General features: G+C 64.7%; 43 protein-coding genes and 3 pseudogenes. 28 read left to right on the top strand and 18 right to left on the bottom strand.

Features of this window, described 5'->3' with window-relative positions:
- The 6 genes and pseudogenes from BMX36_RS21875 to BMX36_RS20010 all read left to right on the top strand — a co-directional run.
- A pseudogene (locus tag BMX36_RS21875) lies at positions 1 to 310 on the top strand (hypothetical protein); the annotation flags it as partial.
- Between the two features lie 183 nt (positions 311 to 493).
- Positions 494 to 1,078 (top strand): recombinase family protein, encoded by a 585-nt coding sequence (locus BMX36_RS20025; RefSeq protein ID WP_093068247.1) that lies wholly within the window; start codon positions 494 to 496, stop codon positions 1,076 to 1,078.
- An 18-nt stretch (positions 1,079 to 1,096) separates the two neighbouring features.
- On the top strand, positions 1,097 to 2,176 hold the full coding sequence (locus BMX36_RS20020; protein ID WP_218142218.1) for a DNA-methyltransferase: 1,080 nt from the start codon (positions 1,097 to 1,099) through the stop codon (positions 2,174 to 2,176).
- Positions 2,173 to 3,231 (top strand): hypothetical protein, encoded by a 1,059-nt coding sequence (locus BMX36_RS20015; protein WP_093068241.1) that lies wholly within the window; start codon positions 2,173 to 2,175, stop codon positions 3,229 to 3,231. The genes BMX36_RS20020 and BMX36_RS20015 overlap by 4 nt, the downstream gene beginning before the upstream one ends.
- Before the next feature lie 21 nt (positions 3,232 to 3,252).
- Positions 3,253 to 3,648 carry an ATP-binding protein gene (locus BMX36_RS21470; RefSeq protein WP_143058630.1) on the top strand — a complete coding sequence of 132 codons (396 nt, stop codon included), beginning with the start codon at positions 3,253 to 3,255 and terminating at the stop codon, positions 3,646 to 3,648.
- 411 nt (positions 3,649 to 4,059) lie between these two features.
- Positions 4,060 to 4,404 carry a response regulator gene (locus BMX36_RS20010; RefSeq protein ID WP_093068238.1) on the top strand — a complete coding sequence of 115 codons (345 nt, stop codon included), beginning with the start codon at positions 4,060 to 4,062 and terminating at the stop codon, positions 4,402 to 4,404.
- 25 nt (positions 4,405 to 4,429) lie between these two features.
- Here BMX36_RS20010 and BMX36_RS20005 read toward each other — a convergent pair whose 3' ends face one another.
- Positions 4,430 to 4,624 carry a hypothetical protein gene (locus BMX36_RS20005; RefSeq protein ID WP_143058629.1) on the bottom strand — a complete coding sequence of 65 codons (195 nt, stop codon included), beginning with the start codon at positions 4,622 to 4,624 and terminating at the stop codon, positions 4,430 to 4,432.
- Positions 4,625 to 4,740: 116 nt separating this feature from the next.
- Positions 4,741 to 5,040, bottom strand: a complete 300-nt coding sequence (locus tag BMX36_RS21465; RefSeq protein WP_143058628.1) for a hypothetical protein — start codon at positions 5,038 to 5,040, stop codon at positions 4,741 to 4,743.
- A gap of 9 nt (positions 5,041 to 5,049) precedes the next feature.
- Here BMX36_RS21465 and BMX36_RS20000 point away from each other — a divergent pair, with 9 nt between their 5' ends.
- On the top strand, positions 5,050 to 6,798 hold the full coding sequence (locus BMX36_RS20000; RefSeq protein ID WP_218142217.1) for a PAS domain-containing sensor histidine kinase: 1,749 nt from the start codon (positions 5,050 to 5,052) through the stop codon (positions 6,796 to 6,798).
- Here the strand turns inward: BMX36_RS20000 and BMX36_RS19995 are convergent.
- The 3 genes and pseudogenes from BMX36_RS19995 to BMX36_RS19985 all read right to left on the bottom strand — a co-directional run.
- Positions 6,795 to 9,530, bottom strand: a pseudogene (locus BMX36_RS19995) (Tn3-like element ISMpo10 family transposase); the annotation flags it as partial. The gene BMX36_RS20000 and the pseudogene BMX36_RS19995 overlap by 4 nt on opposite strands.
- Before the next feature lie 92 nt (positions 9,531 to 9,622).
- On the bottom strand, positions 9,623 to 10,786 hold the full coding sequence (chrA, locus tag BMX36_RS19990; RefSeq protein ID WP_052149378.1) for a chromate efflux transporter: 1,164 nt from the start codon (positions 10,784 to 10,786) through the stop codon (positions 9,623 to 9,625).
- Between the two features lie 80 nt (positions 10,787 to 10,866).
- Complete coding sequence (locus BMX36_RS19985) at positions 10,867 to 11,814, bottom strand: chromate resistance protein ChrB domain-containing protein (protein WP_245613536.1); 948 nt, start codon at positions 11,812 to 11,814, stop codon at positions 10,867 to 10,869.
- 86 nt (positions 11,815 to 11,900) lie between these two features.
- On the opposite strand from BMX36_RS19985, the gene BMX36_RS19980 reads away from it, so the two are divergent.
- From BMX36_RS19980 to BMX36_RS19970, 3 genes are read left to right on the top strand one after another with little or no spacing between them, the layout of a single operon-like run.
- Positions 11,901 to 12,266: a Rap1a/Tai family immunity protein gene (locus BMX36_RS19980; RefSeq protein ID WP_042491069.1), complete on the top strand. Its 366-nt coding sequence runs from the start codon at positions 11,901 to 11,903 to the stop codon at positions 12,264 to 12,266.
- Positions 12,267 to 12,283: 17 nt separating this feature from the next.
- Complete coding sequence (locus BMX36_RS19975; RefSeq protein ID WP_256210922.1) at positions 12,284 to 13,201, top strand: DUF1259 domain-containing protein; 918 nt, start codon at positions 12,284 to 12,286, stop codon at positions 13,199 to 13,201.
- A gap of 40 nt (positions 13,202 to 13,241) precedes the next feature.
- Entirely contained in the window at positions 13,242 to 13,775 is a 534-nt protein-coding gene (locus BMX36_RS19970; RefSeq protein WP_052811626.1) for a DUF4142 domain-containing protein, read from the top strand.
- A 74-nt stretch (positions 13,776 to 13,849) separates the two neighbouring features.
- Here BMX36_RS19970 and BMX36_RS19965 read toward each other — a convergent pair whose 3' ends face one another.
- Positions 13,850 to 14,488 (bottom strand): recombinase family protein, encoded by a 639-nt coding sequence (locus tag BMX36_RS19965; RefSeq protein WP_037527897.1) that lies wholly within the window; start codon positions 14,486 to 14,488, stop codon positions 13,850 to 13,852.
- A 136-nt stretch (positions 14,489 to 14,624) separates the two neighbouring features.
- Between BMX36_RS19965 and BMX36_RS19960 the strand changes: the two genes are divergently transcribed.
- Positions 14,625 to 17,594, top strand: a complete 2,970-nt coding sequence (locus tag BMX36_RS19960) for a Tn3 family transposase (protein ID WP_093068233.1) — start codon at positions 14,625 to 14,627, stop codon at positions 17,592 to 17,594.
- A gap of 33 nt (positions 17,595 to 17,627) precedes the next feature.
- Here BMX36_RS19960 and BMX36_RS19955 read toward each other — a convergent pair.
- The 3 genes and pseudogenes from BMX36_RS19955 to BMX36_RS19945 form a co-directional block, all read right to left on the bottom strand.
- A pseudogene (locus BMX36_RS19955) lies at positions 17,628 to 17,876 on the bottom strand (DUF4158 domain-containing protein); the annotation flags it as partial.
- Positions 17,877 to 17,880: 4 nt separating this feature from the next.
- Positions 17,881 to 18,465 (bottom strand): recombinase family protein, encoded by a 585-nt coding sequence (locus tag BMX36_RS19950; protein WP_010339849.1) that lies wholly within the window; start codon positions 18,463 to 18,465, stop codon positions 17,881 to 17,883.
- A 133-nt stretch (positions 18,466 to 18,598) separates the two neighbouring features.
- Entirely contained in the window at positions 18,599 to 19,075 is a 477-nt protein-coding gene (locus tag BMX36_RS19945) for a YkgB family protein (RefSeq protein ID WP_010339850.1), read from the bottom strand.
- Between the two features lie 104 nt (positions 19,076 to 19,179).
- Here BMX36_RS19945 and BMX36_RS19940 point away from each other — a divergent pair, with 104 nt between their 5' ends.
- Positions 19,180 to 19,722, top strand: coding sequence for a MarR family winged helix-turn-helix transcriptional regulator (locus BMX36_RS19940; protein WP_010339851.1), 543 nt, complete (start codon positions 19,180 to 19,182; stop codon positions 19,720 to 19,722).
- A gap of 29 nt (positions 19,723 to 19,751) precedes the next feature.
- Positions 19,752 to 20,555, top strand: coding sequence for an ATP-binding protein (locus BMX36_RS22340; protein WP_305825954.1), 804 nt, complete (start codon positions 19,752 to 19,754; stop codon positions 20,553 to 20,555).
- A 4-nt stretch (positions 20,556 to 20,559) separates the two neighbouring features.
- On the opposite strand, the gene BMX36_RS19930 is transcribed toward BMX36_RS22340, so the two are convergent.
- From BMX36_RS19930 to BMX36_RS19920, 3 genes are all read right to left on the bottom strand, one after another.
- A complete protein-coding gene (locus BMX36_RS19930) occupies positions 20,560 to 20,919 on the bottom strand; it encodes a response regulator (RefSeq protein ID WP_256210921.1) in 360 nt (119 codons plus the stop codon).
- Between the two features lie 13 nt (positions 20,920 to 20,932).
- Complete coding sequence (locus tag BMX36_RS19925) at positions 20,933 to 22,336, bottom strand: sensor histidine kinase (protein ID WP_093068255.1); 1,404 nt, start codon at positions 22,334 to 22,336, stop codon at positions 20,933 to 20,935.
- A gap of 213 nt (positions 22,337 to 22,549) precedes the next feature.
- On the bottom strand, positions 22,550 to 23,335 hold the full coding sequence (locus BMX36_RS19920; RefSeq protein WP_093068227.1) for a COG4705 family protein: 786 nt from the start codon (positions 23,333 to 23,335) through the stop codon (positions 22,550 to 22,552).
- Between the two features lie 135 nt (positions 23,336 to 23,470).
- Here BMX36_RS19920 and BMX36_RS19915 point away from each other — a divergent pair, with 135 nt between their 5' ends.
- From BMX36_RS19915 to BMX36_RS19895, 5 genes are read left to right on the top strand one after another with little or no spacing between them, the layout of a single operon-like run.
- Positions 23,471 to 24,448 carry an efflux RND transporter periplasmic adaptor subunit gene (locus BMX36_RS19915; protein ID WP_093068224.1) on the top strand — a complete coding sequence of 326 codons (978 nt, stop codon included), beginning with the start codon at positions 23,471 to 23,473 and terminating at the stop codon, positions 24,446 to 24,448.
- Positions 24,448 to 27,555, top strand: a complete 3,108-nt coding sequence (locus BMX36_RS19910; RefSeq protein ID WP_093068221.1) for an efflux RND transporter permease subunit — start codon at positions 24,448 to 24,450, stop codon at positions 27,553 to 27,555. Before BMX36_RS19915 ends, BMX36_RS19910 begins: the two co-directional genes overlap by 1 nt.
- Entirely contained in the window at positions 27,552 to 28,928 is a 1,377-nt protein-coding gene (locus BMX36_RS19905; protein WP_093068218.1) for an efflux transporter outer membrane subunit, read from the top strand. Before BMX36_RS19910 ends, BMX36_RS19905 begins: the two co-directional genes overlap by 4 nt.
- Before the next feature lie 7 nt (positions 28,929 to 28,935).
- A complete protein-coding gene (locus BMX36_RS19900; protein WP_093068215.1) occupies positions 28,936 to 29,613 on the top strand; it encodes a response regulator transcription factor in 678 nt (225 codons plus the stop codon).
- A complete protein-coding gene (locus tag BMX36_RS19895) occupies positions 29,614 to 30,939 on the top strand; it encodes a sensor histidine kinase (RefSeq protein ID WP_093068212.1) in 1,326 nt (441 codons plus the stop codon).
- Between the two features lie 248 nt (positions 30,940 to 31,187).
- On the opposite strand, the gene BMX36_RS19890 is transcribed toward BMX36_RS19895, so the two are convergent.
- Together BMX36_RS19890 and BMX36_RS19885 are read right to left on the bottom strand one after the other, a co-directional pair.
- Positions 31,188 to 32,618: an IS1182 family transposase gene (locus BMX36_RS19890; protein WP_093068209.1), complete on the bottom strand. Its 1,431-nt coding sequence runs from the start codon at positions 32,616 to 32,618 to the stop codon at positions 31,188 to 31,190.
- Between the two features lie 172 nt (positions 32,619 to 32,790).
- Positions 32,791 to 33,144: a protealysin inhibitor emfourin gene (locus tag BMX36_RS19885; protein WP_093068206.1), complete on the bottom strand. Its 354-nt coding sequence runs from the start codon at positions 33,142 to 33,144 to the stop codon at positions 32,791 to 32,793.
- Positions 33,145 to 33,316: 172 nt separating this feature from the next.
- Between BMX36_RS19885 and BMX36_RS19880 the strand changes: the two genes are divergently transcribed.
- Genes BMX36_RS19880 through BMX36_RS19875 form a run of 3 tightly spaced genes read left to right on the top strand, consistent with a single transcriptional unit; the run spans position 33,317 to position 35,260 of the window.
- Positions 33,317 to 33,964: a ParA family protein gene (locus BMX36_RS19880; protein WP_093068204.1), complete on the top strand. Its 648-nt coding sequence runs from the start codon at positions 33,317 to 33,319 to the stop codon at positions 33,962 to 33,964.
- 2 nt (positions 33,965 to 33,966) lie between these two features.
- A complete protein-coding gene (locus tag BMX36_RS22415) occupies positions 33,967 to 34,260 on the top strand; it encodes a ribbon-helix-helix domain-containing protein (protein WP_369523884.1) in 294 nt (97 codons plus the stop codon).
- Positions 34,261 to 34,306: 46 nt separating this feature from the next.
- Positions 34,307 to 35,260 (top strand): replication initiator protein A, encoded by a 954-nt coding sequence (locus BMX36_RS19875; RefSeq protein ID WP_093068201.1) that lies wholly within the window; start codon positions 34,307 to 34,309, stop codon positions 35,258 to 35,260.
- 650 nt (positions 35,261 to 35,910) lie between these two features.
- Here the strand turns inward: BMX36_RS19875 and BMX36_RS19870 are convergent.
- Positions 35,911 to 36,159, bottom strand: a complete 249-nt coding sequence (locus BMX36_RS19870) for a helix-turn-helix domain-containing protein (protein ID WP_218142216.1) — start codon at positions 36,157 to 36,159, stop codon at positions 35,911 to 35,913.
- A 75-nt stretch (positions 36,160 to 36,234) separates the two neighbouring features.
- Between BMX36_RS19870 and BMX36_RS19865 the strand changes: the two genes are divergently transcribed.
- Positions 36,235 to 36,516 (top strand): hypothetical protein, encoded by a 282-nt coding sequence (locus BMX36_RS19865; protein WP_093068199.1) that lies wholly within the window; start codon positions 36,235 to 36,237, stop codon positions 36,514 to 36,516.
- Positions 36,509 to 37,102: a hypothetical protein gene (locus BMX36_RS19860; protein WP_143058627.1), complete on the top strand. Its 594-nt coding sequence runs from the start codon at positions 36,509 to 36,511 to the stop codon at positions 37,100 to 37,102. Before BMX36_RS19865 ends, BMX36_RS19860 begins: the two co-directional genes overlap by 8 nt.
- Before the next feature lie 441 nt (positions 37,103 to 37,543).
- Here the strand turns inward: BMX36_RS19860 and BMX36_RS19855 are convergent, their stop codons facing one another.
- Together BMX36_RS19855 and BMX36_RS19850 are read right to left on the bottom strand one after the other, a co-directional pair.
- Positions 37,544 to 37,810, bottom strand: a complete 267-nt coding sequence (locus tag BMX36_RS19855) for a hypothetical protein (RefSeq protein WP_093068193.1) — start codon at positions 37,808 to 37,810, stop codon at positions 37,544 to 37,546.
- Between the two features lie 2 nt (positions 37,811 to 37,812).
- A complete protein-coding gene (locus BMX36_RS19850; RefSeq protein WP_093068190.1) occupies positions 37,813 to 38,238 on the bottom strand; it encodes a helix-turn-helix domain-containing protein in 426 nt (141 codons plus the stop codon).
- 65 nt (positions 38,239 to 38,303) lie between these two features.
- Between BMX36_RS19850 and BMX36_RS19845 the strand changes: the two genes are divergently transcribed.
- Positions 38,304 to 39,152, top strand: coding sequence for a hypothetical protein (locus tag BMX36_RS19845; protein ID WP_174195153.1), 849 nt, complete (start codon positions 38,304 to 38,306; stop codon positions 39,150 to 39,152).
- Positions 39,149 to 42,511: a MobF family relaxase gene (gene mobF / locus BMX36_RS19840; protein WP_093068185.1), complete on the top strand. Its 3,363-nt coding sequence runs from the start codon at positions 39,149 to 39,151 to the stop codon at positions 42,509 to 42,511. The genes BMX36_RS19845 and mobF overlap by 4 nt, the downstream gene beginning before the upstream one ends.
- Positions 42,512 to 42,561: 50 nt before the next feature.
- On the opposite strand, the gene BMX36_RS21870 is transcribed toward mobF, so the two are convergent.
- Entirely contained in the window at positions 42,562 to 42,735 is a 174-nt protein-coding gene (locus BMX36_RS21870) for a hypothetical protein (RefSeq protein ID WP_164523884.1), read from the bottom strand.
- A 250-nt stretch (positions 42,736 to 42,985) separates the two neighbouring features.
- Between BMX36_RS21870 and BMX36_RS19835 the strand changes: the two genes are divergently transcribed.
- The 3 genes from BMX36_RS19835 to BMX36_RS21460 form a co-directional block, all read left to right on the top strand.
- Positions 42,986 to 44,428: an SIR2 family protein gene (locus BMX36_RS19835; protein ID WP_246248801.1), complete on the top strand. Its 1,443-nt coding sequence runs from the start codon at positions 42,986 to 42,988 to the stop codon at positions 44,426 to 44,428.
- A 34-nt stretch (positions 44,429 to 44,462) separates the two neighbouring features.
- Positions 44,463 to 44,945, top strand: coding sequence for a TIR domain-containing protein (locus BMX36_RS19830; RefSeq protein WP_042491036.1), 483 nt, complete (start codon positions 44,463 to 44,465; stop codon positions 44,943 to 44,945).
- Positions 44,946 to 44,959: 14 nt separating this feature from the next.
- A partial coding sequence (locus tag BMX36_RS21460) for a toll/interleukin-1 receptor domain-containing protein (protein WP_143058625.1) occupies positions 44,960 to 45,305 on the top strand: 346 nt, incomplete at its 3' end.

Genomic DNA, 45,305 nt, shown 5'->3' with positions numbered 1-45,305 from the left:
GGCGACCGCCGAGAAGATCAGAGGGCGGATGCGACAGTGCCGGACGCTGCTCTATTTGCATTCGGCGAATGCCACCAAGTCCAAGTGGTGTCCGTGGGAATTGGGCTATTTCGATGCCTTCACCCATCCGTCCCGGCGCGTTTTCATTTTCCCCGTCACCGCTGCGGATCGATCCTATACGAGCCAGGAATATCTCAATCTCTATGATACGGTCGACATGGCTTCGATCGGCGTGGCTACACGCAGGCGCGATGATATCAGGGTCAAGGGCGCGGATAGTAGCTTCAGAGCGTGGAGCGTTGCCGCCTGATCGATCATTCCTTGAGCTTTTCGGCGACCGCGAACGCGGCATCAGGAGGCGGGTAGAGTCAGCTATTTTCGCCATGGCGCACACGGGTTGCCATTATCGGAGGTAGAAAGGTCTACCTTTCTCTCGCCCGTTCAGCCACAAGCATAATCAGGCGCTTAGGAGAGAAGAAAGGTCAGGGTAGAAATGCGCTACGGCTACGCCCGCGTTTCGACCGACGAACAGAGCCTTGCCCGCCAGCGCTCCGCTCTCGCGCTCGTCGGGTGCGACCAGGTGGTCGAAGAAGTGGAGAGCGGTGTGAAGGCGCGGCGGCGCCTTGATGGTCTGCTAGAGCGGCTGCACGACGGTGACGAGCTGATCGTGTCCGAGCTGGACAGGCTTGGGCGCAGCACGGGCGAGGCGGTGCTGTTGATGGACGAGCTTATCAAGCGTGGCGTGCAGCTTCGGGTTCTCGCCCTTCCCTCCCTCGACATCGCGACGAACGACGGTCGGCTGATCGCCGACATTCTCGCCAGCCTGGCCGCACACGAGCGACGCCGACTGCGCGAGCGGCAGCGCCAGGGGATCGCCGCGGCGCGATCGTCGGGCCGACACCTTGGCCGCCCCCAGAAGATGAATGGTCAGCAGGTTAGCGAGGCACGCGCCAGGCTGGCAGCCGACGAGCCGATCCCTGTTGTGGCGCGGGCCTACGGTGTCACGCCGAAGACGCTTCGCGCGACGCTAGCAAGGCTTGATGAACGTGCCGCAGGTCCGGCGCGGCGCGGGCCGTGAGCATGCCTGCCGTCGCCGATGCTCTCCGATCACCTATTCCATTCGCGCTTATCAAATCGCGTGCATGTCAGGTCCTTTAAGGTAGAACAAAACATGGCCACTCGAATCATTCAGCCGCCCGCGGCCCGCGCTCCATCTCGCCAGCGCGTGCCGACGTGGCGACAGGCCCTGACCGAGCGCATCGACGATCAATGGGACCTAGTGCGCGAAGTCGGCGCCGATCGCCGCGAGCATCTGTCGTCCAACGCGACTTATGTGCTGGCGGATGCGGTGCAGTTCCTCGCCGAGCTGCCGCCCAACTCCATCCATGCCGTCGTGACCGATCCGCCCTACGGCGTGATTGAGTACGAGCAGAAGGACCATCAGAAGCTTCGCAGCGGCCGTGGCGGCGTATGGCGCATCCCCCCGTCGTTCGATGGCGCAAAACGTTCACCCCTCCCCCGTTTTACCGTGCTTTCAGAGGAGGAGTTGACCAAGCTCCACAGCTTCTTCTCGGCAATCGCCTACGGCATCCATCGGGCGCTTGTTCCGGGGGGACACGCCTTCGTCGCGGCCAACCCGCTGCTCTCCACCATGACGTTCCACGCCTTCCAAAGCGCGGGGCTGGAAAAGCGCGGCGAGGTGATCCGGCTGGTGACGACGCTGCGGGGTGGCGATCGACCCAAGGGTGCCGAGAAGGAGTTCAGCGACGTCTCCATGATGGCGCGGTCGGGCTGGGAACCGTGGGGCATTTTCCGCAAGCCGATGATCGGCACCGCCGCGGCCAACCTTAAGGCATGGGGCACCGGCGGGCTTCGTCGGATCAGCGCCGACGAACCGTTCCGCGACGTTATTCCATGCTCCCCTACCCGCGGGCGAGAGCGTGAGATCGCGCCCCATCCTTCTCTCAAGCCGCAGCGGTTCATGCGCCAGCTTGTCCGCGCCGCGCTGCCGCTGGGCGTAGGCATCATCTACGATCCGTTCGCCGGCAGCGGCTCTACCTTGGCGGCTGCCGAGGCGATCGGCTATCGTGCTATCGGCACCGACCGGGACGTCGAGTATTTCGGCATCGCGACACGCGCCTTCCCTGCCCTGTCGAGGCTCGCGATCGTACAATGACGCCGGACGAGCTATTCCACGAGTTTGAGGCAGGGTTTCGCCGGCGGAAATACACAGCCGGACTCCTTGTATCCTTCATCGACTTCGTTCAGGCGCTCGACGTTCCTGGCAGCGGTGTGACTACCTTTGCCGAGCTGACGGCCAAGTTTCCCCAAGTGACGACGACGAGCCGGGGCGATAGCGCCAACACGCTGATCGTGGAGAAGCCAGGAGGCGGCACCTTGTCTCTCCGCGGCTTCTACGACGCGATCGAAACCTACTACCGCGCTGAGGAGAAGCGGTTCGATTATCCGAGTGCCGCTCCATTTGCGACCGGGCGCTGGGCTGATTTCATTCCGTGGCTAGAGACGGTGCTGACAGCGACGGCCGAGGAGTTGGTGAAGCTCCGCGCCCGAGTGAACCAGTTCGTTCTCGACAATCTCAAAAGCCAGGCGTTCGACCCCAACTCCGTCGAGGTCGAGCCTCCTCTGTTCCGGCTATTGTTGGAACGTTTCGACCTGACGGCCGTGAGCCGGCGTGAACCGACCGGTGCATCCTTCCAGGGTATCACCTTTGGGTTCCTACGGGCCGATAACCCGCACCTCCAGATCGAGATCGATAAGGTTCGCACCGGATCGCGTCGCCTTCAACGCATCGGCGACGTCGACGGCTGGGAAGGCGGCCGGCTCGCGATCTCAGCCGAAGTAAAGCAGTACCACATCACGTCCGCGGGCGTGCAGCAGCTCGAAGGTTTCGCGAACGCGACGGGCATTCGCGGCGCGCTTGGGGTGGTCGCAGCGCTCGGCTTTGATGATGACGCTCGCCAAGCTGTCTCCGATATGGGTCTAATCCCTCTTGATCGTGCGACGATGTTGCAGATTGTAGAACTGTGGGACCCCATCAAGCAGCGTACGGCGGTGACGTCGTTTGTCTATTACGCTTCGCACGTTGAAAAGAACTCCAGCCTCAGTGATCGATTGTCGGCGTTTCTGACTCAAGCCGGTGCCGATTGGCAGGAGGCACGTGCGGCAGCGGTCGAGGTGGCTACCGAAGGGGAGCAGAACGAGAGTAGCTGAGACGTTGAGGGGGTGTGGGGGATGACGGAAGCACAGGCGCTCGCAAGCATCGTCGCTTGGTCTGAGGATAGTCCAGGCTGGCAGCGCGACGCGCTGCGTCGACTGGCAACCGGAAATTCTCTCACTGGTGCTGAGCTCGATGAGTTGGTCGCCATCTGCAAAGGCCAGGCCGCAGCAAATCCGGTAACCGCCGACAGTTTCCGCGATCCTGCGCGTGTCCAAGGGCCGGTGCACCTCCGTCGCGTTCACAACGTGAACCACGTCAATGCCTTGGCATCCGATCAGAGACTGGCGTTTCAACCCAATGGCCTGACGATTATCTATGGCGACAATGGATCGGGAAAGTCTGGCTATTCGCGCATCCTGAAAAAGGCCTGTCGCGCCAGAACACCTAACTGTAGGCGCTTGCAATCGTAGCGGCGTCTGCTCGCAAACAGCCGGTTTTCTGCTCACGCTCTCTGCCACTGGCGGGTGGCATCCTGCTCGAATTATCTGCCAGCGTGCTCGCCATCATCCGGGGCTGCTCGCAATCGGACATGGCTGCTCACATTATCCGCTCCGGGCGGATGCTAAAGGCGGGTTCATTGCACGGGCGGGATCGTCCCATTTCTCCGTCTCCAACCGGTCATTTCGGGAAGGAGCAATCGGGAACATATTTTGGGAAAACGGCTATTTCCCTACCGTCCGGTGCGCCTTGCGACCGTCAGCCGTCTCCCTGAACCTTCCCAATCGGGAACGTCCCAAAGTCCTGCTCGCCCTGTGCGATCTGAAGCGGACGAACCAAAAGCTCCTGATCTGCGTTATCAAGCTCCAAGCCGGAGCCGATGAATGTGTCACGTACTGATTATCGAGGATGAGCCGTTCATCGCCATGAATATCCAGTCGATGTTGGAGGGTGTCGGCGCCACCTCTTTTGATTTCGCCGTATCAGAAACGGAAGCCGTTGCTTTGGCGCTGGTCCGTCCGCCCGACCTGATAACGTCGGATGTGAAGCTCGTAACCGGCACTGGACCGGCAGCTGTCGCCCGGATTCACGCCCACCTCGGAGAGATGCCGGTCATATTCATCAGTGCAACGCCGGGCGAATGTCACCCTTGCAGTCCTCCAGGCGTCGTTCTCGCCAAACCGTTTCGGGAAAGCGACTTGCAGAATGCCTTTCGCCGGATGGTGTAGGTGGCTTTGTCATCTGCGGCGGCCGCTAATTCCAGAGAGGCAGATCGATCCATCCTCTGTCTCGCAGCGGGTCCGAGCGCCCCTTGCTGAAGCCATCCATCCAGCTCAGCCGCAAGATGATCTGCTCATGCCCAATTGGGCAATCGATCGCCGATCCGTGCGGCACGGTGCCAATCCGTCGCCCGGCCTCAAAAGCGTCATTCATCGAGACCAGCAGCATTTGCATTGCTTGGCCAGCGTAGCGCAGTCCTTGGACTAGGCAAATCCTTTACATCAAGCCGGCGGGAACGAACCAAATTCGTTTTTGCTAGCCCGGACTGTCCGAAGCCCAAACGTTCATTGCCGTTGCGGCCCGAACCCGCCAGGCGATAGTAGATCAGCGATACAGAACGAGCGATGTGGGAACGGGTGTCGTCCTTGAATACCATGACGAGAGAAGAGCTTGAGGCCGAAGTCACGCGCCTGAGATCCGAATTGGCGCATGCCGGGATCCATGCGCAGCGTGCCAGCGATCAGCAAGCGGAACGCGATCATCGCTATGTCGCCGATCTCACGGCGAGCCGTCGGCAGACCATCGAAGCCAATCGGCGAACGCTCGATGCCCATTCCCACGTACAGGATGTTGTACAGGCTCACAGGCGACAGATGGCCGGCGCTGCGGCCGAGCTGAATGCAACGCGCGACATGGTGGCGGAGTTGAAAGCCAGTCAGGCGGCGCTGGCGGCAAGCGAAGCCCGACAACGCGCGATCTTCGACAATGCCGCGGACATCGCCATGATCGTCACCGATCCGGCAGGTGTCATCACCGACTGGAATGTCGGTGCGGAGAACATTCTGGGTTGGACGGCCGAAGAAATTCGCGGCCAGAATGCCGAGCGATTTTTCACGCCTGAGGATCGCGCAATCGGCCGCGTCGACCATGAGATGGCAGGAGCGCTACGGGACGGACGCGCTTCCGACGAGCGGTGGCATCTTCGGAAAGGTGGCGAGCCCTTCTGGGCATCGGGCGAGATGCTCCCGCTCTTCGATGAAGACGATCGGCATCTCGGCTTCGTGAAAATTCTGCGCGACCGGACACGCGAGCACCTTGACGGCGCGGCGCTCCGGGCGGCGCAGGATCGGTTTCAAACAATCGTCGAGACGATCGACGCTGCATTCGCCATCGTCGAGGTTAAATACGACGCTGACGACACGCCGATCGACTATCGCTTCCTCGAAGCCAATCCCGCGTTCGAGGAGCAATCCGGCGTCAATCTGCGCGGGAAATGGGTGACCGAGTTCGCCCCCGATTTGGAGCGTTTCTGGTTCGAGACCTATGGTCATGTCGCCAGCACCGGTGAGCCTGCCAATTTCGAAAGCTACGCAGAGGCCTTCAAGCGCTGGTTCGATGTGCGGGCGGTTCGGGTAGGCGATCCCGCCGATCGGCAGATCGCCATCCTGTTCAACGATGTGACGGCTCGCCGCGAAGCACAGGATCAGCTTCTCGTCAGCGAAGCGCTGGCGCGCGCGAATGTCGAGCGGGTGCAGCTCGCACTGGAAGCCGGTGCGATCATCGGCACATGGCATTGGGACATTCCGACCGATCGCTTCACGATCGACGACGCCTTTGCCCGCACGTTCGGCCTCGATCCGGTGCTTGGACGCGAGGGCATTCCGCTCGCGCAGATCGTCGAGACGGTGCATCCGGACGATCAGCCCGGTCTTGCGGCAGCGATCGATGCCGCAATCGTGCGAGGCGGTCGTTACGCCCACCAATACCGTGTGCGCCATGCGGATGGTCACTATTACTGGATCGAGGCGAACGGTCGTGTCGATCACGATCCCGATGGCACACCGCGCAGCTTTCCCGGCGTCCTCATCGACATCGAGGCCAAGCGGGCGGTCGAGGCAGAGCGCGACCGTGCCATCGCGGATTTGCGCACGCTGAACGAGACACTCGAACAGCGTGTCGCCGACCGTAGCGCCGAATTGATGGCAGCGGAGGAGCGGCTACGTCAGAGCCAGAAGATGGAGGCAATCGGCCAGCTCACCGGCGGGGTGGCACACGACTTTAACAATCTCCTGACTGTCATCCGCGGCTCCGTCGACCTGTTGCGGCGTGACAACGTCGCTCCCGAGAAGCGCCAGCGTTACCTCGATGCCATCGGCGACACCGCCGATCGCGCGGCCAAGCTCACCGGGCAGCTGCTTGCCTTTGCCCGCCGGCAGACGCTGGAGCCGGAGGTATTTGAGGTCGGGCAGCGGCTCGACGCTATCGCAGACATGCTCGACAGCATCACCGGCTCGCGCGTGTTGGTCCGCTTCGAAGTGCCGGACGCGATCTGCCGTGTGCGTGCCGACGTCAGCCAGTTCGAGACGGGGTCGGTACACAGAACGGACCCAGATATACGCTAAGGTTTTGCCGTGCCTTCGACGGCGCGCATCTGGCGAAGCGGTCTGAGCGCGGTGGATGGCGCATCGGGATCGGTCCAGAGGTAATCGCCGGTGAGATTGATATGCTGCCAACCGAGCGGTGATAGGTGTTGCAGCAGGTCCGGCGGGACCGGCCGGCCGAGGTTGGCGAGATGCATCCGGGCGGCTTGCAGGTAGGTCGTGTTCCACAGGACGATGGCACCGGCGACGAGGTTCAGCGCGCTCGCCCGATGGCTTTGGGCTTGCAGCGCATGATCGCGGATACGGCCGATGCGATGGAAGAAGATGGCGCGTTTCAGGGCATTTTCCGCTTCTCCCTTGTTGAGTTCGCGGGTGGCGCGGCGACGCTGTTCGGGCTGCTCGATCCAGTCGAGCGTGAACAGGGTACGCTCGACGCGACCGATCTCGCGCAACGCCAGTGCCAGGCCGTTGGCGCGTGGATAGGAGCCGAGCCGTTCCAGCATGATCGAGGCGCTGACGACGCCTGTGCGGATCGAGGTTCCCAGTCGCAGCACGTCGTCCCAGTGTGCCTCGATCAGACCTTCGTCGATGCGGCCCGCGACCAGCGGCGCAATATCGGGGCCGGGTTCGATGCCGTTAAACAGGTGCAAACGGCGTGCGGCGATATTCGGGATACGCGGCGCGAACCGGAACCCAAGCAGATGACATAGCGCGAACACATGGTCGGAGACGCCCCCGCCATCGACGTGATGCTCTTCGATGTGCAGATCGGCGCCGTGGTGGAGCAGCCCGTCGAGCACCTGTGCCGCCTCGCTCGCCGAAGCGGAGATAACTGTGGAATGGAACGGCGCGTAGCGATCCGAGACGTGGCTGTAAAAGGAGACAGCCGGCTCTGTCCCCTTGTGCGGATTGACTGCGCCGGTTGCCTGGGCGCGGCGGTCGAGCGGAAAGTTCTGACCGTCTGAGCTGGACGAGGTGCCGGACCCGAACAGCGCGGCCAGCGGCGCGGTGTGTTGGGCGTCGACAAGCCGGGCGAGCGCGCGACCGTAGGTTTCCTCGCGCAGATGCCATGAGGCGAGCCAACCGAGTTGGCGCTGGGTCACGAGATTGCAGGCTTCCGCCATGCGCGTATGGCCCAGATTGGTGGCATCGGCGAGCACCGCCGTGAGGATCGCACGTGGTTCATCCGCGGCACGGCCACTTTGCAGATGCGTGAAGCACTGGCTGAACCCGGTCCATCGATCGACTTCGGCAAGAAGGTCGGTGATGCGGATCGCGGGCAGATGCGCATAGAGCGGCGCAAGGGCGGTATCGGATTCCTCGGGAGTAATCGCCTTCAAGGGCGAAATCCGCAGCCTGCCCAAGCTGAGCTGCACGTCTTCCAGCGCGTCCGTCTCCGCCTTTCGCTCGACCTCGGCCAATCGACGGGCGAGGCGGGCGCGTCGTTCGGCCAGCCAGATATCGGCCGTATCCGGTGCCGGTATCGGCAAGGGGCCGGCCGCGCGCATGTTGGCGAATACGGGGGCAGGAATGAGTTGCTGCTCGACAGCACGATAGCGTCGGCTTCCCTCGACCCACATGTCGCCGGCGCGAAGCCGGTCGCGAAGCTCGACCAGCACGCACAATTCATAGATCCTGCGATCGGGAATGCCGGTGCCGATCGCCCGACGCCAAGCTTGCCGGATGAAGCCGACTGGCGTGCCTGCAGGCAATTTGCGCAGATGACCAAAATGAAGGTCGCGCATGATCGCGACCGCTCGCGCGAGCGCATGGCAGGCTGGCACCGCCCCGAATGTGAACGAGGCGATGAACGAGGGACCGACCTGTCGGAGGACGGGGTAATTGGTCGCGGCGACCGCGACGGGATCGACCGAATCGGGGCGGATCAGCTTGCGGGCTTCATCGACCTCGCGGCCGAGATCATTCCATCCGATCGCTGCCTCGACCGCAGCGCCGATATCGCCACCTGATATCTTGGCGGCGAGCAAGGCAGCGCCGAGTTGGGCAAGCAGCCGGATTTTGCCGTTGATGGTGCGCCGGTTGCGCTTGAGTGTCGTGTCCGCGCTGTTCTGTTCGCGCCGGAACATCTGCCCAAGCAGGCGATCGAACATCAGCACCGCATCGTCGGTGAGGGTAACGATGGTTTCGAGGATGGTCGCCACCAATGTGGCGCGACGCCGCGTCGCTTGCAGCGTCCGAACATGTTGCGCGGTCAGCCGCACGCCTTCCTGGCACAGGCGTCGGAGGCGCTCGGGATGGACGCCTACGGCGATATCCGGATCGATCCCGATGGCCCGAAGCAGTGTCAGTCGCTCGATGATGGCGGCGAATGTCTTTCGGCCGGGCTTGCCGGGTGACTGCCGCACCCAGGCCAGATCGCTCAAGTTCGTGCCTGTGTGGGGCAGGAGAAGCGCATCGAGCAGCCGGCGCTGTCGAGCATCGAGTCCTCGGGTCAGATGCTCGGCGACATGGCGTTCGGCATCGAGCAACGCCTGTGCGACCATCCGCTCGACCGAACTGATGCCCGGCACAATGATGCGCCGTCGCCGGCACTCATCCAGCATCACGCGCGCCAGCCTAGCCCCGCTGGTCGTCGTCAGCGCGATCGGCAGGAGCCATTCCTGCAACGTCGTTCGCAGCGGCCGACTGAGCGGCATGAAGCCGAATGCATCGCGCAGTGCATCGAGCTGTTCGTACCGGGTCGGGCCGCGCGTCGCGTAGTCGGCCAGCACCTCGGGTCCGACCTGCAATTGGGGGCCGGTGAGAGAAGGCCCGAAAACGTACGCTAAGTGAATTGGTATCGATCGATTATCGAGACCTCGACTTACGGCGACCGCACGGTCTTCTAGCTCAGGGCGGATGCCCCGATCACTGCCCCAATCGCCAGGACAACCGGCGTGGCGAGCTTGCTTTTCCAGCGGTACATGATGGCCAGCGCGATGGCGAAGATGAGCGCGCTCGCGATTGGGCTTGAGGTGCGTGCGGCCGTGGTCCGGGCGAGGTCCGTGACCGTCACCACGATAACGCCAACGACCCCGGCCGCGACGCCCGCCAAGAAGAGTTGCAGCCGCTTGTGCTCTACCACCGCTTCCAACCGGTCGTAGAGTAGGAGCGAGAAGGCGAACGCGGGGAGGAACATGCCGGCCGTCATCGCGAGCGCCCCGGCGAGGCCGCCGCTGATCCAGCCGGCGAAGGTCGCAAAGATTACGAGTGGGGCTGGCAGGATGCCGGCCAACCCTAAGCCGTCGAGGAACTGCGCGTCCGTCATCCAGCCCCGGCCCACCGTGTCGTTCCGGATGAACGGAATGGCGGTATAGGCCCCGCCGAACGTCAGCAGCCCGCCTTTCAGCCCGGTCCAAAAGAGCGCGGCGACCGTGGGCGCCGGTTCCCGAGCGACCGCCACGCTGGCATTCCCGAGGCTTCCTGCCCAGGTCAGGGCCGCCAAGCCAACGGCGATCGCGACGACGACCGCAGGGAGCGCGTAGCGCCCGGTCGATGCGAGCGCATAGGCAGCGCCTGCGGCTGGCAGCACGATCCAGAAACTGACACCGGCGAGCGAGGCGATCGCTGCGGCGATAGCCGCAGCCCAGAGCCATGGGTCAAGCAGGATGTGCTCGCCGATCCTATGCACCGCGCGGACGATTACCGCGATCACCGCCGCCTGGACGCCGAGGAGCGCCGCTCCGAGTAGCGTTCCTTGGATCGGCAGCCGAGTGTAGAGCCATGCCAGCGCGAGCATGAGGACCAAGCCCGGCAGCATGAAGCCGAGCCCGGCGAGCAAGCCGCCCAGCCGCCCCTTGGCCCGGACGCCGAGATGCACGCACAATTCATGCGCCTCCGGCCCGGGCAACACCTGCATGACGGCCAAGAGCTTGTTGAACCGGTCGCTCCCGATCCAGCGTTCCTCGTCGACCAGCTCGCGCCGGATCATCGCGATCTGCGCAACAGGACCGCCGAACGCCATCATGCCGAAGCGTAGGAATCGGACAAATAGCGCGGGATAGCTCAGGTCGGGCGGGCGGGTGTCATCGCCGACCGCGCTTGTCGGAACGGGTTGTTCGATGCTCGCCATGATCAACTCCCATCTGTTCAGCGCCGCTTGGCGAAGTGCGCGTAGAAGCCGTCGAGCGCGCCCGATCCTTGCGCGATGCGCTCAATGTCGTCGTCCGTGCCAGCGCAGATGCCGTTGATGAGCGCGCCGATGCCCGCCGTCTCCGGACGACCGAACTTGCCATCGGCGATGTCGAGATCATGGACGATCTCGGCGAGCGCGCGGAGCGCCTGGTCGCCATCGAGCCCGGTGCGGGACACCAGCGTCTCGAAGGTGCAGCGGTCGCCTTCATGCGTAAACTCCGCGTCCGCCATGTCGAATCGCAGCTCGCTCGGCTGGGGGGTGTATTCCTTGCCGTCCACGAATTTGAAGCTGGCATCCACGTCGATATACCGCCGGATCAGCCAAGCAGACGCGATGCGGTCGACATGGACGTGTCGGCGCGTGACCCAGGTGCGGCTTTTCAACTCCGCGGGCATCAGCTCCGGCGCACCCGCCCCGCTCACGTCGGGATGTTCATGGTCGCGGCGGTCCGCATCTGCGAGGGCCGCCAACGCTACTTGCTGACCATGCGCGCCGAAGAAGTCGATGGCGGCAATCTCGTCCAGGCGCTTGCGCAAGCGCCGAGTGTCGGTCGCGTCGCCGGCGTCGCTCAGCGAGCGCGCCTCGCGCGTAAGCTCGTCATAGTCGGCGTCGCGGGCCGCATCGAACACGGCGCGAAGCTCTGCGTCCGTCATTCCATCCACGAGCCGCGCTTCCAGGATCAGCGCCTCGCCGCCGCCTGCGATGATTTCCGTTCTCAGCTCCTCAAACAGCGCGCGCGTGTCGTCGCGCGAAGGAAGCGCGTGGACGGCGTTCTTGAGCGCGGCGGCACCGATCGCCTGCAAGCGCCGCCACACCCGGACACGCAGGTAGGCGGGCTTAGCCGGGAGTTGGGGGATCAGCAGCAGCCAGTCGTGCGGCGTAGATGGAGAAGCATCAGCCATGCAGCGCCTGTATCATGAGGCGGATACAACCGTACACTTGTATCGTTTGAGGGTGGCGAGTTAAAGCTTGGGGCGAGGAGACTTTGATGCAAACCGTCCAATCAAGTGCTTCTGCCATCCTGGCGGGTCTCGCGCTCGCGACCGCCTCGCCCACTCTGGCGCAACCACGTTACGAGACGGTGGCGCAGTTTCACCAGATGTGCGCCGACGAGCAGAAGAAAAAGGTGAACGGTCGTTGCGAGGCGTACCTCGCCGGCGCGGCCGAGACGCTTTCCGCGTTCGGCAACGGCGGCAGCGAGGCCGGCATTTGCGGGCGGGGTGTCAGGGCCGGTGAGTTGAGCCGCATCTTTCTGGCATGGGCGGCCGACAACCGGCAAATGGCGAACATGCCCCGGCTTGCGGGTGTGACGATAGCGTTGCGCCAGCATTTTCCATGCCGGCCGACCAGTTGAGATCGAGGAGAGAAGTTTTGCGCCACCTAATGCTCCCCCTGGCGGTCGCGGTCGCCGTGACCTTTGCCGCGCCGGCGTCGGCCGCCCCCGACTGGGCCGCGGTCGACCGCGCGCTCGGCCGCGTCGGGACCGAACAGGCGGGCGGCGTCCGTCGCTACGGCTTTCCACGATCGGACCTTAACGTGACGCTTGACGGCGTTGCCGTGAAGCCCGCCTTGGCGCTGGGCTCCTGGGCGGCGTTCCAGCCGATGGGTGATCAGGTGATGGTCATGGGCGACCTGGTTCTCACTCATGCGGAAGTGAACCCGGTGATGAGCCGACTGTTGGCGAGCGGGTTCACGATCACGGCGCTCCACAACCACCTGCTCCGTTCCGCGCCGGCGACGATGTATATGCACATCGGCGGCCATGGCGACCCGGTGAAGCTCGCGACCGCGCTTCGCGAAGCGCTCGCCGCCAGCCGAACCCCTCTCGCGGCCCCGTCCAGGGACTCGCAGCCACCTTCGGCCGGCGCGGGCTCGTCATCACCGATCGCGCTCGACACCGCGGCGCTCGACCAGGTGATGGGGATCAAGGGCAAGCCGAACGGCGGTGTATATCAGTTCAGCTTTCCGCGCGCCGAGAAGCTGACCGACGGCGGGATGCCCGCGCCCGCCTCGATGGGGACGGCGACCGCGATCAACTTCCAGCCGACCGGCTCCGGGCGGGCGGCGATCACGGGTGATTTTGTGCTGACCGCGGCCGAGGTCGACCCGGTGCTCAAGGCGTTGCGCACCAACGGGATCGAGGTGACCGCGCTCCACAATCACATGCTTGATGACCAGCCGCGGCTGTTCTTTATGCACTTCTGGGCGATCGATGACGCGGCGAAGCTTGCGCGCGGACTCCGGGCGGCGCTGGACAAGACCAACGTCGCACGGCCCGGCGCGAGTTGAGCACATGCATGAACAAGAACGAAAATCAGGAGGTGGACCAATGCGAAAGTCAGTCGGCGCGGCTCTGACCGCGATCACGGTGGCGTGTCTTGCTGCGCCGTTGTCGGCGTCCCTCGCGCAGGCCGGGATCAGCACGAACCCTGCTCCTGTCGAAACCAGGGATTATCTCGGTGCCATGCACGCGCTGAGTAGGTACGAGGTCGATGCGAGCCGGCTCGTGCTGACCAGATCCCAATCCCAAGCTTCACGCTTGTTTGCGCAAACGATGGTCGACCATCACACCCGTATGATGGCGGAGCACGCCAGCGTACTGAGCATGCCCGCCGCCACCGATTCCGGAAGCGCGCTGGTCGGGCCTCTGTCTCAGATGCTGGACACGCTAGAGAACACGCCCCGCGCCGAATTCGACGCGGCGTACAAGCGGGGACAGATCGCGGCGCACGAGGAAGCGTTGAAGGTCCATAACGCCTACGCGACGAAGGGTAGTAACGCGGCGGTGCGGGAGAAGGCTAAAGCGGGCGGGCTCGTGACCCGGAAGCACCTCGATAAAGCGCGGAAGCTGCCCGGAGCCTGAAACAGTTTCGGCCGGCACGCGAGCGCAACTATCCAGTTGGTGAGTCGCTCCGATCGAGAATGATCATATGACCGTCAGGCAGTTGTACGTAGCGATCTTTGCTCGAGCAGCTTCTCACCATCGGAGCGGATCTGACCATCGGGCGTGACATGCCGGTAGAGCGTCTGACGCGTGACGCCGAGCTCGACGCACAGCTCACCCACCTTAGTTTCCGGTTTCCCCATCGCGGCCTGGGCGAGCCGCAATTTGGCGGGCGTCATCTTGAACGGTCGCCCGCCATGTCTGCCGCGGGCGCGTGCCGAGGCAAGGCCCGCTTTGGTGCGTTCGACGATCAGTTCGCGCTCGAATTCGGCGAGTCCGGCGAAGATCGCGAAGATCAGCCGACCATTGGCGGTGGTGGTGTCGATCGACGCGCCTTCCCCCGCCAGCACTTTCAGGCCAACGCCGCGCTTGGTTAGATCGCCGACCGTATTGACTAGGTGGCGCAGGTCGCGCCCGAGCCGGTCGAGTTTCCAGATGACGAGCGTATCGCCTGAGCGGAGCGCCTTGAGCGCGCCCGCTAAACCGGGGCGATCGTCGCGCCGCCCCGAGGCCGTATCCTCGTAGATGTGGTCGGGATCGACCCCGGCGCCGATCAGCGCGTCGCGCTGCAGATCGTGGACCTGGCTGCCGTCCGTTTTCGAGACCCGTGCATAGCCGATGAGCGTTGTCACATATTCGTCCGTCTGCGTGACAAAACCGGAATGCTCGCCACGATCCCGCTACTTTGTCACTTAACCCGTGTTCCTGTCTATGCTCCACCAACAGCCTGAGTAGAAGAATATGTGACAATTGCGGGGAACCGGTGCGATGTCGACCAAGACGATCCTTTCGCCCGGGCAGCGTGCCGCGATCTTCGACCCGCCGACCGATCGGGAAACGATCGATCGGCTCTACACGCTTGGGCCGGATGACCTCGTCCAAGTGTGTCGCCGTCGACGCGGTGCCAACCGGATCGGCTACGCGGTCCAGCTCTGCTATCTTCGCCATCCCGGGCGAGCGCTCGCGCCAGGTGAGGCACCGCCCGCCATTATGCTTGCGACCTTGTGCGAGCAGCTGGGTGGCGAGCCTGCCGCCTTCCTTGGCTACGCCGATCGCGGACCGACCCTGCGCGAGCACCGCGCCGAGATCGAGACGCTGCTCGTGCTACGCGCGTTCGAACGTGCCGACATGCGCGCCATGCTGACGCTCGGCATTGAGGTCGCGACATCGACCGATCGCGGCGAGCCGATCGTCGCGGCGATGGTTGAACGACTGCGGCTGACCCGCGTGGTGGTCCCCGCGGCATCGTCGCTGGAACGGGTTGCCCTGATCGCGCGCACTCAGGCACGCCGATCCGCGTTCGCAGGCCTGATCCGCGACTGCTCGGACGACCAAGAAGCAGGGCTCGATGAACTGATCGACGCTGGCGAACACGGCCGGACGGGCCTGGGCTGGATCCGGGACTGGTCGGAGGCACCCTCAGCGTCCAACCTGAAAGCGCTGGTCGAGCGCCTCGATCGAGTTCGCTCTCTCGGGATCGAACCCGACCGAGCCCGCCGCATTCACGGCGCACGTTATGCCGTGATCGCGCGCGTCGCGAGCATTGTGACAGCGCAGCACCTTCGCCGCCTGGAGCGTCGCCGGCGACTGGCCACGCTGATCGCGTTCGCAATCGAAATGGAGGCGGCGCTAACTGACGCCGCTCTGGTCATGGTCGAGAAGCTGGTCGGCTCGTTGTTTCGGCGGGCGGACCGGATGCGCTCCGAACGACTGCTTGGGGCCGCCCGGCTGCTCAAAGACACCGCTCGCGTCCACGCGCGGCTCGGTCGCCTGCTGATGGAAACGCGCGCGAGCGGCCGCGACCCGCTGCGCGCGATCACCGACGGCATCGGATGGGAGCAGCTCGAACGCAGCGTTCGCGATGCCGAGGAGCTGACCCGACCCACCGACGACGGTCTGGACGAGGTGGTCGAGCGCTACCCCGCGGTCCGCAAGTTCGCACCTACCTTCCTGGCTGCGTTCTCGTTCCACGCCGCTCGTTCCGGCGACCCGCTGCTCAGCGCGATCGAGGTGCTGCGGCGCATGTACCAGGACGGCCGCTCGGTCCTGCCCAAGCGCGTCCCGACCACCTTTCTTCGCCCGCGCTGGCGCAAGGTGGTGTTCGCGGCCGGGGGTGGCATCGACCGGCGTGCCTATGAGATTGCCGTTGTCGTTCATCTGCGCGAGCGGTTGGCGTCGGGTGGCATCTGGGTCGATGGCAGTCGCGCCTATCGCACCCTCGACGATTATCTTCTGCCTCAGCCCGCGTTCGCCGCGATGCGCGCCGAAGGACGGCTTAGACTCGCGGTGGCCTCCGGGTTCCGGGACTGGCACGTCGAACGGCGCGATCTGCTTACCCGGCGCATGACCGAGGTCGAGCAGGCCGCGGCTGCCGGTGAACTGGTTGACGTCGCCATCACGGGCGGGGAGCTGACCATCTCACCGCTGCGCCGTTCGGTTCCCGATGAGGCTGAAGCGTTGAAAGCTCGCCTCTATGCGATGCTGCCGCGCGTGCGCGTCACGGATCTTCTGGTCGAAGTCGCTGCGTGGTCGGGCTTCGCGGACCAGTTCGTTCATGCGCGCAGCGGCGAGCCGGCGTCCGACCAGTCGGCGCTGATGGGCACAATCCTCGCCGACGCGACCAACCTGGGGCTGGGCCGGATGGCCGAAAGTTCGCGCGGATTGACGCTCGCCCGGCTGCGCTGGACAGCCGAATGGCACGTCCGCGACGAGACGTACCTGTCGGCCCTCGCCGCGATGGTCGACACGCATACCGCGCACCCGCTCGGGGCGGTGTGGGGACCGGGCGATACGTCGTCGTCCGACGGGCAGTTCTTCCGGGCGGGAGGTCGCGGTGAGGCGCGGGCCGATCACAACGCCCGCTACGGCTCGGAGCCGGGGGTGCTGTTCTACACCCACGTCTCCGACCGGTTCACACCGTTCCATACCAAGGTGATCGCCGCAAACGCGGGCGAAGCCGCGCACGTCATCGATGGGCTGCTCGACCATGAAAGCGAACTCGTCATCCGCGAGCACGCGACCGACACCGCGGGAGCAGTCGACCATGTGTTTGGGCTCTGCCACCTGCTTGGATTCCGGTTCGCGCCGCGCATCCGCGATCTGAACGAGCGGCGACTATACAGCCTGTCACCGCTCGAGAGCTGGCCGACGCTTCAGCCTCTGGTAGCCGGGCCGGTCAATGTCCGCGCGATCGAGGAGAACTGGGACGAGACGCTGCGCCTCGCCGCCTCGATCCGGGCGGGCACGGTGAGCGCGTCCGCAATGCTCCGCAAGCTGGCGGGCTACCCTCGCCAGAACCCGATCGCCCGGGCGCTTCGCGAGGTCGGCCGCGTCGAGCGCACGCTGTTCATGCTCGACTGGTTCGACGATCCCGAGCAGCGGCGCCGAACCGGCAGCATCCTCAACAAGGGCGAGGCCAGGAACGCGCTTGCCCGCGCGATCTTCTTCAACCGCCTTGGCGAGCTGCGCGACCGGACGTTCGAGAACCAGCGGCACCGAGCCTCGGGGCTGACGCTGGTCACCGCGGCGGTGACGCTGTGGAACACGGTGTACCTCGACCGCGCCGTCCGGCATCTTCGGTCGACCGGCGTCGACGTGCCGGATGAACTGCTCGCCCACGTGGCTCCGCTCGGGTGGGAGCACATCGGGCTGACCGGCGACTATCTTTGGAGCGAACTCGACCGCCCGCGCGAGCGGTTCAGGCCGCTCCGGCTCACCGCAACTGACCGACGGGCTTAGCGTACGTTTTCGGGCCTTCTCTCACCGGCCCCCCAATTGCTCTGCGACGAACGCGAGCGGCGTATCAGGGATCAGTTCACCGGGTCGCAGGAAACGGCCAGGATAGCGCAGCGCGCAAAGCTGGATCGCGAAACCCAGCCGGTTATGCGGTCGCCTCCGGCGGACGATGATGGCCAAGTCGTCCCGGCTCAATGTCCAGTGCTGGACGAGCAGGGTTTCGTCGTCGGGAAGCGCGAGCAACGCCGCGCGTTGCTCGTCCGACAGGACGGCGCGACGCGGCATCGGCTTAGACCTTGGCCGGTGCGGTCCAGCCGATCCGGGCAAGCGTGCCGAGAAGGGTCGAACGCGGCACCTTGAAGGTCCGGCAGACGGACGCCTTGCTGGCCCCGCCATCCAGCGCGGCGGTGATCCGCTCGAGCGTTTCGGCGTCGATCATCGGCGGGCGGCCACCTTGGCGTCCCCGGCGTTTGGCAGCAGCCAGTCCCGCCATCACCCGTTCGCGCGTGAGCGCACGCTCATATTGTGCCAATGCACCGAACAGCGAGAACAGCAATTCGCCGTGCGGCGTGGTCGTATCCATCTGCTCGGTCAGCGACCGGAACGCGATGCCGCGCGCCTTCAGATCGGTGACGATCGTCAGCAGGTGCGGCAGCGAGCGTCCGAGCCGGTCGAGCTTCCACACGATCAGTGTGTCGCCCGCGTTCAGATAGTCGAGGCAGGCTTTCAGGCCTGGTCGGTCGTCGCGCGCGCCGGATGCCTTGTCGGTATGGAGATGCCGATGATCGACCCCGGTTGCGACGAGCGCGTCCCGCTGGAGATCGACCGTTTGGCGGTCATCGGTCGTTGACACCCGCATATATCCGACCAGCATGTACGACAAACCCTCGAAAGCATGTTTTCGAACACCCTATCAAAGCGACAGGGTTTGTCGATCGTTATGGGCTGAGGCGGGTATGGTTCGGCAAAAGCGCAGGTCCGGAGCGTCGCCTATCACCTGTTTGCCGTCACGCGTCTGCTGTCCGTATGGACGCAAGTAGAAGGCACGCTGATGCCGCAAGAAGCACCAGGTCCTTCAACAGGAACTGTCCGGTTCCGGCCGAAATCGCCGGGAACCCGCCAGCGGTCGGCTCGGCGACGCCAGGCGTGCTCAGGAAAAACGTCAGTGTCACGGCATAAGTCAGGCATGACATCGCCGCGCCGAGAGCGGAGGCCGTCTTGTTGAAAGCACCGATAATCAGCGCAGCGGCCGTCGCGAGCTCGACGGTGCCTATAAAATAGCTTCCACCCTGCACCCCAAAAACGGCCGGAATCCAGCTCATGATCGGACTGTTCTTCATCAATGGCGCGATGCCCATCGCTTCATAGCTCGTGAATTTCATGCAACCGAACCAGAGAAAGATGACCACCAGCGCCCAGCGCAGCAACGCGAGAGACCCGCGAGAGCCGGTCGTCTTTTCAGCTATGTGTAATGTCGAAAACATGGTGCCTCGCTTTCATCATGGCGCATGACCTGCCTTCATGCTTAGACAGGCGTGATATATGCGCTGCGCATACACTATGCGCCGGCAATGAATGAGGCAACCCTTTGAACGTACTCTCGGACCGGCTCGTCAATCTGTTCGGCGCCCTCGCAGTGGGCATCACCGATCGAATTAAGAAGGCGGCATTCGACCCGACGATACCCGGCGGTGGCGAAACCACCGCGGCGATCGTCGTCATCGGTCACGCGACCGGTCTTTCGATCGACGAATTAGGACGGGTGCTAGGCTTGTCCCACGCGGGGACGGTGCGGCTTGTCGATCGATTGGTTGCAGCCGGGTTCGCCGTTCGATCCAAAGCGCTACGGGACCGTCGTGCAGTAGCGCTGATGCTCACTGAGGCAGGCGAGACTCGCCTATCTGCGATCCTGCAACGAAGAAACGAGACTTTATCCGAAATCCTTAGCCATGTCTCGAATGCTGACCGCCTCGTGCTGGAACGTATTGCCGAGACAATACTTGCGCAGATGTCTGACGACGCTGTCTCGGCGCTGACGATATGCCGGCTCTGCGACGAGAGGCGATGCTACAACTGTCCGATGGATGCCTTTGGAATGCTGGAGTCGTCGACGCATAGAGTCGACCCATAAGTGCGCGCAGAGACGCTTAGCGTATATCTGTGCCCGTTCTATGTCCTGACCCCGAGACGGCGCTGGTCAACCTGGCGGTCAACGCGCGGGACGCGATGGAGAGCGAAGGCACGGTGACGATCCGGCTATGCTGCGACGCCCGAATGCCTTCGATCCGAGGACATGGGCCGGGAACCGGCGATTTCGTCGCCGTCTCGCTCAGCGATACTGGCATCGGCATCGCGCCCGACGATCTGGAGCGGATTTTCGAGCCGTTCTTCACCACCAAGGATGTCGGCAAGGGCACCGGCCTGGGCCTTAGTCAGGTGTTCGGTTTTGCGAAGCAGTCGGGCGGTGATGTCGATGTCGAAAGCGTCGTCGGCAAGGGCTCGACCTTCACCCTCTATCTGCCTCAGGCGGAATCGACGGTTCCTGGAGAGCCGCGACCGACCGGGCAGCAAGAGGCGATCGATGGCGAAGGGCGTTGCGTGCTCGTTGTCGAAGACAACATCAGTGTCGGGCAGTTTGCCACCCAGCTTCTCGAAGATTTGGGTTACGGTACGGCTTGGGTGACGAGCGCTGAAGAGGCGCTGGACCGTCTGGGGTCGGACGGCGATGGGTTCGACATCGTGTTCTCGGATGTGGTGATGCCGGGAATGGGGGGCATCGAGTTGGCGAAGCGATTGGCGCGCGATCTGCCGGCGATGCCGGTCGTGCTCGCCAGCGGCTACAGTCACGTTCTCGCGCAGGAAGGCGCGGAAGGCTTGGAGCTGTTGCGCAAACCCTATTCGGCCAGCCAGTTATCCGCTGCCCTCCAGCGGCGGATCGCATGGGCGAACGAACGCAACGGATGATCGCTTAGGAAGACAAGCGTTCGATCTCCCGCAGGACATACCGGGGATCGAACGGCTTGCTCACGAACAATGCTCGGGCTGGCAGTTCCGCTGAGGTCGGATTGACCATGCCCGAGACGACGATCAGGATCGTCGGCGGGTAGCGGTCGCGCACATGATGGGCGAGTTTCACGCCATCCATCGAGCCCGGCATCTGCACATCGGTCAGTACGATACGGATGGCGTGATTGGCGTCGAGCAAACCGATTGCTTCGTCGGCGTCCTCGGCTTCGAAGACACGAAATCCCCGATCTTCGAAAAAGTCGACCAGATCATAGCGGATGAACGGTTCATCCTCGACGATGAGGATGCTGCGCGGGGGCATGGCCTGTCCCATATCAGCCCGCCACCAGTTCGCCGGTGTCGCCGAGCGGCGCATCAATCCGGAACGTGACGCCTTCCGGCGCATAGTCCAGTACCGTCTCGCCCCGGAAATAGGACCGCAGCGAACGCTCAATCATGCGGGAGCCAAAGCCTCGACGCGCGGGGCTGCTCACCAGTGGACCACCCATTTCCTGCCAGAGAAAAGAGAAGTGAGGTCCATCGTTTTCGTCGGTTACCCGCCATCGAAGCGTGACCAATCCAGTATCGTTACTAAAAGCCCCGTACTTGGTCGCGTTCGTCGCCAGTTCGTGCACGGCCAATGTCAACGCGAGAGCCGCTTGAGAGTTCAGTTGGATACGCGGCCCCTCGACCCTGATCCGATCCAACAGACCCGCAACCGCGGAAAGCCCAGCGCCGAGTACATCGTGCAGTTCGGCCTGTTGCCAGGATGTGGCGGTGAGAACGTCGGTTGCCCGTCCGAGCGAGGCGAGCCGCGACGAGAAGGCGGCGGCTGCCTCTTCGAGGCTCCCGGCATCCCGCAACGTCTGATTGGCGATTGACTGTACCAGTGTCAGTACGTTCTTCAGCCGATGGCTAAGTTCACCGTTGAGAAGCTCCTGCTGTTCGCGCGCCTTGAAAAGGGCGGTATGATCGCGCGAAACGGACAGGATGCGCGAGGTGCTGCCGTCCGGTGCAAGGATCGGCGACACCGATACCGACCACCATTTCGGAATGCCCGCGTGTGTGTCTCCTGCCGCTTCAAAATGCGACGAGCCGCCCTTGGTCGCAGTGGCCAGCGCTTCCACGGCGAGGGCCGAGCCCCCGTCTTTCAAAAATTCGGGCCATGGGCATCCACGAACCGTGTTGAAGTCGCTGATGTCCATCACCTTCATGCCGCCTTCGCTCATGAAGGAAAGGCTGCCGTCCAGTTCCACGACCTTGATGCAATCTGTCGATGCCGCCAGGACGCTCGACATAAACGCCTCGCGCTCCGCCGACAGGCGTTCGCGCTCGACCAGTTCGGCGTTGAGCGCGATCGAGCGGCGCATCGCCTCCCTCAGTTCGGCTGCCAGCAACACAAGGCCGAGCGTCACCACCAGAAACAAGGTAGCGGCGATCCATTGAGCATGTGGTAGCCAGGAGGGATGGTTCGCATTCCCGATCGACACGATACCGGTAGCCGTCGATAGAACGCCGGCAAACAGGCCCGGCCCTTTGCCCAGTACGAGCGCGATACCGATCGTCGCCGGGATAAACAGCAGCCATGGCAGTGTATCCGGGACGAATAGAACCCGCGCCGCGCCAGCGGTGATGATCACGATGGCGGCGATCAGGTATCGCGTGATGACCGGTAACGGGCGGTTCAGCGACCATGCGACGATACGGTCAAAAAATCTTGTCGGCTGTGTCCTGGTCATCTCGGTGTCCGAAGTGGACACGCCCCCCGGCTTGTCCCAAGCTCCTGATTAGCGGCAAGTGTCGCAAAGGGCCATGCCGGGCATAGCTTCTGTGCTCGTCACAACTCGTCACCTGCATGAGCTATGGGAAGACAGCAGCAATCCCGTTTTACCATCCCAATCGAGAAATGGGATCAGTTAGGAGGTACGCTGGCGGCCTCTCCGCTTAGTTGTTCAGGCTGGGCTGCGGCCACGTCCATCAACAAGGTGCTGCCGGCGTTCGAAACACACGACAATGCCAGCAAGCAGCAGGACGCAGACCAAGGCAGTCGCAAACGTGTTGAGGCCAAAACCGCCCTTGGCGGCTTCCTTCGTGAGCAAATTCCCGAAGTCGGCGCCGAACGGCCTGGTGAAGACGAATGCCGCCCAGAATATAAATGCCGCGTTGATCCGGGCAACATAGTGCAAAAGCAAAACCGCGCCGATCACAGCCATGCAGACCAGCGATCCCGTGGTATATGTGAGGCCGAAAACATAGACGAGTCCATCGCCGAACGCCGTGCCGAGGCTGTTCGAGAACAGAACGGCGCCCCAGAAAAACAACTCGCTCTCACGGTCGACCACCGCGCTCACGTCACAGGTGCCCCGCCTGAGATACCAAATACCGAGGGTCAGCAACATGCCGCCGAAAAGGATGGCCGACGTCACGTTATAGCCAAGGTTGAGGGTGTGGGTCGACAGGTCGGCTATTTCGGTTCCCGCCGTGGTCGTACCGACGATCGTCGCCCAGAACAGAAAAGGACGATAGCGATCGGCACGAACCTGCGCGACGAGGAACGCCGCTAGCAGGCCCAGCGTGATGGCAAGCCCGGCGACGTAGCCCAGGTTCAGCGTCTGGGCGATGGCGTCACCCGCAACCTCACCCAATGTCGTGGCGACGACCTTGGCCAGCCAAAAGCCGAGGGTGATTTCGGCGACTTTACGGGCGGGATGCTCTCTCGTCACGTCGACTCTCTCCATACGCGCACCCCCGGGGCCGACGATCATCAGGTCGAAGCATCAAATTCAAATCGAAACTCGTGAATGACCAGCTACATTGGGACTTTGTATAGTCGGCTCCAGCAGCGCCCATGCTTTCGTGACTAAGCCGTCACGATGCGCCAGACCTTCCTTCTGATCCCGATCCTGCTTGCCGGTTGCGACGAGAAGGCTGCCAAGCCGCCCGCACCGCCTGCCCATGCCGAGACGATCGCGCATGAGAGCGAGCTGTTGAAGCTGACCCTGACCCCGCAGGCGCAGCAGCGGTTGGGCATCGCGCTTGCGCGGGTGGATGGCGGATCGGCCACGGCGACGCGCGAAGTGGCAGGCGAGATTGTCGTGCCGCCGATCAGCGCCAACGGCGTGCCGGTCAATTCGACAACCAACCTCCAGCAGATCGGCAGCCAGCAGGCCGCGGCAGATGCCGAACTGGCGCGTGCCACGGCGCAGGCGCGGCTTGCGCGGATCGCTCTCGATCGCGCCGCGAGCCTGGTGCGTGAGGAAGCGGGCAGCGTGCGTGCGCGTGACGAGGCCGCGGCGGCTCTGACCGCGGCGCAGGCCGCATTGGACGCGGCGCGGCAGCAGCGCCGGCTGCTCGGGCCGGCGGTCGCCTCGCTTGGCGCGCAACCCGTGCTGTGGGTGCGCGCATCGGTGTTCGGCAGCGACATGGGCGAGGTGCGACGCGAAGCCTCCGCTACGGTCCGCCCTCTTGGCGATGGCGGTGCGCCCCGCTCGGCGCGCCCGGTGCAGGCACCGCCTTCGGCCAACACCGTCGCCGGCACCGTCGACCTCTATTACGCGGTCGACAATCGCGACCGGGCTTTCCAGGTCGGCCAGCGCGTGTCGGTCGACCTGCCGCTCGCCGGGCAGACCGAGGGCCTGTCGGTGCCGTCTGCCGCAATCCTGCGCGACATTCATGGCGGCGAGTGGGTCTATCAGAAGACCGCGCCCGACACCTTCGTCCGGCAGCGTGTCGAGGTGGTATCGGAGAGCGGCGGACGGGCGCTGTTGGCGCGCGGACTGTCCGCCGGCGCGCAGGTCGTGACCGATGGTACGGCGGAGTTGTTCGGCACCGAGTTCGGGGCGGCGCACTGATGCTCGGCCGGCTCGTCCATTTCGCGCTGGCGCAGCGCGTCCTCGTTCTCGCGCTCGCCGCGCTGCTGGTGGTGCTCGGGGTCCGTGCCGGGCGCGACGTGCCGCTCGACGTGTTCCCCGAGTTCGCACCGCCGATGGTGGAAATCCAGACCGAGGCACCGGGCCTGTCGACCGAGGAGGTCGAGAGCCTGGTGACGGTGCCGATCGAGACCGCGGTCAACGGTGTCCCCGGCCTGATGACGCTTCGCTCCAAATCGGTGCTGGGCCTGTCGTCGGTGCAGATCCTGTTCGAGCGCGGCTCCGACGTGATCCGCGCGCGCCAGATGGTCGGCGAGCGCATCGCCCAGGTGCAGCCACGCCTGCCGCTTGCGGCACGACAGCCCGTCCTCATGCCGCCACTGTCCTCGACCAGTCGCGCGATGAAGGTCGGACTGTCGTCGACGAAACTCGATCAGATGCAATTGTCCGAGCTGGTCCGCTGGACGATCCGGCCACGGCTGATGGCGGTCCCCGGCGTCGCCAACGTCGCGGTCTGGGGGCAGCGCGACCGGCAATTGCAGGTGCTGGTCGATCCCGATCGTCTGCGTGCGTCCGGCGTGACGCTGGCGGAGGTCCGCGCCGCGGCCGGCGACGCGGTTTTGGTCGGGGGCGGCGGCTTCGTCGACACACCCAACCAGCGGCTCGCGGTCCAGCAGACCGGCACCGTCCAGACCGCCGCCGACCTCGCCCGGGCGATCGTCAAGCAGGCGGGCGAGGCACCGGTTCGGATCGGCGACGTCGCGCGCGTGGTCGACGGCTTCAATGCACCGATCGGCAACGCCATCATCGACGACGGTCCCGGCATCATGCTGATCGTCGAGAAACAGCCGACCGCCAACACGCTGGAGCTGACCCGCGCGGTCGAGGCCGCGTTCGCCGAGCTGAAGCCGGGCTTGAAGGACGTGAAGGTCGACACGACCATCTTCCGGCCCGCGACCTTCATCGAACGCTCGATTGACAACCTGACACGCGCGCTGATGATCGGCTGCGCACTGGTCGCGGCGGTGCTGTTCCTGTTCACCCGCGACTGGCGGCAGGCGACGATCAGCCTCGTCGCGATCCCGCTGTCGCTGCTCGGCGCCGGGCTGATGCTGCTGTGGTCGGGCGCGACGATCAACGTGATGATCATCGCCGGCCTCGTCATCGCGCTGGGCGAGGTGGTCGACGACGCGATCATCGACGTGGAGAATATCGCGCGCCGCCTGCGGCTGAACCGCGAGTCCGCCGATCCGAAGCCGGCCTTCGCGGTGGTGCTGGCCGCGTCGCTGGAAGTGCGCTCGGCGGTGGTGTTCGCCTCGCTGATCGTGATGCTTGTGTTCGTGCCGATCTTCTTCCTCGGCGGGGTGGCCGGCACCTTCTTCCAGCCGCTCGCCATCGCCTATGTGCTGGCGATCGGCATGTCGCTGCTGGTCGCGCTGACCGTCACGCCGGCGATGTGCCTGCTGCTCCTGCCGAACGCGCCGCTTACCGAGGAGCGCGACACCCGCTTCGTCGCCGGATTCAAGCGTCGCTATGTCGGCTTCCTGCCGCGCGTGGTGGGAAGGCCGGCGCTGGCGGTCGGGATCGTTGCGGGCGGGCTGCTGCTGGCGGGGGTCGGCTATGCGACCTTCAAGGACCAGTTCCTTCCCGACTTCCGCGAAACCGACTTTCTGATGCACTTCGTCGAGAAGCCGGGCACGTCGATCGAGGCGATGGACCGGATTACGATCCGCGCGTCGAAGGAGCTGCGCAGCATCCCCGGCGTGCGCAACTTCGGCGCGCATATCGGTCGCGCCGAGCAGGCCGACGAGGTGGTCGGTCCCAACTTCACCGAACTCTGGATCAGCCTTGACGAGAATGCCGATTACGATGCGTCGGTGAAGCGGATCAAGGAGGTGGTCGAGGGCTATCCCGGCCTCTACCGCGATGTGCTGACCTATCTGCGCGAGCGGATCAAGGAGGTGCTGACTGGTGCCGGCGCGACCATCGTCGTCCGCATCTACGGCCCCGACCAGCCGGAGCTGCGCGCGGCCGGCGCGCGTGTTCGGGACGCGATCGGCGGTATTCAGGGCGTGTCCGACCTGAAGCTGGAGAGCCAGGTGCTGGTCCCGCAAATCCGCATCCGCCCGCGCGCCGGCGAACTGGCCCGGCTCGGGCTGACCGCGGGCGAGGTCCGCCGGCAGGCGCAGGTGCTGGTCGCGCAGGCCAAGGTCGGCGAAATCTACCGCGACCAGCGCGCGTTCGACGTGGCGGTGTGGGGTGAGCCAGCGGTGCGGAACAGCGTCCATGCGCTTCGCGACCTGATGATCCAGGCACCCGTCACCGGCGCGCCGGTGCGGCTCGGAGACATCGCCGGTATCGAGATCGCGCCCGCTCCCAACGAGGTGAAGCGCGAGAACGGCCAGCGCCGCCTCGACGTGACGATGAACGTCGCGGGCGCGGATCTCGGCACCGTCGCGCAGGCGGTCGACGCCGCGGTCGCGAAGGTGCCGTTCGCGACCGGCTATCACCCGCAGGTGCTGGGCGAATATGCTGCCCTCAGGGAATCGCGCAGCCGGCTGTGGGGTATCGGCGCGCTTTGCCTCGTCGGCATCCTGCTGCTGGTGTGGATGGAGTTCCGCTCGCGCCGCATCACCGCGCTGGTCGCCGTCAGCCTGCCGTTCGCGCTGGTCGGGGGCGTGGTCGCGGTCGCGCTGACCGGCGGGGTGCTGTCGCTCGGGTCGCTGGTCGGGTTCGTCACCGTCATCGGCATCGCCGCGCGCAACGGCATCATGCTCCTCTCCCACTATCAGCATCTCGAACGCCACGAGGGCATGACCTTCGGCCGCGAGCTGGTGCTGCGCGGTGCCGAGGAGCGCCTGGTGCCGATCCTAATGACCGCCGCCTGCGCCGGTCTCGCGCTGGTGCCGCTGATCGTCGCGGGCAATGCGCCGGGGCACGAGATCGAGCATCCGATGGCGATCGTGATCTTGGGCGGCCTCATCTCGTCCACTGCGCTCAACCTGCTGCTGCTGCCGGCGCTCTATGCCCGTTATGGCGAGGAGCGCGCCGTCCCGCCTGCTCCTGCATCTACGGAGGCGCTGGCATGATCCGCCGCCTAGCCCCCGCCGCAGCCCTGCTCGCATCCGCCTGCATGAGCGTGCCCAAGCCGCCGCCCACTGTGGCGCCAGACAGCGCCACCGGGGCATTCGCGTCGCTTCCGGTGGCCTCGATCGCGCCCGTGCCCGACGACTGGTGGCGGCTCTATGACGATCCTGTGCTCGACGGACTGGTACGCTCGGCCTTGACCGCCAACGCGGACCTGCGGGTCGCCTATGCCAATCTCGATGGGGCACGCGCGGCCTTACGACAGGCACGGGCGGCGCGGTTGCCGCAGACGACGATCGAGAGCGCGCTTGGCGTCGACAACCCCGCCGGACAGCCGAGTGCGTCGGGCAATGTGCCCACGACGGATTACGATATCGCCGCAACCGCGAGCTGGGACCTCGACCTGTTCGGCCGGCTTCGCTCGGCCGCGACCGCGGCGGGCGCTGATACCGAGGCGCAAGCGGCCGTCGTCGACGGACTGCGCGTTGCGGTCGTCGCCGATACCGTGCTGGCCTATGTCGACCTGTGCGGATCGACCCGCGCCATCGCCACCGCGCGCGAGGTCGCTGCGGCGCAGGACCGTTCGGTCGCTCTCGTGCGCGAGCAGTTGCGTGCCGGCGAGGTGTCGCCGCTGGAAGTCTCGCAGGTCGCGACGATCGCCGCTGCCACTCGTGCCGCCATCGCCCCGTTCGAGGCGCAGCGCGCCAATGCGCTGTACCGGCTCGCGACGCTGCAGGGGCGCCCGCCCGCCGAAGCGCGCGCCTACCGCTTCGCCTGCACCGCCGCGCCCCGTCTGCGCGGGGCGGCACCGGTCGGCGACGGCACCGCGCTGCTGCTACGCCGTCCCGACGTGCGCGAAGCGGAGCGCCGCCTTGCCGCCGCGGCCGCACGGATCGGCGTGGCACGCGCGGACCTCTATCCACGGGTCAATCTGGGCGGGGCTGTCGGGTTGCTGTCCGGCGGGATCAGTGCGGCGGTGACGCCGCTCGTCAGCTGGGCCTTTCCCAACCAGGCACCGGCACGCGCAAGGCTGGAACAAGCCCGCGCGACCGAGCGCGCGGCGCTGGCCGGGTGGGACGTAGCGGTGCTTCGGTCGCTGCGCGAGGTCGAGACGGCGCTCGCCGCCTATGACGCCGAAACCCGCCGCAACCGCGATCTGGCGACGGCTTCGCGCGAGGCACAGGCCTATGCGCGGCGGGCCGCTGCCCGGGTCCGCCTCGGCGACGCGCCCGGCCTGCTTCAGGTCGACGCGCAGCGCGCGGCTGCATCCGCGACCCTCCAACAGGTCCAATCCGACATAGCGGTTTCGCAGAACGAGGTTGCACTGTTCCGCGCGCTGGGCGGTGGTTGGCGCGTTGACGCCGCTGCGCGATAGGTAAGCGATGCGGATATTGATCGTCGAGGATGATGCCGACACCCGCGCCTTCGTGGCACAGGGCTTGGGTCAGGCCGGGCACCAGGTTGCGGTCAGCGAGGATGGTCGCGACGGGTTGTTCCAGGCGACCGGCGGTGGCTTCGACGCGATCGTGGTCGACCGGATGCTGCCCGGTCTCGACGGGCTGGCGCTGGTGAGGGCGTTGCGCGCGGCCGGCGATGCCACCCCGGTTCTGATGCTTACCGCAGTCGGTGGAATCGCCGATAGAGTGGAGGGGCTGGAGGGCGGAGCAGACGACTATCTGGTCAAGCCCTTCGCCTTCTCCGAGCTGGCCGCGCGCCTCAACGCGCTGGCGCGCCGGCCTTCCTCGCGCGGCGATGACGCGCATCTGCTGCGGGTCGGCGATATCGTCCTCGACCTGCATCGCCGCACTGTCGAGCGCGATGGTCGGCGCGTCACCCTGCAACCGCGTGAGTTTGCGTTGCTCGCGGAGCTGATGCGCAACCCGCGCCGAGTGATGACCCGCACGATGCTGCTGGAGCGGGTGTGGGATTTCGATTTCGATCCGAAGACCAACATCGTCGAGACGCATCTGAGCCGGCTGCGCTCCAAGCTCAACGCCGGCTTCGACGCCGATGCGATCGAGACGGTGCGCGGTGCCGGCTACATGATCCGGGGTGAATAGATGCTCACCCGCCTGTGGCGCTCTACCTTCGGCATCGTCGTGCTGGTCGCGCTGGCGTTCAGCATCGCGACGCTGGCGATCGGCGCCGTCGCCTATGAGGTGACGCACGAGGCGCTGGAGGAACAATTGGACCACCGCGTCGCGGTGGAGACACGCGCGCTGATGGCCGAGGTGCGCGAAGGCGGCCTGGCGGGGGTGGCGGACGCAATCCGCTTGCGCGAGGACGCCCGCAACGAAGCGAGCCTCGACTATCTGCTCGTCGACCGCGCCGGGCGGCCGGTCGCCGCGACGATCACGTCGCTGACGCCGGTCGAACCTGGCTATCAGGAGCATTTCGGCTTCCGACGCGGCAACAATACCGGCGTCGGTCAGGCGCTCGCGACGCCGCTGTCCGGCGGGATGCTCGTCGTCGTCGCTGATAGGCGCGACCTCACGGCGATCGACCGCACGCTGGCGGCGCTGTTCGCGACGGCGCTAGCGGCGATGCTGGCGCTGGGGATCGGCGCGGCCGTGCTGGTTGGATGGCTGACCCGGCGTCGCCTGTCGCGCATCGATGCCACCGCGCAGGCGATCATCGCCGGCGACCTGACGCAGCGGGTGCCGCGCGACGGGTCGGACAGCGAGTTCGATCGCCTCGCCGCCACGCTCAACCGGATGCTCGACCGCATCGCCGCGTTGATGGATAATCTGCGGCAGGTGTCGACCGACGTGGCGCACGACCTGCGCACCCCCCTTACCCGCCTGTGCAACCAGCTTGATCGCGCCGCGACCGGGGACAAAGACGCGATCAAGGCGGCACGGCGGCAGGCCGACGATCTGCTGGAGATATTCGCCGCGCTGCTGCGCATCGCCGAGGTCGAAGGGTTGGCTGAACGTCGAGCGTTGGGAGCGGTCGATCTGTCGGCGCTGCTGGAGGACATGGCCGAAACTTATCGTCCCGACTTCGAGGCTGCCGGCCATACGCTGACGATCGACGTCATGCCCGGACTGCATATCGAGGGCGACCGGCGCCTGCTCGCGCAGGCATTGTCGAACCTTCTGGAGAATACGTTGCGGCACACGCCGGCCGGCACCGCCGCGAAGCTCTCCGCCAAGGTGTCGCATGATGCGATTGAAGTGACGCTGGAGGACAATGGTCCGGGCGTTCCTCCTGCTGATGCCAAACGCCTGTTTCAGCGTTTCGCCCGCGCCGAAGCGTCACGCACCACCGATGGACATGGGCTGGGCCTTGCTCTGGTTCGCGCCATCGCCGTTGGTCATGGCGGCGATGCGCTTCTGTCCCGATCCGAGCGGGCCTTCGGTGTCACCATACGCCTTCCCAAATAGAGCGAGAGGCGCTGGCGATCGACTTCAGAGTTCTCAAAACTTGAGTGAATGAGGCTTCTGAGAAGCCGCAAGCTTTCCCGTTTCAGCATCCAGACCGTGCGAAAACTCGCGGTCATGAAGCCGCCCGTCGTTCTTTTGGTCAGAGTGGCAGATACTGCTGATATGTTCGGGTTTCCCGCTGCATCGGGGTCAGAACGGCTTCGTGGGGAAGATATCAGACGCTGCGCTGGCCCATATAGCAGCGAGGTTCAGGCTTGCACCGCCCGGATCAGCCCCTGTACGCCGACGAGGTTGATCGCCCGCCTGAGGTTGTAGGTGAGCGCCGTCAGGCTGAACTCGCCGCGGACCTTGTCGAGCCCACGCATCAGGAAGGCCCCCTGGTTCATCCACTGCTTGATAGAGCCGAAGGGGTGTTCGACCGTCTCGCGCCGGATGTTCAGGATCTCAGGCCGCACGGCAAGGCGTGTCGCCATGCGGTCGAGCACCGCCTCGCCTTCCCACCGCGTGATGCGGCGGAAGCTACCGCGGGCACACTGCGCCTTGAGTTCGCATCCGCCACAGGCGCGCGGGTTTGAATATTGCACGATGATGTGACCGCCCTGGAGCCAGCGGTACCGTGTATCGAGCCGCTGGTTGCCCGGGCAGTGATAGCAATCCGCCGCTTCATCGTAGCGGAACCGCTCTTTGGGAAAGCGGCCGTCGCCGACGGCCGTGCCGCGCTGGGGACGGGCGACATAGGGAGTGATGCCGGCCCGTTCGCACGCGGCGATGTCCTCACCCATGTAATATCCCATATCGGCGACCACATCGATCCGGTCCACGCCGAGCAGGTCCTTGGCCGCACCCGCGGTTTCGGCCAGAAAACCCAGATCGCTGCCCGCGTTGGTGACATGCTGTTCGACGATCAGCTTGTGCTTCGCATCGACCGCGACCTGGGCGTTGTAGCCGACGCCGACCTTGGGATGGGCCGCCATCGCACGCGCATCGGGGTCGGTGAGCGAGATCTGGCTCTCGCCGCTGGCCTTCAGCTGCTCAAGCATCGCCTCGCTGACCTGACGCTGCTCGCGTACCCTGGCGATCTTCGCCGCGAGCGCCTCGCTCCGTCTGGTCGTGCCTGCCTCCTCACCACGGTCGGCGTCATCCAGCTGTGCGAGGTACTTCTCGAGCCGCTCGTCAGCGGATTTTACGTACTTGTCGAGCCTGGCCTTCGTGAAGTTGCGCGTCCGGCTGTTCACCGCCTTCAGCCGCGTGCCGTCCACCGCGAGCAGCTCGCGCCCGAACAGGTCGAGCTTGCGACACAGCACCATGAACGCGCGGAACACCGCCTTGAACGCCGAGCGGTTGTCACGGCGGAAGTCGGCGATGGTCTTGAAGTCGGGCCGCAGCCCGCGCAGCAGCCAGATCAGTTCGAGATTGCGCGTCGCCTCGGTTTCCAGGCGACGGCTCGACCGCACCCGGTTGAGGTAGCCGTACAGGTACAGCTTCAGCATGTCGCGCGGGGAATAGCCCGGTCGGCCAGTGGCCTTGGGTCGCGTCCGCAGGAAGCCGGCTTCGCCCAGATCCAAGTCTTCAACGAAGGCGTCGATGAAGCGCACCGCATTGTCCGCCGACACGTAATCCTCAACCGATGCCGGCAGCAGCAGCGCCTGGTCGCGCGCGTGACCCTCGATATACGCCATGCCCGCAGCATACGCCGATCCGCGACCGGGCGGAATCACAGGCGCGGCTTTTCACACGGTCTGGATCCTTTGCGGGAATTTCGATCGTGACAACGCGCCGCCCGCCGGCCGGGTCGAAGACGGCGAAGCGTGATCGGCGCATGGCTTGTCGGTGATTTCACCGGTGAGTTGGCTAAGAGCTCTGGCTCGGGCGTTGCTTGCTCAAGCGACGTACAACCGACACAAGCTTCGCCAGCGTTGGGTCGCGGATCGGTTCGGTGACGCGGAGTTCGTGACTGCGGCCGGCGATGGTCAGCCCAACCGTATAGCTGCGCGCATCCGGCCCCGCGCTGTCGTTTGCAGGCGTGCAGTTGAAGAAGTCCGCCTGATCGACGAGACTGGCGATCTCCTGGCACTCCGGGGTGGCGAGATCATCAAACGAGACCGTCTGCTCCTTCGCCAGTCCGGGGAAATGGGCAAGACCGCCCTCTATGCACAAGCGGACCTCACCTTTTATCGTCTCGTCCAAGGCCTTGCCCTTCTGCATCAGATCACTCCAACTATGCTCCGGGCCTCGGTAGCAGCGGCGCATCGTACAGATTTATCCAGCGCATGCCCATGCGTTGCCATGCTTTAGGAGCAGAGCGCCTCACCATAGCACTTGTGCGACCTTGCCGTTCTGCATAACGTCATATCTGAATTATTGAAGGTGTGCACACGTGCATATTATCACTCTTGCAGCTCAAAAGGGTGGCGTTGGCAAAACGACGCTCGCGGTGAATTTGGCGGTCGCTGCTGAAGCGGTCGGGATCAAGACGGCTCTCTTTGATCTCGACCCGCAGGAGAGCGCGACCGCTTGGAGCGAGCGACGAACGGCCGAGCTGCCGCACGTCGAGCCAATCAGTGCGAGACGCCTCGATCAAGCGATTGATGCAGCTGAGGCCAACGGCTTTGCACTTACTATCATCGACACACCGCCAGCGGCGGGCGCGGAAGCCGCCGCAGCGGCGCAGCGTGCCGATCTGGTCGTTATCCCCTGCCGTCCGTCATTGATCGATCTCGATGCGATCAAGCGCACGGCACAGCTTATCACCAGCACGGGGCGAACGGGCGTGGTCGTGCTGAATGCCGCCCCTCCTACCGCAACCACATTGCTGGACGATGCCAGAACGCTTGCCGAGGCAACCGGCTTGCGGGTGGCGCGTGCCGTATTGCGGGAGCGCAGCGCCTACCGAGCGGCATGGCCTTACGGCTTGGGCGTCATCGAGCATGAGCCGAAAGGTAAAGCTGCCTTGGAAATTGCAGCCTTGCAGAAGCACATATTTGATGATGTGATCAATTGCACACCTGCAAATGTGAAAGCTTGATTATGGCGAAACGGACTTCCCTGTTGGGGCCGGCAGTAGCGGCACCCTCCCCTCGCGAACCCGAGCCGGAACGCCAGTCGGCTCCGACGACCTTGCCGTCGAGTGCCGCACGATCAGGTGGCAAACGACCGGGTAAGTATCACCTTGGGGCATATTTCGATCCTGCAGATCCCACGGCGGAGGCATTTCGCGTTTTGGCAGCGCGGACCCGGCGGAGTCACCAAGATCTCCTTGCTGAAGCGATCAGCGAACTGGTCGCCAAGTATGAAGCCGACAAGCAATTCGGTCGTGTGTGACGATGTGCACACCTGCAATTATGCAGGATGGCAGGATTGATGTTTCATGACCAAGCGCCAAAATCCCAACCCCGAATTTGATCTGTTCATCCCGTTGATGGGCGACCTCCCGCTGAAAGATCAGCGGGAGACGATGGAGCGGCCGTTCTTCTCGCTCCAGAAGCGCAAGCGGGTGAAGCCGATCGAATATAGCAGCCCGGACGGCGAGACGTGGGTCAAGATTGAGGCGATCCCCGCCTACGGCATGGCCACGATCTGGGACGCCGATATCTTGATATGGGCGGCGTCCACGCTCAATCGGATGCGGGAGCAGGGGGTCAACGACCTTCCCCGGACACTTAGAACTACGTCCTATGACCTGTTGCGGGCGATCAAGCGCGACACCAGCGGCCGAGCTTATCAGGAGTTGCAGGCTGCACTCCAGCGGCTTCAAACGACTTCCATATCGACCTCGATCCGCGCGCCCAAGCGGCGGACCAAGGCCGGTTTCAACTGGCTCGACAAATGGACGCTGGAGGTGGACCCGGACACCGACCAACCGCGCGGGATGACCATTACGCTGTCGGACTGGGTGTATGAGGGTATTATGGGGGAGCGGTCACTGCTCACCATGCACCAGGATTATTTCCTGCTGACCGGGGGGCTGGAACGCGCCCTGTATCGTATCGCGCGCAAGCACGCCGGCAACCAGAAGGGCGGGTGGACGTGTCGCGTCGAGGTGCTGCGCGACAAGACAGGCAGCGACAGCAAACCAAAAGAGTTCAACCGGATGCTGCGCAAAGTGGTGGAGGCCGACCAGCTCCCCGATTATGCGATGCACATGGCCGCAACAGTCGATGGCAGTCCTGCCGTGCTGTTTCGACTTCGGGGTGAAGCGGAGGCGCTGGCACTGACTGCCAAGTTGGAAGCCGAGCAAGAGCGGCGGAACCGATTCGATGCCGATCGCCGCCGCGCCGCCGAGGTGGACGACCTGATGGACAAGCTTGCCGGAGAACGCTGACTATCGTGGTATCACACACCGCAAGGCCCATCCGTATCAGAGGCGGAGGCGGGCAGCAGGCGTTGAGAGTGTGGATCGAGCAATAATCGACCCGCAAAGAGGCAAGCGATCATCGTGGGATCACACACCCGGGCGTCGTGGGATCACACACCGCACTATCGTGGGATCACACACCGAATCACGTGGGATCACACACCGGGAAGATTCTCAAGGTATTACGAAGACGCGGTTTTTTGGCCGCTTTTCGACACTTAACCTTCTTAACGATTCCTATTTAACAGAATCACTTAACCCCAAGACCCGGCTCAAAAGGAAGGAAAAGGAATTGCGGAATTGCCCCTTGGGCAATGGCCCTTCGTTGCGTGCCGGCTATCGCCGTCACAAGAGCGGCCTGACGGCCGCAGGCTTCCGGGAGAAGCCAAGCCGATCCGGCGGTGTGTACCTGTCAGCGTGACGCCCGTTGAAAGGGCAGGGTGGGGAGATACCCCGAACCGATCGTCGGGTTCGCCGGTGTGTGCGATCACGGCGGATCCTAGAGGCCATCGAACGCGCGTTCGGCATCGTAGCAGATGTCGCGCCGTTGATCGGGTGGGCGTTATCGTCGGCAGATGCGCCTGGGCATCGCCTCGATGGGCGGTCCTGAGCTGTGATTACGAGCAGTCTTGACAGAGAAGTTCGCCGAGCAAGGCCACCGGATCGACCCCGATCGCCACGGCGACCGCGACATATTCATCCACGCTCAACTGGCGCTCACCGGTTTCGTAGCGCGATACATAGGCCTGCTGCCATCCGAGCCGCTTCGCGAGGTCGACCTGACGAAGCCTGGCGTCCCGCCGTGCCACGGTCAGCGCAGCGACGATGCGGGCGTGCAGATCGGATGGGACAGGGGAGGCGGGCACACCGAAGCATCTAGACCGGCTTGAGCGATATGCGGAAAGCGTATATCATCCAGGCTTCCGATCGGGAGTGCTGACATGAGACTGTTCGAGCGCATCGCCACCTGGTTCGACGACTGGACGCTCCCAGGCCACTCGGGAATTGGCAGCGACGGAACGGATATCAATCCGACAACCGGATTGCCGACGATCGCGGGGGCGGGAACACCCGACGTCGCCGGCAATCCCTACGGTTCTACCCGTTCGCACGATTACGAGTCCGACTGGCAGCGCCACGATCGCTGGGACAGCGGCGCTCACGACCATTTCCAGCATCACGACAGCTGGTCGGCGAGCAGCCATGATCCCTGGCGTGACTAAACGCGTCCCGATAGTCGACCGGCTGATCGCGCGATGGGAAGTGAGCCAGCTGAACGTCGTCCCTTATGCGATCAGCGCCATATCCTTCCTGCCGATGCTGATCGTGACGATCGGTATCGCCAGGGCGATCGGCGCCAGACCGGTCGTCATGGGACGAGGCATGCTCGTCATCTGGGTAGCCCTGTTCGCAACCGAGATGGGGCGAGGGATCTGGACGCTGCGGCACCGTTACGCCTCGCCGCGCTGGCTGCGCGCGGTCCATGCCGCGGTCGGTGACGACTTGGCCGTTCACGCGCTCGCCGAGCTTATGCGCCAGCATCGGTACGAACCCGATTATGTCCTTCTGAGATCCGACATGACCAGCGCGGTCCAGCAGGAATACGCCCGGCGCAAGGACGCGGCCCGACGTGCCGAGGGTATCCGGGTGATGGAGGAACCGGATCCTGCCCCGGGTCCGGAGCCGGAAGGCAGCGACCCCCGGATCGGCGAAGATCAACGCGCCCGGGCACGTGAGCGTCGTGCCGCCAGGAAGATACTGGCGGCGGCAGCGCCAGTGACAGGCGATATATCCTGCGGCTCACCCTGAACCGGCTGCCGCACCGTCGAGAAGACGGTCCGGAGTTCGCTTGCTGGCCGGCTGACACGCCGGCCCGGGTGCCCCGCCGGAAGCCGCAATGAATGCCGGAGCACCACGGCATCGATACGGCAGCATCCGGATCGTGCAGGAAAGGAGCACACACCACGCTATGGATAGCGGCCATGTTCAGAGCATAAAATCGCAAATTATCAGTGATGTAGCAGGATATCGGCCGTGCTGCGGGTTCCGCGAAAGCTGCCTCCTGACGTGCTACAAGGGTGCTACGGCGCTACGGACGCCGTGATTTACCGGGCTGCGCAGCGACATGAGGGTCGCAAGCAAGCGACCCGTTCGGAGGCACGGCCCATCTCCCGAGGGGCGTCATGGACAAGACTGATGGGCCAGCACCGGCCGATGCGAACCCGGCTGCGCGCGCTTGTTTCCGTGTGGTCAGGACGTGCCGGACGGCCGTGCGCGGAAGCGGCGCGGGTCGAAGAACCAGATCAGCATGACCGCGCCGGTGACAACTGCGGCGATCCAGCAGGCAGCCGCAAGGGCAGGGGCATAGCCCAGCAGACGGATCGCCAGACCTGCCAGCAGCAGTCCTGTGCACAGCGCCGCCAGTCGGCGCACGACCGGCCAGTTGCGTCGCTTGAACCCAACGCGCCGGGTATCTGCCATCCAGGCGGCCAGTTGTTCCTTCGAAGATCCGCTCATCCTCAATCCCCCAGCGACAAGGCGAGCAGCGTACCGCGCAGCTGCTTGCGGTTGGCGGCGCCCGCGTCCGCGCCTCCGTCGTATATCACGCGCGCGAGCGCCTGGCTGCGTTCGTCAGGCAGCTCCAGCCCGACGTCCCTGCAGACGGCGTCCACGTCCGCGCGCAGGCGGTCGAGACGGTCCCAGTCGACCGGCCCGTAGTAGCTCCGGGGCACGGTGTCCTCGCCCAGGATCACCCATTCGGGATCGACATCGTAGTCGCGCCGGAGCTTCGCCATCAGGGCGACGGGCGGCTCGGCCCCGCCCAGTTCCCAGCTGACCAGCGCGCGCTTCGAATAGCCCAGCGCCTTCGCGAACGCGTCCTGTCCCAACCCGGTCCTGAGCCGTACCGCCTTGATCCGCTCACCGATGGTGGATGCACCGCTCACGTCGCCATAATCGCTTGCTTAATCCTGCTCATTGTGGCGCAATCGTGCCACTATGCAATCATGGCATGGGAGCGGTGCCGGCGACCAGCATTAGGCCGGACATGGGCAGGAACTTCATGGGCGGTCAGGTCAATGTACGGCTTGGGGACGACGACGATGCGGATCTCACCCGTTGCGCGGCCGAGCGTGGTGTCGAGCGTGCGACCTTGGCCAAGTCGTTCGTTCGGGAATGTCTCGATGCGTGGCGGGAGGGGCGGGCCGTATTCGATCGGCCCGAGCAACTGGGGCCCGGTGACGTCGTCGCCTTCGGCGCCAGGCTGGACAAGGCGGTCATGGAGATCGACCGCATCGCCCAAAGCTGGGCAGCGCACGAGAGCGACATGCACAGGCTGGAGCGCGAGGATCAGCTGGCGCTGACGCGAGCCCGGACCGAGTTCATCAAGGGCATGCCGGAGCGCATCACCGCCAGCTTCAATCCGATCAGGGCGGAGATGCGGTTGCTTGCCGAACGGATCGACAGGCAGCCCCGTCTGGATGCCATCGACGAACGGCAGCGCGACCACACCGAGGCGTTACGGGAGAACACCGCCGCTATCAGGAGCCTCGAGCAGCAGCCCCGGACAAAGGTCAGCTACACCGTCTGGGACAGGGACTGGTCGGGTCGCAAGGTGGGTGCGGCGCTGTCGGTCGTCTGGTTGCTCTGCGTCGGCAGCTATTTCTTCGCCGCGATGGCGCTGCCGCCGTCGTGGTTCGCCGTCCGCTCGGCCAACTATCTGTTGGGCGGCGGGGATCAGGCGGTCTGCGCGCTCGTGAATTACCGGCTCGCGACCGACAGCTGCCGGACGCAGTTCGAGGGCAAGGCAGGCAGGATCACCGTCCGGGCAAAGCCCGGCACCCCGCAGGGCAAACAATGATCTCGGTCGCTGCGGTCGGTTCGGCCTCCGACGCAGCCGCCTATTACGCCCGGGACAATTATTACACCGCCGATCAGGCAGAAGGGGCTAGTGTCTGGGCAGGCGAGGGGGCGGCCGAGCTGGGTCTGTCCGGACCCGTTGACGCCGAGCGGTTCAAACAGGTGCTCGCCGGCGAACTGCCCAACGGCACCGTTCTGGACGCCAAACGGGGTGAGCACCGAGCGGGCTGGGACGTCACCATGTCCGTGCCCAAGTCGGTGTCGATCCTGGCGCTGGTGGGCGGTGACGCGCGGTTGGTAGTCGCGGTGCGGGAAGCGGCTGCCGCGACCCTAGCCTGGACGGAGCGCAACGTCGCGGAAGCGCGGGTCTGGAACGGTAGGGGACAGGTGCCCGAGACGACCGGCCGCTTCGTGGCCGCGACCTTCCTCCACGACGTGAACCGCAGCGGCGAGCCTCAGCTCCACGTTCACAACGTCATCGCCAATGCGACCCGCACCGCCGACGGCAAGTGGCGGGCGCTGCACGCGGACCAGCTGTACGAGCGCCAGCATGTCATGGATGCGGTGTTCCTGTCCGCGTTGCGCAGCCGGGTCGAGACGCTCGGCTTCGCCACCATCCCCCGGCACGACGGCCGCAACGGCGCTTTCGAGATCGCCGGCGTGTCGCGTGCGGTGGTGGAAGCATTCTCCGGCCGCTCGGCCGAGATCGATGCGTACATCAAGGCGCGCGGATTGGAGAACACTCCGCAGACGCGCGAATATGCGGCGCTGGCGACCCGCGACTCCAAATCAACCGATCTCGTGCCGGAGCAGCGCGCGGAAGGGTGGCGGCGGCTGGCCGCGGAGAAGGGGCTGGATCCGGCAGCGTTGGTGAAAGGTGCGCTGGCGGAGGCGGGGCGGGGGCATGATGTGTGGACGCGCACGGTGCGGGGTGTGCGCGGGATAGGCGAGCGCGGTCTTGCTATCGCCGGCCGCATGGGGCTGACCCCGCGCGACGGCGATCCGCTGGTCCCTGAGCGACTGGGACGACTGGAGCCGCGCGCCTATGCCGCGGCGCAGGCGGTCGCATCGGCGGTGCGCGACTTGGGCGAGCAGGAGGCGGCGTTCGACCGGCTCGAGCTCATCCGCGAAGGCCTGTCGCGCGGCGGACCGGTGACGGTTGCCGATATCGAGGCCCGGCTGGCGCTGCTGCAGGCGAAAGGCCTGTTGCTCGGCGACGGCGATCGCATGGTGACGACGCAAGGTGCGGTACGGCTGGAGCAGGCGTACCTTGCCACTGTCGATGCGGGGAAGGGGCAGTCTGCCCCGATCGTTCCGCCGGTCGATGCCGCAATCCGGGTGCAGGAGGCGGCGCGCGAGTTGGGGCTTCATCGCCTCAACCCGGGTCAGGAAGCTGCGGCCGTGCTGATGCTGTCCTCGTCCGACCGGGTGGTGAACGTGCAGGGCGGGTCGGGACGCGGCAAGTCGACCGCGATGGCGCCGGTGACGGCAGTAGCGAGGGGAGAAGGACGGGCGGTAATCGGGCTCGCCATCGCCAGCGTGAAGGCGAGCGAGTTCGGGCGCGACACCGGCGCGGACGTGAGCACGGTCGCCAGCTTCCTGGCGCGCCATGCCCGCGTGATCGACGGCACCGCCCGACCGGAACAGGTCGCGCGCGTGAAGGCGGAGCTGTCGGGTGCGATCGTCATGGTCGAGGAGGCCGGACAGCTCGGTACGCGCGACATGGAGCGGATCGTGCGGCTTGCCAACATCACCGGCGTCGCGCGCGTCGTGCAAACCGGCGACACCCGCCAGCTGACCGCGATCGCGCCCGGCAAGCCGTTCGAGGCGAGCCAGAAGGCCGGCGTCGCCACGGCCCATATCACCGAGAATCTGCGTTCTCGGTCCGATCAGATGAAGGCGGTCACCGCCGCGCTCGACCGCGGCGACGTGTCGGGCACGTTCGAGATACTCAGGGCCGCCACGACCGAGGTGCCGGGGAACGCGGTGGCGATGACGGCCGCAGCGCACTGGGCAGCGCTGCCGCAAAACCAGCGGGACGCCACCCTTCTGCTGACCGCCGGCCGCGCGATGCGCAGCGAGGCCAACCAGGCGGTGCAGGCCGAGCTGAAGGCGAGCGGCGAGATCGCTGCCACAGGCACGTCGTTCACTGTGCTCGACCGGGTCAACGCCACCAGGGAAGGCGCGCGGCTGATGCGCGCCTATCGGCCCGGCCATGTGGTCGAGGTCCGCACCGACCTGCCGAGTCAGGGCCTTGTCCGCGGCGACCGTGGTGTCGTGACCCGCATCGACGGCGACCGGGTGCGGCTCGGCATGGCGGACGGGACCGAGAAGCTGTTTCAGCCCGACCGGTTGGCCAGAAACCTCGACCGCGATGCCGTGTCGATCTTCGCATTGAAGCAGGTCGAGCTGCACGTCGGCGACCGCATCCGCTGGAGCGACAACGACCGGACCCGCGGGCTCGATAACGGTGCGATGGCGCGGGTCGAGGAGGTAGGCCGCGGAAAGCTGGTCGTGTCCTCACTGATCGACGGGACCGTGCATGAGATCGCGTCCGGCGATCGCATGGCCGAACGGCTGGACCTTGCCTACGCGATCAACGTCCATGTCGCACAGGGGGTCACCACCGAGCACGGCATCGTGGCGATGCGCTCGTCGGAGCGGAAGCTGCTGACCGAACGGTCGTTCCTGGTCGCGCTCACCCGCGTGGCGGACAAGGTGGCGCTGGTGGTCGACGACGGGCAGAAGGTCGAACGGCACGTTACCCGTAACACCGGCGACAAGACCTCGGCGCTTGATGTGGTCGAGCGTGGCCAGGCAACCGACGCTATCCGGCTGCCGGATGCGGGCTCCCCGCTCGACCGGGCGCTGGAGCGTTACGCCCAGTTGTTCCTGGCGGCCGAGCGGATGCACGAGGACGGGCAGGAGCTGTCGCCGTCCAAGGTGCGCGAGCTGGACGCAGCCTCGGCCGCGCTCGACCAAGTCCGGCCCTATGCCGCCGAGGATCTGCGGATCGTGCTGGACCGCAGCGCCGACCCGGTACGCGGTCTGGAGCAGATTGCTCCGGGAGAGTTGCGGCAGGTCTGGGCGGAGGAGGGGCAGGCGCGCGCCGATCCTCGCGCCTATGCCGACCGGTTCGTGGCCGACTGGCGCTCGGCGTCAGGCGACCGGGGTGAGGCTGAAACGCCGCGGATCGAAGACCGGGCGGAGCGTCGCCTCGAGCGGCTCGAGGACCGTATGGCGCGGCAGCCCGCACTGAAGAAGGCGCTCGACGCCCGCATTCCCGAGCGGCAGCTGCGCCTCGACGGCCCCGGCATGGGTGGCGGTGGCCGCGAACGGGACTACGGTATGGAGATGTAAGCCGAGGTGGCAAGTTGTGTATCGCGCGTGTCCCGTTTGCCGGGTTTCACTCAGTCTTCCGCAGCTTCCGCCCTGTCGAGTGCGACAAGGCGCGCATACTCTTCGACCGGCACGATGGCGATCATGGGCGATCCGTCGCGTTCGACCGCAATCGCGCCTTCAGCTGCCAGTGCAAGGCATTCACGGACCTGGGCGGGTGTGCGGGGAAAGGGGACCGTGCGCATGGCCGTATCATATCACTCCGCGGGAATCGTAACTAGGGCTGCGATACGTCAAACACCCAATCAGGCGGTGCTGATGAAGGCAGCTATCTCGAATGACATAGCAGCGGTGAGGCCGGCGAGATCACCGATTGGATCGATACGCATTGCGCGCCGCGGCTGGTCATGGCTGATGGCAGACCGTACGACTTGAAACGTTCCTCAGAAGAACGTAATGTGAACGAATGATGCTGATAATCTTCGCCGGTGCCCTTTGAGCGATCGCGATGTATTTTTGAGAGAGTACACCTCAGCACTTGCTGAGGATGGTGCTTCGGTTCTTGTCGGTGCCGGCACTTCCATGGCCGCGGGGTATCCCTCGTGGAAGGGCTTGCTGCAGGAAATTGCGGGTGATCTCGGCCTCGAAATTGAGGACGTCGACGATCTTACGGCAGTTGCCCAATGGGCGATTGGTGCGGATCATTCGAACCGCACGACCGTGCTAAATGCCATACGGGAGCAGATCGAGCCGGATCATGCCATCCCCTCGGCGTTGCTGTCGCTGGCAAGGCTGCCGATCCGCGAGGTGTGGACGACGAATTACGACCGGCTGATCGAGCGTGCGTTCGGCGAGCTTGGGCGCCCGGTTGATGTTCGGGCCAACCAGGAGCAGTTGGCACTGCGCAAGCGCCGCGCGGGAGCGGTCCGCATTTACAAGATGCACGGGACCATCGATGCAGTTGATGATCTGGTAATTTCCACCGAGGATTACGAACTGTACCGGCAGCGGCGCGGTGCATTTTTGGGTCTGCTGCACGCTCATTTGACAGGAATGACCTTCCTGTTCGTGGGCATGAGCCTGACGGACCCGAACGTCCGCCACGTGCTTGCCTTGCTGCGTGAGCATTTTCCAACGACCCCGCCCCGACACTTCATGATCGCACGGCGGCCACAGCGGGCGGATTTTGGGTCTGATGATGCCCACGCCGCCCGGTTGAAGCGGCATGACTATTGGGTGCGCGACTTGCGACGCTATGGTCTTGTCGTCGTCGAGATCGATGCGTTCGCTGAAATTGATGAATTGATGGATGAACTCGAACGGCGTGTGGCACGTCGTCGGATATGGGTGTCGGGTAGCTGGCCGCTCGATGCCGGTGATTCTAGCGCGGGGTTCGTTCACGATGTAGCGCGCGCGATCGGGCGTAGGATCGGATCGACAGATCTTTTCATGCTATCCGGGGCCGGGCTGTTGGTCGGATCAGCTTCGCTGTCAGGGTTCCTCGAAACCATGCAGGGGCGCGGTGAGTGGGACTTTGATCGGCGGTTGGTTGTTCGTCCCTTTCCGCAACCGGTCGGTGACGCTGAGCCGGATCGTCAGCATTGGGCAGAGTTGCGTGGTGAGTTGGCGCGCTTGGCGGGTATCGTGGTTTTCGTTGGCGGTGCGAAGATCGAGTCCGGCGGACTGGTGTCTGCCACCGGTGTGTTCGAAGAGCGCGCCCTCGCCGATGGTAGAGGTGCATTTCTATTGCCCGTTGGAGCCACCGGAGGCGCTGCCTCGGTTATCGCCAATGAGTTGCTGACGTCAGCCCTTCCGTCGACTGGCAGTAATGCCCGGCGCCCCACGGACGATGAGTTGCGCATATTGTCAGACGCCTCGGCAACGCCAGATCAACTCGCTGATGCGGCTTTGAAAATCATTAAGCGGATCGCACGCTGAAAATCGTTTGTGATGAACATCTGGGAGAACGGCATTGGCGAGGCGGGTATTCTTCAGCTTTCACTTCGCGCGAGATGCATGGCGCGTGTCGCAGGTCCGCAATGCCTGGATGTTGCCGGGAAGCCGTGATTCCAACACTATTGTCGACCATGCGTCGTGGGAAGAAATCATGCGCAAGGGCCCGCAGGCGATTCAGAACTGGATCGATACGCAGATGAACGGCAGTAGCGTGGTAGCGGTACTGATCGGTCGCGATACGCATACGAGGCCGTGGGTGGAGTATGAGATCCGCAAGGCCCACCGCGAGGGACGCGGCATCCTTGGTGTGCACTTAGCTGGCATGAAGGATAGTAACGGCACCGTTGATCCGGCCGGGGCCGATCCGATCGCAAAGCTTGCGCTTACCGATCGGTTCGGGACCAGAGTGACTTACCCTACTTATTCCTGGTTGCAGGGTGACGGAAGAAAGAACTTTTCGTCGTGGGTTGAAGCCGCCGCCCAGCGCGCCGGTCGTTAAAGGCGAGATCGATCATGTCCTACGTTACCGAATCTGAGGTCCGGGCTGCCGCTGCTCGTGCGAAAGCAGCTACGTTCAAATCTGCGGGCATTTTGTTGCGCGAATCGCGTGACACATACCAATCTTCATTCGATGTATTCCTGTCTCATTCTTTCATGGATCAGGAACTTGTCCTTGGAGCGAAGCAACTGCTCGAGGAAAAGGGGTTGTCCGTCTATGTCGATTGGATCGACGATCCGCTGCTAGACCGTACCGCCGTAACGCGGGCGACCGCCGAGAAGATCAGAGGGCGGATGCGACAGTGCCGGACGCTGCTCTATTTGCATTCGGCGAATGCCACCAAGTCCAAGTGGTGTCCGT

It is taken from the genome of Sphingomonas sp. OV641 (assembly GCF_900109205.1).
GTDB lineage: Bacteria > Pseudomonadota > Alphaproteobacteria > Sphingomonadales > Sphingomonadaceae > Sphingomonas.
Note: the sequence above shows the minus strand (reverse complement) of the source record. Positions and strands in the feature narration are given on the sequence as shown.

Coding starts and splice junctions, on each gene's coding strand:
- BMX36_RS19865 (WP_093068199.1), top strand. CDS start 36,235: ATGAGACTGTTCGAGCGCATCGCCACCTGGTTCGACGACTGGACGCTC.
- BMX36_RS19885 (WP_093068206.1), bottom strand. CDS start 33,144: ATGCAGAAGGGCAAGGCCTTGGACGAGACGATAAAAGGTGAGGTCCGC.
- BMX36_RS20015 (WP_093068241.1), top strand. CDS start 2,173: ATGACGCCGGACGAGCTATTCCACGAGTTTGAGGCAGGGTTTCGCCGG.
- BMX36_RS20020 (WP_218142218.1), top strand. CDS start 1,097: ATGCTCTCCGATCACCTATTCCATTCGCGCTTATCAAATCGCGTGCAT.
- BMX36_RS19970 (WP_052811626.1), top strand. CDS start 13,242: ATGCGAAAGTCAGTCGGCGCGGCTCTGACCGCGATCACGGTGGCGTGT.
- BMX36_RS19980 (WP_042491069.1), top strand. CDS start 11,901: ATGCAAACCGTCCAATCAAGTGCTTCTGCCATCCTGGCGGGTCTCGCG.
- BMX36_RS22415 (WP_369523884.1), top strand. CDS start 33,967: ATGGCGAAACGGACTTCCCTGTTGGGGCCGGCAGTAGCGGCACCCTCC.
- BMX36_RS19950 (WP_010339849.1), bottom strand. CDS start 18,465: ATGCTGGTCGGATATATGCGGGTGTCAACGACCGATGACCGCCAAACG.
- BMX36_RS20025 (WP_093068247.1), top strand. CDS start 494: ATGCGCTACGGCTACGCCCGCGTTTCGACCGACGAACAGAGCCTTGCC.
- BMX36_RS20010 (WP_093068238.1), top strand. CDS start 4,060: ATGTGTCACGTACTGATTATCGAGGATGAGCCGTTCATCGCCATGAAT.
- BMX36_RS19915 (WP_093068224.1), top strand. CDS start 23,471: ATGCGCCAGACCTTCCTTCTGATCCCGATCCTGCTTGCCGGTTGCGAC.
- BMX36_RS19905 (WP_093068218.1), top strand. CDS start 27,552: ATGATCCGCCGCCTAGCCCCCGCCGCAGCCCTGCTCGCATCCGCCTGC.
- BMX36_RS19875 (WP_093068201.1), top strand. CDS start 34,307: ATGACCAAGCGCCAAAATCCCAACCCCGAATTTGATCTGTTCATCCCG.
- BMX36_RS19920 (WP_093068227.1), bottom strand. CDS start 23,335: ATGGAGAGAGTCGACGTGACGAGAGAGCATCCCGCCCGTAAAGTCGCC.
- BMX36_RS19900 (WP_093068215.1), top strand. CDS start 28,936: ATGCGGATATTGATCGTCGAGGATGATGCCGACACCCGCGCCTTCGTG.
- BMX36_RS19910 (WP_093068221.1), top strand. CDS start 24,448: ATGCTCGGCCGGCTCGTCCATTTCGCGCTGGCGCAGCGCGTCCTCGTT.
- BMX36_RS20005 (WP_143058629.1), bottom strand. CDS start 4,624: ATGCTGCTGGTCTCGATGAATGACGCTTTTGAGGCCGGGCGACGGATT.
- BMX36_RS19925 (WP_093068255.1), bottom strand. CDS start 22,336: ATGACCAGGACACAGCCGACAAGATTTTTTGACCGTATCGTCGCATGG.
- BMX36_RS21870 (WP_164523884.1), bottom strand. CDS start 42,735: ATGCGCACGGTCCCCTTTCCCCGCACACCCGCCCAGGTCCGTGAATGC.
- BMX36_RS19945 (WP_010339850.1), bottom strand. CDS start 19,075: ATGTTTTCGACATTACACATAGCTGAAAAGACGACCGGCTCTCGCGGG.
- BMX36_RS19960 (WP_093068233.1), top strand. CDS start 14,625: ATGTCGACCAAGACGATCCTTTCGCCCGGGCAGCGTGCCGCGATCTTC.
- BMX36_RS19855 (WP_093068193.1), bottom strand. CDS start 37,810: ATGAGCGGATCTTCGAAGGAACAACTGGCCGCCTGGATGGCAGATACC.
- BMX36_RS21470 (WP_143058630.1), top strand. CDS start 3,253: ATGACGGAAGCACAGGCGCTCGCAAGCATCGTCGCTTGGTCTGAGGAT.
- BMX36_RS19845 (WP_174195153.1), top strand. CDS start 38,304: ATGGGAGCGGTGCCGGCGACCAGCATTAGGCCGGACATGGGCAGGAAC.
- BMX36_RS19930 (WP_256210921.1), bottom strand. CDS start 20,919: ATGCCCCCGCGCAGCATCCTCATCGTCGAGGATGAACCGTTCATCCGC.
- BMX36_RS20000 (WP_218142217.1), top strand. CDS start 5,050: ATGGCCGGCGCTGCGGCCGAGCTGAATGCAACGCGCGACATGGTGGCG.
- BMX36_RS19985 (WP_245613536.1), bottom strand. CDS start 11,814: ATGGCTGATGCTTCTCCATCTACGCCGCACGACTGGCTGCTGCTGATC.
- mobF (WP_093068185.1), top strand. CDS start 39,149: ATGATCTCGGTCGCTGCGGTCGGTTCGGCCTCCGACGCAGCCGCCTAT.
- BMX36_RS19890 (WP_093068209.1), bottom strand. CDS start 32,618: ATGGCGTATATCGAGGGTCACGCGCGCGACCAGGCGCTGCTGCTGCCG.
- BMX36_RS19895 (WP_093068212.1), top strand. CDS start 29,614: ATGCTCACCCGCCTGTGGCGCTCTACCTTCGGCATCGTCGTGCTGGTC.